The sequence below is a fragment of the Planctomycetota bacterium genome, from assembly GCA_039182125.1.
Taxonomy (GTDB): domain Bacteria; phylum Planctomycetota; class Phycisphaerae; order Tepidisphaerales; family Tepidisphaeraceae; genus JBCDCH01.
Genome location: JBCDCH010000029.1, coordinates 1 through 45,241 on the forward strand (window position 1 = coordinate 1; position 45,241 = coordinate 45,241).

Consider the following 45,241-nt stretch of genomic DNA (forward strand, 5'->3'; position numbering starts at 1 on the left):
TGCGTGCGGGTTCATTTGATAGCCCAATATTGATTCACAAGCGAAGGTCCGAAAGAACATCTCTCGGTTACTCAGTCAAAACGGTATCGGAACTGCTTGGTCGTGGCAAGCAGCTCAAGGAGGCACGAATGAAACACTGACGCCGGCTCGTTTTCGAGGAGACAGAACCGGGGTCGGGAGTCGATTGACGTACTTGGGCACTCGTTTCGGACGAAGGCTGAGGCGTCTCGCGTTCTACATGCGTGTCACTGGCACTAGGTTTTTCGGCTTGCAGCGGCAGGCAAAGAAATCCGGATTTCGTGTTTGGAAATCACCGGGGTGAATCGGACTGTTTTGGTGTCAGGCGGGACGCACCCCGTGAGTTGGCTTCGGTGTTCGGGGCCACGGGGACGCCTGACGCGTGTCGGACTCACCGGTGGGTGAGACCACCCGAAACATGTGTCGTCGCGATGCGGGTGTCAACGACACCGTTGTCTGCGATGCACGGAGCCGACGCACCCCTTCCCCCTTCTGGCGACTCCCGTCGAACTCATTGGTTCGACGGGAGTATTTTCATTCGGCCTTCTCGGCAACCGATCGGTAATGGGCACGGTACGCCTCGGCGATCTTAATGCGTGTCTCGGCCTTCCATTCGCCGACGTCCATCGCGTCGTCGGCCGAGACGGCCTTGCGAACTTCGCGCAATCTCAGAAGGCCCGGACGATCCAAAGTGATATCAGCGGTTTCGTCGCCGGGGACATCGACCGTGATTTCGGGCGGACCGGCGAGTTGGTCGAGCAACGCGTCACGCCGGGCCTCATCCTGCATGTCCATGATCCGATGGGCGGCCGACTCAAGCGCAGCTGCCGCGTCGATCCATGCCGCGCTCCACATCATCCGGATCTCGGAAAACTCACGCATCCAGTCCGACCGCTGGTTGAAGCCGCCGACATCGGCGAACGGGTTGGTCGGGTTGGTCCACGTCTCGGGATCGAGTTCGGCGTAAATGTCCTTTCGGATCGGCGGCCGCCAGAGAGCCGCGACGCGGGGGCCGTCTTCAGTGCCGACCTTCTTGATCCAAAGCCGCTGGGCTTCGGGCGTGAGTAGGAACTCAACGAACCGCTTGGCCAACTCACGTTTCTCGCCCTTGACGCCGTAGAGCACAGCGACGGGGTCGGGCGTGATCGCGGTGGCGGCATTGGGCCGCACGAACTGAATTCGCTCCGGGCCGACTTGGTCGACATAGACGCCACCGTAAAAGTCGATCGCCATGCCCGCCGCCGCATCGGCCTGGGCGACATCGTGTGGGACTTGGCTCGCGCTGTCGGTGAAGTATCGGCTGTTGGCCGCGATCCGTGTCAGCAACCGCATCCCGTCGGCCCAGCCGGCCGCGAGTACCTCATCGCTTTCGTCACCGCCTACCGCATCAACCGCGTCCTGCATCTTCCGCTGGATCACCATCATGTAGGTGACGGCGGCACTGCCGGACTTGCTCGGGTCGGCCAGGGCGACAGTGCCGAATAGCTTCGCATCGCCGAGGCCGTCCCACGTGCTGATCGCGGGCTCGCCGGGGTTGTGCTCGACGCCGAGCACCTCAACCAAGTCCGGGCTGTACACGATGCCGAAGCTGCTGAGGCAAACGCCAAACCACTGCGGCGGCTCCGATGCGTCGAACAACCGGATGCCCGCGATGTCTTCCTGGGGATACGCCGCCGCGAGCAGTTCGGGGTCGATCTCGATGCCCTGCAAAACGCTCTGTCCGTCGATCAGGTTTTTGAGTTCGACGTTGAACACGAAGTCGCCGCCACCCCACACGACATCGAGATCGGCGTTGACCTCGTCGGGCGGTGCGAGTTTGCCGTCGTCGCCGACGTAAACGCTGTAAGTTTTGTCGAGCAGCCGGGTGATCTGCGTCGTCCCCCCGGGCACGCGGTAGTCGATCAGCACGGCTTGGCCGTTGAAGTTCTCGCGGTGCCAGCGGTCGAACGCCTCGGCGAACTCGCGGCGGATATCGGGGTTGTGCGGCGTGACGATCACGAGCCGCGCCGTCTCGCCCGTCGCCTCGATCTCCGGCGATCCGTCATCGACAAACAGCCGCATGACAAACGGCGAAAGGATCGTAAGCGCGAGCAGTGTGCCGAGGATGTAACGCATGGCAGTGAATCGTAGCTTCGTCAGCGCGTTTCTTGGAGAGATTGAATGAGCTTAATGAAGCGGATGAAAAGGTAGAGGTAGATGGTGCCGATGACACCCGACGCAACTTCAACGATGACGTTAAGCGTGTTCGATGCGGTCGTCGGATTCTCATCGAAGTCACTCATGATCCCGGCGATCAAGCCGCCGACTAAGCCGACGCCGATGTTGAGCAACAAAAGAATCTGCGTGCGATTGGCGAGGTCGCTCTTGGGCTTGGTCGCGTTCGCGCCGACGCCGGTGCGACTGGCCGTTTCCAACTCACGCATGCAACGGAACGGCATCACGAGGTTCGCGAAAGGGATGAACCACCAGCCGACATTCCAGCCAGGGGTGTAACGCTGCTCCCGCACGCCCAACGGGCCGAGGTTACCCGCCGCCCGGTACTGCCACATCATGTAGTAAACGATCATCAGCACCCATGCCGCAAACGCGGCGAATCCGACAACGCCGCCGAACGACACCAAAACCCAGAACGCCGCTCCTTGATCCGGGTTGAGCACTTGGCCGACCTGCTGCGTCCGGTCGGTTAAAACTATCACCCCGATGAGGACCGAAAAAATCGCGCCAATGACGGTCAATACCAAGTTGATCCACAGTAGGACAATCGCGGTGCGCGCTCGCCCTTCGTTTGGCTGGAATGTCGCGTAACCCATCCCACCGACGTTGCCGCTGGCGTATTCGAGGGTGTCGGGTTGAACGGGTTGCGGGTCGCTGTCTTGGTACGTCACTACCGCAGCATGCTGAAAGGCACAACCTTGGTCAACAAAATCACCCTCACTGCACGATCACCACGTCCTCCGGGTCGAAACTCACCGCGACCTCGGCCGGGACTTCGAACACCGGCGGTGCGGCGATGACCTTCAAAGGTTCGCCGTCGATATCCAGAACGTGTTCGCTGGCTTCGCCGAGAAAGGTGTGCTCGGTCTCCTTGCCGACGACTCGGTTGCGGCGTGGGGGACGACCGGTGAGATCGAGCTGCATCTGTTCCGGCCGGATGCTGAGCGTCACCTCGCTGGGCAGGTTGTTTTCCAGGTGCCGGGCGACGAGTTCGCCGAACGGGGTTTGTAGGCGGACCTCCTCACCCTCGTGACCGAGTACCTTTCCGGGGATGAGATTGGTTTGCCCGATGAAGTCGGCGACGAACGCGGTGTGCGGCTTGTGGTAGAGCTCGCCGGGCGAACCGATCTGCATGAGGTGGCCGTCCTTGAGCACGGCGATCCGGTCGGCGACGCTCAGTGCTTCCTTCTGATCGTGCGTGACGTAGATCGTGGTAAAGCCGGCCTCCTTGCAAATTCGGCGAATCTCGCTGCGCATCTCGTGGCGGAGCTTGGCGTCGAGATTGGACAAAGGTTCGTCGAGCAACAGACATGCCGGCTTGACGGCCAAGGCACGGGCCAACGCGACCCGCTGCTGCTGGCCGCCCGAGAGTTGGTTGGGCTTGCGGTCGGCGTAGTCGGTCATCTGTACCATGGCCAACACCTCGTCGATCCGGGTGTCTTGTTCAGCCTTGCCGACGTCGCGGACGTTGAGTCCGAAACGGATGTTCTCCCGCACCGTCATGTGCGGCCAAAGCGCGTAACTCTGGAAGCACATCACCGCGTTGCGTTTCTCGGTCGAGAGCCCGGTGACGTCGTTGTCGTCGAACCAGAGCTTGCCGGCGGTCGGCTCATGCAGGCCCGCGATGAGCCGCAGAAGCGTGGACTTGCCGCAACCGCTCGGCCCGAGGAGGAAGAACAGTTCGCCGGACTCGATGTCGATGGAGACATTGTCGAGGGCGACGGTGGAGCCGAAGCGTTTGGTGACGTTTTCGAGACGGACGCGAGTCATGCCGGGGCGATAGTAACGGCGAATCTTACGACTGCGCAAATGTTCGATCGGGAAGCCAACGGTTATGGTCGGGGCTGATGGAGCAGGCCCCGGTTATCGACTACGCCACCGACGCCCCGCTTGGCGACCCGATCCCCCTACGGAGACGACTGGCAGCCGAAGGCGTCGGGACGTTTCTGCTGGTGTTCTTCGGCTGCGGCAGCATGGCCGTCGACGCTGCGTACGGCGGCGCGGTCGGCCACGTCGGCATCGGGATCGTCTGGGGCGTGGTGGTGATGGCGTTGATCTACGCCGTCGGCGACGTCAGCGGGGCCCACTTCAACCCGGCCGTCAGCTTCGCGTTCACGCTCGCCGGGCGGTTCAAGCGGAGTGACGCGTTGGCGTACAGCGGCATGCAGGTCGCGGCGGCGACGGTAGCGGCGTTGTCTCTCGCAGTCGCCTTTCCGTATCTCGCCGACCTAGGTCAGACGATCGCAACCGACTCGCTTGAGACACGTGCCCGACCCGAAATCAGACCCATCTTCGAGTCACAAGGCGTCCCCTACAGCTTGCTACAGATACTAGGGCACCCCGGATATAGCCTCGCCCGCGCCTTCGGCTTCGAGATAGTGCTCACGTTCGCCCTCGTCTTCGTCATCCTCTGCGTGGCGGTCGGGAGCAAGGAGCGTGGGCTGATGGCGGGGATCGCGATCGGCGGGACAGTGGGCATCTGCGCCATCGCGGCCGGGCCGGTCTGCCGGGCCAGCATGAATCCCGCCCGCAGCATCGGCCCCGCCATCGCCGCGCTCGACTTCACCCACCTGTGGATTTACGTGACCGCCCCGTTCATCGGGGCCGCCCTCGCGGTCGGTGCGTGGAACTACATCTACCGACACCCGCGCGGCGCCTGAAAGCCTTCGGCCGGAATCGAACCGGCAACCTACGGTTTACAAAACCGTTGCTCTGCCAATTGAGCTACGAAGGCGTTGGGAGACTCGCTAGAGAATCTCCATGATCTCGAACTCCATCGTCCCGGCCGGGGCGTCGACTTTGACTTTATCGCCGACCTTCTGCTTGAGCAGGGCTTCGGCCATCGGACTGCTGGAACTGACAACGAGTACCTCGTCGTCCTCATCTGGGCCGTCCATCTCGCCGACGATCCGGACGAGCGTTTCAGTCTCGTCGTCGAGGTCCATCAGGCGCACGGTGTGACCGAGGAACACCATGTCTTCCGGCACATCATCAGCGTTGACCACCGCGACGTTTTTGATCTTCTCCTCGAGCTCGAGCATCTCCTTCTCGACCTTGCGGTTCTCTTCCTTGGCGAAGTGGTACTCGGCATTCTCGGAGAGATCGCCCAGCGCGGCCGCGGCTCGGATGCGTTCCTGCACCTCGATCTTGGCGACCCGCATGGCCTCGAGCTTTTGCTCCAACTTCTGCTTTTCTTCAGTGCTGACGTACTGCATGACGCTACCTCCCGGTCGGACGCGGCTGCACAGTTGTGACCTAATGAGTCCACTGCGCGGCGACTGACATGTGGGGCTGTTGGGGGCGGCATCATGCCGCCGTCTTCGGTGTGTCTTCCCGCGCAACACTTGCACCGGAAAACGAAAGCCACCGCGGAAATACGCGGTGGCGACAACTTAGCAGTATAGGACATTTCGGCCATCGGCCAACTGACAATCCGGGATCTTGTGACGCTTTGACCCACCCTGCCCGGCTCAATATCATCGCCGCCCATGGCCGCCGATTCCAAGCACTGCCGGTTGATTATCGTCACACCTGAGGCCGAGGTCTTCGACGCCGAAGTTCGTGGCGTGATCCTACCGGCCCATGACGGTCAGTACGGTGTCCTCGGCAACCACGCCCCATTCCTGATCGAAATCGGTGCAGGCTCGCTCGAAATCGAGGGTACCGACGGCAGCAAGCAGTCGTACTACGTCGAGGGCGGCGTTGCCCAGATGAAGGACAACAAACTCACCGTGCTCACCGACGATGCGATGACGCCGGACAAGATCGATCGCGACAAAACCAACGCCGATTTGGCATCCGCGATCGCCGTCGAAGCCACCAGCGACGAAGAACAGAAGCTCAAGGAAACCCGCATGAAACGGGCCCGGGCCAAGCTGGCACTGGTTGGCATTTGAGCGAGTCCCTTCAATAACTGATCCGCAACCCGACGCCGCCCCACAGCTGCGTCTCGGCACGAAGTCCGCCTTCGATGCCGTCGGTGTAAAACAACTCCGAGTCGAGAAAGACCCGGCCGCGTTGGCGGGAAACGTTGAGCAACTCGTTGAGTTCGATCTCGCTGACGAGGCCGACCCGATAGTGCTGCAGACCGCTGCCGTCGCCGCCGAACAGTTCGTCGTAACTGTCGATCACCGCGATGGCCGCCTCGAACCGCAGCACATCCGAATCGAGGCCGGGCAATCGTGTCGTCAGGCCGACCTCGCCGTAGACGCCATCGAAGCGGTCGTAGTCATAGGTCCCCAAAGCAAACACGGTCGTAAAGGCTGCCCCATCGCCGGAACGTAACAGGTCGACTTCGGCCGTGGCGAAGATCTCGTTGGTGTCGAGGTCGACGGTGGGATACAGGAATGTCGTGTGTCCGAGTGTCAGTCGCAAGCCGTCGTCCGGTGACAACGTCACGCCGACACTCGGCTGATACGTGCCGAACCCGTCGAACGGATCGGACTCCCCCGCCACCGCGAACAACTCGGCGAAGACCGACACGGGCTCGCCCGGCATCAGTTCGACGCGGGCCCTCATCGGGTAGACGCTCGAATCTTCCTGACCGGTGGGTTCGAGAAGTTCAATGCCACGAAAGACGTAATCGCTCGCCCAACCGGCAAACAGTTCGAACTCGATGTCGAGTGTCGGTGTTGATTGCTCCGGCACAGCGCGGGGCGCTCCGTAAATCGTGCGCGCCGGTGCGCCGGAAACAAGCTGGATCGAAAGCAACGCCGCGGTCAGCATGGACCGCAGCTTAGCTCATCGCGTCGGTAGTGGTTCACGCCTCAGTGATGACTGTCAGTCCGGCGTTCGCGTGAACTGCGGTCCACTCGGCGTACGAGTGAACTGTCGTCCGCTGGGCGTACGTGTGAACTGCGGCCCGCTCGGTGTTCGGGTGAACCGAGGCTCGCGGAACACGGTTGTGCCGACAACACCGCCACCCGCGAAACCCGAATCGAAGCCCGAGCCGAAGGTGAAGGACTGACCGCCGAGGAATCCGCCGCCATAACTGAACGGCCCGAAGCCGCGATTGCCGAACCCGAAGCCACGGTTGCCAAACCCGCGTCCAAAGCCGAAACCGAACGTCTCGCTCACGGGCCGGAAACGGTCCACGCGCCGTGAGAACCGGGCAAACGCGAGTGCGCGATCCGCTGCCCGTTCGGTGGCGTTGCGGAACCGGGACATCGCGAGAAACTCGATCCGCAACTGCTTCACCATGTTGGTCGCGTGAGCGATCTCCGGATCGTTGGCCAACGCGGTCTCGATCTCCCGACGCATGTCACGCAGGTTCTCACCGGCCTCAAGGAAAACCCGGCGGGCGGCGTCCACGTCTTCATTCGCATCGAGCGCGCCCCGTTGGTAAGCGGTGATCTGGCGTGAGTAAGCAAGCTTGGACTCGGCCAAATCGGCGACGTATTGCATGTCGGCGTTCGGACCACCGCGAGCGTCTTCAATCTGCAACTCGACCTGACGCTGCACGCGGACCAAGGCGGCATACTCAGTGTCATCCATCAACCGGTCGAGCACTTCCGCACGCGCTTGCTGATACTTACTCCATGCCTCCCGCTCGGACCGAACGGCGTCGGCAAAGGCTGGCATCGACTGCATCTGATCGCGTTTGCGATCGATCAACCGAATCTGGTCCGACTGCGCAGTACGAAAGGACCACTTGCTGATGCCGTAGAGGTATTCGACGCGCGGAACTTGCTCGACGAGCGTCAGGGGCAACCCGTCAGGGCCACGCTGGACGTACTCGATCGACGGCTCACTTTGCCAGAACGGCGAGCCGACGCCATTTTGTCCGGTCCCACCGCTGGCTCCGGGCTGGGATGTCTGCCCCAGGGCAAGAAGTGGCAGTGCCGCGGCCGTGGCGAGTGCAATAAGTTGGGTTCGCATCAGGATCGTTCCTTTCGCCGACGAACAGCAAGACAAATGCCGGCACCCCCTTGGACACTCGTATCGACCAAAGGTTCCCGGGGTCCGCGAACATTCGCCGGTCATTCCACGTCATGCCCGCTCACGACGTCCGAGAGCTTGGGATTTTCGTGGGAATCCAGCTCGCCACGCTTCAGGCGGCCGATGTAGTTGTGGTACGCCTTCATCGCCTGTGGAGCGAACACCCACATCAACGGGATGTTCACCACCAGCATCACGCCCAGACCGAGCGAGGTCCACATGTCCAGCTCGATATCGGTCGTGATCAGGTTCGGAATACACGTTACGGCGATGATGATGCAGTAGATCAGCTTGTACGGGTAAACGAAGTACGGCTGCATGCTGCGGCCGGCCGTGTCGGAGCCTGCGATCGCGTCGACCACCCAGATGACGCCCTGTTCGCCGTAGTAGCTCCAAGAGATCATCGTGCTGATGGCGAACAGCCAAATTGCGATGGATACCAGCCACTTGCCCAGGCCCGGCTGAACACGGTCGAACGCATGGGCCGTGAGCGAACTGCCCGCATAATCGCCGTAAATTCCGGTGTCGGGCACGCCGTCGACGACGACGAGCGTCGGCGGGATATCGCTGGAGATCTCGCCCCACTTCACGACCAGCTCCGGCACATCGTCGGTGCCCACGTTTTCGACCTTGCCGGTGAGTTTCTTGATCGACGTGCCTGAATCCTCATCGGTGCTGCCGAGGTAGCGGACGAACATCGTTTCCTTGGCGACCCAGTCCACGCCGTCGTCGATCGCCGCGATCCGACGAGCGTCTTCGGTCTTGGGCGGAAGCGCTACGACGGGCGTGTCGGGGAGCGTGTAGGTGTCTTCCTTGGCACCGCCCTCGTCGTCGACGGCCGGGACGAGGCTGAGCATGCCGGCATCCGCGACGACCGCCTCGGCCGGCCGGTTGTACGCGCCGCTGGACATGATGACCAACGCCGTCACCGTGCAGACGATGATCGTGTCGATCAACGGCTCGAGTCCGGCGACCACGCCCTCGCGGACCGGCTCGTCGGTCTTGGCCGCAGAGTGGGCGATCGGCGCGCTGCCTTGACCGGCCTCGCTACTGAACAACGCTCGTTTGACGCCCCAGAGGAAAGCGTACCCGAAGCTACCGCCGATGAACGCGCCCGACGCGGATTGCTCTTCCAGCCCAAGGCCCGCCTTCACGATCGTCGCGAGCATGCTCGGCACGTCACCGATGTTCAGGACCAGCACATACAGCCCGGCGATCAGGTACACGACACACATGAACGGCACGATGATCGACGCGACCCGGCCGATGACCTTGATGCCGCCGATGATGACCACCGCAACGACGACCGCGAGGATCACGCCGCTGTAAAGCTGGTTGACCCCAAAGTAGTCGCGCGTGGTGTTGGCCACGTTCCACGCCTGGAACATGTTGCCGCCGGTGATGGCCGAGATGATGAGCGTGACGACGAAGATGCCGCCGATGATGGTGCCGAGCGGCTTGAGGCCCATCTTGGCAAACCCCTGCTGCGCGACGAACATCGGTCCGCCGTGCGGGTTGGATGGGTTCTCGGTGTTTCGGTAGAGCATGGACTGCGTGACTTCGGTCATCTTCAGCGCCATGCCGAGGATGCCGATCACCCACATCCAGAACACGGCTCCCGGTCCGCCAAGTGCCACGGCCACCGCGACGCCGGCGATGTTCCCCAAGCCGACCGTCGCGCTCAGCGCCGTCGAAAGCGCCTGGAAGTGGTTGATCGCGCCGGGATCACCCTTGTCGTCGTACTTGCCACGAATGACGGCAGCCCCGTGCGTGATGGCCCGGTACTGTCCGAACGCGGTCCAGATCGTGAAGAGCAAGCCGGTCCCGAGCAGTGCGAAGAGCACGTACTCGTGGAAGAGATAGCCGTTGACTTCGTTGACGAAAGCTTCGATTTGTTCCATGAGGTCGGTGCGGGCGGGTGTTGCGGAGCAGCGTCGCGATGGCCACGAATAGCTAAGCGGCCGACACCGAATGATCGGGGTCGGCCGCGAATGTGCAAGTCAATCTGGTTTTGGGCGTCGGATTACCGCTGCAAAGGCATCGGCAAAACCGTGATCTCACCCATGCCGTCGAGTTGTGGCTTGAGAACCTCGGCCGGGCCGACCATCACGATCGTGAACTTCTCCGGATCGACATGCGTCCGCATCACCCGCTGCACGTCTTCGAGCGTGACGGCGTTAACCTTCCGCGGAAGAGTGTCGTAGTAGTCGATCGGGTAGCCGTTGAGCTCGATCGTGACCCGACGGCCGGCCTGCTGGCCAATCGTCTGGGTCTGCATGACCATGAAGCCGGAGACAATCTGCTGGGCTTCTTCGAGCTCATCGGTCGTCACCGGCTCGTCGATCATCTTCTGGAGCACCTCGAACGAACTGGTGATCGCCTCCGCCGCGGTCTCGGGCCTGGTTGCAACGCTCACGGCGAAACGGCCGTCGATCCGGCCCGGATTGAAGAACGCCGACGCGCCATAGGTCAGCCCCTTCTCGGCACGCAGATACTGGTTCATCCGGCTGTCGATTCCGTTGGAAAGGATCTGGCTCGCGACGCTGCCGGCGAAACGATCGTCGCTCTGGTTGTCGTAGGCGCGAATCCCCATGAGGATCTCGGCCTGCTGGCCGGTGGGGTTGTCGACGATGATGATCTCGCGCTGGTCCGCGCGGGCCGGGAGTTCGTAAGTGATCGACGGAATCTCGCCCGCCTTCCAGTCGGCGGTGAGTTGCTCGGCGTATGTCTCGGCCGTCTCCCGATCGACATCACCGGCAAAGAACAGCATCGCCCCGGTCGGCTGGTAGACGGTTTCGTACCACGCCTTCACGTCATCGAGTGTGATCGCGGCAAGTGACTGGAGCGTCGAGTTACGGCCGAGCGGCGACGCGCCGTAGAGCGCCGTCGACATCTCCCGGCCGGTGATCGCGGATGGGTTGACCAGCGTCTGCGTCAAGCCCGATTGCGCCTGGGCTTTGAGTTTGGCGAACTCGTCAGCAGGGAACGTCGGGGTCGCGAGGATGAGCTTGGTCAGTTCGACGGCTTCCCCGAACTGATCAACGGTCGTGCGGCCGGAAACGCGGGTGTGGTCGCCGTTGTCGGAGACGCCAACGGCAATGCCGCGAGCTTCGAGCTGTTCGGAGAGTTCCGCGGAAGTCATGCCCTCGACGCCGCGGCTGAGCATCGACGCAGTGATCGAGGCAAGGCCTTCCTTACCGGCCGGCTCGACATGTCCGCCGGTCGGTAGGATCAGATCCCACGTCACCGTCGGAATCCGATCGTCGGGAAGAACGATCACTTTCACGCCGTTGACGGTAAACGTCTCGCCCTTGACGAAATCGGCACTGAGCGCGTCGGTGTTGTACGGCGGTTCGGTGGGCCAGTCGGCGGGGAAGCCGACGGCGACCGATTGGGTGGCGGGCTGGGTCGTCGCGTGATCGTCGACCATCACCAAAGTGTCTTCGAAATCGACCGCGGCGGCTTCCTGTGTCGCCGGTGCTTCGTCGGCCTCGCGGCTGTCGAAGTCCTCGCCGACGCCGGGGCGATAGTGCAGGATCGAAAGCCGCTGCGGCGTGAGGTAGGTGTTGGCGACACGCTTGATGTCCTCGACAGTGACGGCCTCGATCTTCTCACCTGCACGGTTCACCCGCGCGATGTCACCGCCGAAGACGGCCTCCTCACCGAGCCGGGTCGCGACGGAATTGGCGGTGGCAACGGAGTTGATCAGGCCGAGCTTGGCCTGCGTCTTGGCCTTAGCAAGCTCTTCTTCGGTCGGGCCTTCTTCCTTGATCCGCTCGATGACTTGGAGCAACGCGGCCTCGGACGCATCGGGGTCGCTGCTTGGAAGCAGTCCGATGAACGCCAGCAAAAGCCCTTGGTCTTGAAGCTGTTGGTTGCCGGCCTGAGCGGCGGTGGCGATCGGGGTGTCATTACCGACGAGCGCCTCGTACAGCCGACTGCTACGGCCGTCGCCGAGAATGCTGCTCAGCATGTTCAACGCGTACTGATCATCGTCGCCGTAATCGGTCGTCTTCCACGCAAACACGATCTGCGTCAGCGGGATGTTGGTCTTGTAAACGACCTTCTTTTTCGTCTCGGTCTGTTCCGGCTCGACGGGGCTGGGGCGGTCGAAATCGTCGCCGGCGGGGATCCATGCGTAATAGGTGTCGACCCACTGCTTGGCCTGCTCGACATCGAACTGGCCGGCGATGATCAGGGCGGCGTTGTTCGGGTTGTAGTACACGTCATGGAACGCCTGCAACTCGTGCGGCTGGGCGGCGGCGAGGTCGTCCATGTCGCCGATCGGCGTCCACTGGTAGTGATGCTCCTCGTACGCCAACTCGAAGAGGTCTTCGAACAGTTCGCCATACGGCGGGTTGGCCACACGCAAACGCCACTCTTCGTTGACGACGTTCCGCTCGGTGTCCAACACCGACGGCGTCACCTGGAAGCTCGCCATCCGGTCGGCCTCGAGGTAAAGCGCCATCTCGAGATGATTGCTCGGCACCGTGTTGATGTATGTCGTCTGGTCGAAGCTGGTGAACGCGTTGGAGTTGCCCCCGGTCGCGTTGATCAGGTCCATGTGCTGCTCGGAAGCGACGTGAGCCGATCCGCGAAACATCATGTGCTCGAACATGTGAGCGAAGCCCCGGCGGTCGGGCTGCTCGTCACGACTGCCGACGTGATACAGCACGCGGACGTGCACCACCGGCGCGTTGTCCATTGGCGCGTAGATAACTTGCAAGCCGTTGGCGAGAGTTTCGGTTTCGTAGTCGATGGTCGGCACGGTCAGTTCCTCGGCCACGGAAAAAGCAAGGGCGGGCGACACGCTGGGTGCCCCGACCAGGCCGGCGACGGCGGCAATCATCGTGGATGCGGCGAGATGTCTCATGAGGCAACTTTAGGCGACCAGATTGCAAGTCCGGCCGGGACCGACATAATCCCCCGCCCCAACCTCGTACCCGAAAGGACATCATGGGCCGCGCGAAAATCACGATCATCGGAGCTGGAAACGTCGGAGCCACCTGCGCCCACTGGGCCGCGTCCAAGGAGCTGGGCGACATCGTCCTGCTCGACATCGCCGAGATCAACGGCGAGAAGAACACCATGCCTCAGGGCAAGGCGCTCGACCTCTACGAAGCCTCCCCCGTTGAAGGCTTCGACTGCAAGATCACCGGCACCAGCGACTACGAGGACACTGTCGGCAGCGACGTGATCATCCTCACCGCCGGCCTGCCGCGTAAGCCCGGCATGTCCCGCGACGACCTGATCGCCAAGAACACCGAGATCGTCAAGCACTGCGCCGAGAACGCCGGCAAGGCCTCGCCCAACGCGACGATGATCGTCGTGTCCAATCCGCTCGACGCGATGGTGTACGTCGCTTGGAAAGCGTCGGGCTTCGCGACCAACAAGGTCGTCGGCCAGGCCGGCGTGCTCGACACGGCACGCTACCGATCCTTCCTTGCCGAAGAAGTCGGCTGCAGCGTCGAAGATGTGCAAGCCCTCTTGCTCGGCGGCCACGGCGACGACATGGTCCCGCTCAGCCGTTACACGTTCGCTGGCGGCATCCCGATCACGCAGCTGGTCGCGCCCGAGCGCCTGGAAGAGATCATCACCCGCGCCCGCAAGGGTGGTGGCGAGATCGTCAGCCTGCTCAAGACCGGCAGCGCGTTCTACGCCCCGTCCGCCGCGTCGGTCCAGATGGCCGAGGCGATCATCAAGGACAAGAAACGCATCCTTCCCTGTGCCGCCTACTGCGACAGCGAGTATGGCATCGGTGGCTACTTCGTCGGCGTCCCCTGCCTCCTCGGTGCCGACGGCGTCGAGAAGGTCTACGAGATCGACCTCGACGACGCTGAGAAAGCCGCGTTCCAGACGAGTATCGACCACGTCAAGGAACTGGTCGCCGCGGTGAAGATGTGAGTCAATGCGTCAACGTTTGACCGGCGGCCCTCGGTGACACCCGAGGGCCGCTCCTCATGAGACGCTGCCCCACGACCGCCGCGATCACCGTCGCCACGGCGCCGTACAAGCATGCCGACACGACCGCGGCCGGATCGTCCCACCGACCCCACATCCGACCCGACAACGCAAACGCGGCCTGCGGTAGCACGATCAGCACACCGACAATTGCCGCAAGCACATTCCACCCGCGCTCCGCGCGTCCGAGCCAGACGAACAACAGGACTGTCGCCGGCAGTTCGTAGGCGATGACGTTTTGCAGCGTGATGGCCGAGCGTGGGTCCGTGGAGTCCAGCAGCGGCGGACTGTTGCGCAAGACGAACGCAACGCCAAACCCGGCCACCGCCCACCACCGCGCCGCCAACCGCCGCAGACTGTGGCGCTCGTCCGTGTCCGACGGCTCGGTCAACAACCAAGCTCCCACCACGCTCAGCAACAGCGGCAGCGTTCGACTGGGTAGGCTGCTCCCGCTCCAGTGGTCATACGCCCAACCGCCCAGCAGTGGACCCGCCCAAAGCTTCGGGCCGGGAAAGTTGATCAGCGGCAGATTCGTCCAGAGCCCTTCGCGAAAGTCGGTGCGGAACACCGTGTCGAAAGCCGGCACCACGGCGAGAACCAATAGCACGCCGCCCAACCGTCTCCGTGTGGCGACCGACACGCCGATCGGCCAACGCGTGATCCACGCACCGACGAGCCTTGGCAGCCGCAGAACCACGATCAACCGCAACACCAGCCCGCCGACCACGACCCATCCGACGATGCCCGCCACCGCGGCGACGACGGCCACGCCTGCAGCCGACATGCCCGCGCCGCTGTTGAGCTGCGTGTCGCGTTGGAACTGCCAATCGACCGCCGCGGGCAGGACGACGTTGAGCCCGACCACGCCTGCCATGGCGACGATCGTCAGCCACGCCGTCCGCGTCGTCGCCACCCGCAGCGGCTCGTCGACCAACCGCCCTGCGACGCGAATCAGGTAAAGCCAAAACAACACCGCCAGCGGAAAATCGAGCCCGCCCAACAACACCGGCACCAACCGACCTAGCCGACCGTCGCTGCCGTAGTAGCTGATGCCGTTGGCGGACGCGAAGTGCCCAAATGCAATGCCGATCAGCACAACGCTGACCCAGCGAACGAGCTTGCGAAACACACCGCCCTGCTCGCCGATCGGCTTCGCCGTCACCAGCAACAAGCCGGCGATGGTGAGCGTCGTCGCGATGATGCCACGCATGCCCAGCGGCCCGGGTGCGTCGCCGATCGACCTTTGCAGCATCGACAGCGCGAACGGCCTTGGCCCGGGCACGCCCACCGCCGTCGAAAAGCCGGTGTACCGCCCACGCCAACCGTAAAACGTCGATCCGAAGTTGCCCAGGCCCACGACGTCGATCGCGGCGAAGCTGCCGATGGCCACGAGTATCAACCCCAACAGCACGCAACCGCACCATGGCCAATCACGGCGCAGCAGACGGCGACGTTCGGCAAGGTCACCCCGGCTTGTCCCGCACTCCGGGCACGGCGTCGCATCGTCGCTACCCCGCAGGTCATACCCGCATTGTTCGCACGGCTCCGCCGTCTGCATGCCCATGACCATCACGATAAGAACTTTGCCCTTCGACGAGACACGCAACCTGGCACGATCTTCGCAACTTGCCACGGCCCGGCCCAGCCCGGTACCTTGGCGTCCGTGAAGCCCAGGATGAAGCTTTGTGTGATCCCACGCCTGACAAGGATGATCATCGCGTGTGCCGTCGTGACTCCAGCCTTCGTAGCGCTCACCGGTTGCGCGACGGCGCCGATGCTGACACCCGTCGGCGAGGGGCGGTTCGTCGATCGGCGCGACGTGGAGTACCCGCCAGGGATGCGGCTCGAAGTGGCCGCCGAGAACCTCCGCGCGCCAACGGCGATCGCGTTCGCGGACAACGGCATTGTCGTCGCTGAGAACGGACTCGCCCAAGGCGGTGACCCGGTGCTTCGGCTCTACCGCTTCGATGGCACGACCGACACGCTCTACCCACGCCGCAACCCGCTCATCCCCGACTTCCTCGAGAAGATCAACGACCCCCGCCGGATTCGCGGCCCGATCGGCGGGCTGCTGCTGCTGGGCAACAAGCTGTTCATCACGCACCGCGACGAGCGTGATCTCGGCGTCGTCACGGCGTTGGACATGCGTGACTACACGCTGATGACCGTGGTCGCGGACATACCGACCGCCGGAGAGCATTCCATCACCGACCTCGCGGTCCATCCGACGAGCGGCCGGCTCTACTTCGGCGTCGGCTCGGCGACCAACAGCGGCGTCGTCGGGCTCGACGACTGGAAGCTCGGCTGGGTCGCCCAGCATCGCACGTTCCACGACAAGCCGGCCACCGACCTGCGGCTACGCGGCTACCGCTTCGACACCGACAACCCCGACGCTGGCTGGTTCCGAGGCAACGATGTCGCGGTGACCGGACCGTTCGTGCCCTTCGGCGAGTCGGCCCAATCCGCCGACGCCGCCGTCGACGGCAAGCCCACCGCCGCCATCTACTCCATCAGTCCCACCGGCGGCGACCTGCGCGTCGAAGCCCACGGTATCCGAAACCCCGTCGGACTCACGTTCAACGACTTCGGCAACCTGTTCGTCTCCAACCGCGGCATGGAGTTGCGTGGCACCCGGCCCGTCGCCGACGACCCCGACGCGGTCTACCGCGTGCCGCTGGGGACTACGATGAGCGAGAACGGCGGCACTTGGTTCGGCTGGCCGGACTACTCGGCCGATCTGAGGCCGATCACCGATCCGGCCTTCGCACCGCCCACCTCCATGCTCGCCGCGACCGGCTACCCCGAACTCGCACCGTTGATCGACCACGACGATTCCGACCTGCTCGCACCGGATCGCGATACGCTCCTACGTGGTGTCTTTCCCCCCACCGCGACCCCGGCCAAGCTCGACTTCCCGCCGGACACCGAGGTGTTTCGCCCGTATCGCGATGACTTGATCGTGCCGCTGGTGGGCGAGATCGATTTCAGCACGCTCGCGGGCAAGGTGGTTCGCGTGGAGCCGGACTTCCGCCGAACCAGCGACTTCGTCTACAACACCCGCCGACAGCCGTCGAGCCTGATCAATGGTGTGAGTGATGCGCTCGAGCATCCCATTGCCGTGCGGAGTCTCGACGGCGCGCTCTACATCCTCGACGTCGGCGAGCTGAGAGAGAAGCGCGGCCAGTTCCATCCGCTGGGCCGCACCGGTCGCCTCTACCGCCTCACCGAGATCCCGGCCGAGCCGACCGTGCCGGCCACGGAGCCGGCCGAGTGACCGGTCAGAGCGTTTCGTCGCCGATGTAGGTTGCGAACTTGGTGCGGGTCGGAAAACCGATGAGCATCAGGCCGACCAAGACGCCGATGGCGGCGAGGTTGAGCGTTTGCCCTTCGAGGAGATACGCGACGCCGTTGAACAGTGCCGCTCCTTCGAGGATGGCGGCGCGAAACAGACTGCGGATGAAGTATTTCTGGCCGTCGGGCGGGCCGGGTGTCACCAGGACCGGAACGATCTGGTGTCCCACCACCGCAAGGACGACGAAGCCGATCGCCAGCCAGGAGATCAGCGGCTCCTCGGTAGGCTCCGCGCCGATGAACATGAACACGGCGGTGAACACCACCACGCCGCCGATCAACGCGGCGGTAATGACTTGGCTCGTTTTCAGGGAATCCTGCATGAATCATCCTCGCAACGGCCGCTTGTCGATGCTCATCTCGATCATGCGACCGAGGATGGGCCAACGGAGGCGGTGTGGGTATGCAATCTCGCAAAACGCCCGCCCGCCGAGCGCGTTCTCGTAAACGGCCCGCATGTAGAACGGCGCGTCATCGACGAGCTTGGGATTACGCAGGTGCAGCAGTTCCTGCAGTTCGATCTCGGCCGGGTAGCGCAAGCCGGTGAGGTTCCGTTTCGACCAGTCGATACGACAGCGCGGTTCGAGTTCACGCACGCCGGTGTCATCGGCCCTCACGACGTGCAGCTCGTTGGGTAGCGTGCGGTCTTTCGGTACGGCGTAGTGGAACGTCGTCACGCCGGCCTCGTCGAGGCTGCGCCCCCATACCCAATGCTTGAGTCCCGGGCCGATGGGAGCCGTGCCGTAGTTGTGATCGTGGTAGCCACGGCCCGTGAACACGATCGTCTCACCGCCGCAAGTGATCGCGCCGCTCACGTTGCACCGCGGATCGGCCAACACCCAATGATGCTCGGCCCCGGTCATTGCCTGCGACAGAAAAATCCGGTTCATCGGCCGATGCGGGTGGGTGCGGTCGAAGCTGAGATTGGCTTCGAGCGTCTCGTCCGTTTGCAGCTGCGGCCCTCGACCGGTGAGCTTCCAAGGCGTGCCGGTCAAGTGCAAATCAAGCCCGGTGCCGGTCGGCGTGAGCGTGTTGGCACCGATCGACATCGTCGGGCCGCTCGGCGTCGCGGTGAGCGCTTCGGCGGGGTACTGCGTGAGAAACTGCTTCCAGATCTTCCCGCCCCGATACACGATCAAGTACGCACACAACGCATCACTCGGCAGCGGCGGATGCACCTTCGTTGGTCGGCGGGTGAACCTGCCATGGTGCCGGAGGTAACCGGGGTGGAAGATGAACCCTTGCAGGAAGATGGCCACGACTTGCGTGTCACCGTCGTCGGATTCGGCGTCGAAGTACCACCACTCGTATCCGCCCGGCGAACGCACGTCATGCCAACCGTCGGGCTCAGCGGCGCGGTTCAGCAGCGGTAAACTCATCGGCATGTTGTCGGCCAACGGCTACGGCTCCATCCCACGCGTCACGAGCTTGAACATCTGCGGCACCGGCTCGAAGGGCCGGCGACTCCACAGCCGCTTGGCCATTGGAACGCGGGCGATTTTTTCGGGGAGCGAAAGGGCCGCACGCTGGCTGAACACGTCGAACCCGTTCTGCTCGATCTTGTCGAGGATGCCGCCGTACACCACCGCCATCACGGCAGCGGTGCGGCGCGGTCCGTCGTTGGGCAGTTTTTCGATCCCGCTGGCACCTTCCCGGTAAAACCGCTCGGCACGCGCGATCTGGTATTGCATCAACTCGGTCCAAGGACGCGTCACCCGGCCGGCGGCGATGTCCTTTTCCATGACGCCGAACCGCTCCAGTTCGTCCTGCGGGATGTACAGCCGGCCGCGTTGCCAGTCCTCGCCGACGTCACGGAGGATGTTGGTCAACTGCATCGCGTTACCCATCGCGATCGCGTTGGGCTCGGCGGTCTTGTCGGCCAAGCCAAACACCCGGCACATCATCAGCCCGACGACGCCGGCGACGTGGTAACAGTACTTCTCCAACGCCTGCCAGTCGGCAAAACGGGTCTGTTCGAGATCCATGCGGACGCCCGTCAGCAAATCGTCGAAGAGCGCGCGCTCGATGCCGCAGGCCTGGACGGTGTGGCCGAACGCTTCGAGCGCCCAGCGTTGCTCGCCGCGTAGTGCCGAGGGCATACGCCCGGCATAGACCTCGTCGAGAATGCCGTCGAACTCAGCGAGTTTTTCACGTTTGGCGTCGTCGGCACCGACGCTGTCAACCGCGTCATCCACACTGCGGCAAAACGCGTACACCGCAAACGCATGACGTCGCTTGGGCTTGCTGAGAAACTTGCTGGCGAAGTGGAACGACTTGGCGTGGCGTCGGCAAATGGCTTCGGCCGCGTCGTAAGACGCTGCATCAGCGAGTGGTGTTGGGTTGGCGTGCGTCGTGGCCATGGGCACGGGCAACATAGCCGGTCAGCCGCGTGGGGGAAACTGCCGACTTGCCGGAACGACCGACCGTTCGGGTTACTTCCCGCTGACGAACCGACCTTCGATCTGGTCGAGCGCCTTGCCGGTATCGTCGCCGGCTTCAAGGGCGGCGGTGACTTTCTTGATGCCGTGCATGACGGTGGTGTGGTCGCGGCCGCCGTAGAAACCGCCGATCTCGGCGTAGCTGTAGCGGGTGTGTCGGCGAGCCAGGAACATGCAAATCTGCCGGGGCCAGGCGATCGACTTGGTACGGCGTTTACCCTGAAGCTCCTGCACCTTGACGTTGAAGTAGCGCGACACCGCGTCGTTGATCGCCTCGATCGTCACCGACGTGCTCTGCTCGACCGGCGGCTCGCCCAATGCGTGCCTGGCAAGTTCGACCGTCGGCTCCTGCTCCACCGAACGGGCGTAGCCGTCAACGGTCATGATCGCGCCTTCGAGTTCACGCGTGTTGTTCTCGAAGCGGTTGGCGATGTACTCGATCACGTCATGGCCGAGATCAATGTCGCGCATCCGCGCCTTTTTCTTCACGATGGCGATGCGGGTCTCCAAGTGCGGCCGCTCGATACGGGCGACGATGCCCCAGTTGAACCGGCTGCTGAGACGCTCCTCGATGTCGGGGATCTCGGTGGGCGCGACATCGGCGCTGAGGACGATCTGCTTCTTCGCCTGCCAGAGCGAGTTGAACGTGTGGAAGAACTCTTCCTGCGTCTGCTCCTTGCCCGAGAGAAAGTGAATGTCGTCGATGATGAGCACGTCCGCGTGACGGAAGCGATGCCGGAAGCCGGTCATTTGGCCGGCCTCCACGGCGTTGATGTACTGCGTGATGAAGTCCTCGCAGGAGATGTACACGATGCGTGCCTCGGGGCGGTTGGCGAGGATGGCTTGGCAGATGGCCTGGAGCAGGTGCGTCTTGCCGAGCCCGGGCATGCCGTGGACGAACAGCGGGTTGTAGTTGGTCCCCGGCGCGTCGCCGACGGCGGTCGCGGCAGCGTAGGCGAAACGGTTGCTGTGGCCTTCGACGAAGTTCTCGAAGGTGTGGTCCGGCGAGAGCGGCATCGGCTCGTCGGCCTGATCGAACACACCGCCGGTCGGCTTGGTGTCGCAGTGGAACACGACCGACAGGAGCCGGTGCGTGACGTTTTGTGCCGCGTGGCTGAAGGCTTCGGCACACTTGCCGTTGAGGTAGTTGAGTTGGGCGATGTCCTGGCAATGGACCGCGATCACCCCGCCGTCGATGGCGAGCGGACGAAGCTGGGCGAACCACGCCCGGTTCAGCGTCGGATGATGAATCTTGACCTGCGTGAGGATGCGACGCCATGTGGACTCGTCGAGCGGACGACCTGCCTTGGCGGAACTGCTCGCGTGCGGTGCGGACATGTGTGCGGGGATCTCCTGATGAATGGGATAAACCGCGTCCGTCGAAGCACCATGGCGGCGTGCCCGCGGATCAGTCGATACCGTGGCGTCGCTCGGTTTCCGCTGCGGCATGGCCATGAATACCTCCCTGAAACTACGTTGATCCCTACGACTTCAGCACACACCGAACGAGGTCACGATGCAACCACGCCGGACGCCGACTTGCTCGAATAGCGACTCGCCAAAACAGCTTGGAGCCATCGATGCGAGCGGCGAGCATACGACATTCTCGCCGTGCTTCCACACCGAAGATCGGCTCAATTTTTTGTGGCCCGCTTAGCCGCCGTTAGGCGAGGATTTACGCGCGAGAATCATCCGAAAATTATCCCCGCCGACGTGTCACGAAGACGACGGCAGTTGCAAGCCGAGTGCTTCCATCACCATCTGCAAGTCACCCCAGACGGTGCGTCGAGTTTTCTCGTTGTAGCTGCGGAGCACATATGCCGGGTGGTAGGTCGGCATGAGTTGGATGCCTCGCCATGTGTGCCATCGGCCGCGGAGCTTGCCCATCGACAGGCTGCTGTTGAGCATGTACCGCGAGGCGGGCAGGCCGAGCGTGACGATGACCTCCGGCCGCACCAGTTGCACCTGTTCGAGTAGGTAGGGTGTGCAGGCGGCCGTTTCGTCGGCGGTCGGTTGCCGATTGTTCGGCGGTCGGCACTTCACGACGTTGGCGATGAACACCGACTCCCGGGACAAACCCATCGCGTCGATCATCTTGTCGAGCAACTGCCCGGCCCGACCGACGAACGGACGACCGGTTTCATCCTCGTTTTGGCCCGGCCCTTCACCGATGAACATCAGCCGGGCATCGGGTGCCCCTTCTCCGAAGACGGTCTGCGTACGCGTCTCATGCAGCACGCATTTGGTGCAACCGGTCACATGAGTTTGGTCGAGCACGGTCAGTTGCTTAACGCGTTCCTCGACAGGCAACGGCTCGCCGGGTAGCGGGTCATCCGGCGGCGTGGCATCGGCCTTCGTTGCGGTGACCGAATTGCCGAAGAGATCGACCACGGGTTTGGGACGTGGCGGTTCCGCTTTGGGCTTGGCTTGTTTCCGAGGCCCGCGTGGCAGCGGCAGGCTGGACGTCGAGTCATCCGCACCCGAAGCCGACCCGGCACCACCGGTGGTGTCCGACCAGGTCACCGCCTCAACACCGAACGCCTGCTCGGCTTTGAGCAGCAGACGCTTTCGGGCGTTGAGGATGCGGTCGGTTTCGCTCACGATGACTACTGTACGCCCTCACACGGACCACACGCATGAGCCAAAACCAACAAGTTTCGGGCTTCACCACCCCCGCCGACCTGCCGCCCAAGGCTGACATTCTCGCCGAGCCCATCCGGCACATCGACGTCACCGCCCACGACTGCCGACCCACCGTCGACGCGATGCGGCACATGGCGTTCACCTCCCGCGACCTCGCCCGGGCTGCCGACATCTACGACACCATGCTCGCCGACCGCGACTGCGCGATCATCCTCTGCATCGCCGGGTCGATGGTCTCGGCCGGGCTCAAGAAGGTCTTCACCGACCTGATCGACAACCACATGGTCGACGCCATCGTCTCCACGGGCGCGAACATCGTCGACCAGGACTTTTTCGAAGCCCTCGGCTTCAACCACTACGTCGCCCCCGACGAGTACAAGTCCGGCATCCACGATCAGGCACTCCGCGAGCTGATGATCGACCGGATCTATGACACGTTCATCGACGAGGAGCAGCTACGCGTCAGCGACGACACGACCAAGGCGATCTTCGATGGACTCGAACCGCGGCCGTATACGAGCCGGGAGCTCATGGCCGTGCTCGGGAAGCACCTCGACGAGCACGGCGTCAAGGGCGACGGCCGCAGCATCATCCACTCGGCTTTCCAGCGTGACGTGCCGATCTACATCCCCGCGCTCAACGACTGCTCGGCCGGCTTTGGTTTGGTTGGGCACCAGAAGGAGCGCCGCGACGCCGGCCAGCCGTACATGACCCACGACGGCGGCGGCGACTTCTACGAACTCTCCAAGATCAAATCGCTCAACCGCACCACCGGCCTGTTCATGCTCGGCGGCGGCGTGCCGAAGAACTTCGCCCAGGACATCACCGTCGCCGCCGATTACTTCGGCCAGGAGCCGACGCTGCACAAGTACGCCATCCAGGTCACCGTCGCCGACGTCCGCGACGGCGCCCTCTCAAGCAGCACGCTTAAGGAAGCGTGTAGCTGGGGCAAGGTCGATACGGTGCACGAGCAGATGGTCTTCAGCGAAGCCACCCTCGCCGTCCCGCTCATCGCCGGCTACGCATACCACCAGAGCAGCTGGAAACACCGCGAAGGCAAACGCCTCGCGACGCAGGTGTGAGCGTTCTGCCATTCTGAGCGCAGCCGAGGGATCTAGCCTCGAAAGCCGACCGCACGATTCAGCCGCTGGGCATCCGAAGCTAGATCCTTCGACTTTGCTCAAGATGACATTCGCACCCATGTCCAAGTTCGTCGAATCCTGTGTCGAGATGGTGAAAGAGCCGGCCAAGCTGGCCGAGCGTGCGCAGAAGGGAAAGCCCCGTGCCCGCAAACTGCTCAAGGCGGTCGAGGGCAAGAAGAACATCATCGTCAGCTGCCACATGCACCCCGACCCGGACGCGCTCGGCTCGGCGGCGGGGTTGACCTATCTACTCGAAAAACGCATGCCCGATGCCCGCGTCCGCATGTGCGTCCGTGGCCAGATTCCCGGCGGGCTCAATGATGCCTTTTCCAAGCACGCGCGGCTCGACATCGACAAATGGCCCGAGTCGTTCGACGACATCGACGCCGCCATCCTCTGCGACGTCCAGCCGGCATTCCCCACCAACCCCCTGCCGGACGACGTTTCGCCCGTCGCCGTCGTTGACCACCACCGTTCGCGGCGCAAGAACCCCGACTCCAAGTTCTGCGACATCCGCCCGGACATCGGCGCGACCGCGAGCATCGTGTTCAGTTACTTCGCCGAGCTCGACGAGGTGATCCCGCCGGACCTCTCGGCCGTCTTGCTGTACGCGATCGAGTCCGACCTCGCCGGCAGCGCGGGGACGCCGAGCGAGTTGGACAACCTTGCCCTTTCCACGCTCGCGCTCACCGCCGACACGCGCCGGTTGTACAAGATGCGCAACGTCGCGCTGCCCCAGGAGTACTTCGCCGGCTACGCCGCCGCGATGACCAACGCCGTCCGCTACGGCAACTGCATGGTCTCGGCACTCGGCCCGGTGCAAACGCTGGAGAAGCCCGCAGTGATGGCCGACTTCCTGCTCCGACTCGACGGTGTCGAAACCGTCCTAGTCACCGGATTGCATGACGAAGACGGCAACGGCATCGCCGACCGGCTCGTGCTCTCGCTCCGCACCGGCGGCGGCCGGTCGGCCGGCGAACTGATGCGCAAACTCGTCCGTGACATCGGCCAGGGCGGCGGTCACAAGCACAAGGCCGGCGGCTTCATCTCGCTCGACGAACTCTCCGACCTTCCCAAAATCCGCGCCCGCATCAAACGCCGACTGCTCCGCAACCTCGACATCGGCGACGCCCGCGGCCAGTGGCTGCTCCCCGATGCCCCGCCCAAGATCGACGTCACCGGCGGCACCGCCACCGCCCGCAGCGCCCCCGCCATGGACCTCGAAGACGCGGTCTAATCACCCATTTTGCGGCCGCGGCGCAGCCGCCCGCTCCTCCGCCAGAAACCTGCGCACCCACGCCCCGATCTCATCCCGGATCTCCCGAAACAGCACCCGCTGCTCATCCACCGGCATCTCCGCATCCGGATCAGTAAACGCCCGATGCACCGTCCGCTTCGCCCCGGCAAAAACCGGACACGCTTCCTTCGCCGAATCGCACACCGTAATCACCGCGTCATACTCACCGTCGGCATACCGATCGACGTGGTCCGACGTGTGCTTGCTGATGTCGACACCGACCTCGGCCATCACCTCAACCGCAACCGGATGCACCCCCTTCGGATGCGTTCCGGCCGAGTCGACGTGGACACCCGCCCCGCCCAGATGCGCAAGCCAACCATGCGCCATCTGCGAGCGACATCGATTGCCAGTGCAAAGCACGAGGTAGCGTTTCATGTCCGACCGTAGGGCAGGCACGGCCTGCCAACTCGGGGAGCGGCCGATCAATCCCACCAGAAGTACAGCCGATCGCCGTGCGTGAGCGCTGTCGCAAGCGCTGCGACACTGCCGACGCCTTGGTTGACGATGTCCGGACAGAACGTGTACATCCACTTGGCCAGCGCACGACTGTTCCCGCCCCGTCCGGTGAACCGTCCCTCGATCAGGTCGTAGTCGATCGTCGATAGGACAAACGGCCGAAGCTCGTGCAACTGTCGCAGCGCGGCGAAAACTTGCCCGGGCCCGACTTCGTAGTTGGCTCCGTTCGACTGCATCAGCCCGATCGCCTCGGCGAGGTCGGTCGAGGGGATCAGCATGACACGGGCGTCTGGATGAATCTGGAATCCCGCCGGGCCGTTGCCGATGAACACGCGACAGCCGAGGCTTTCGATCGCGTCGCGCTGCTCGTCGACGACACGCTTGGCCGTGTCTTCCCCGGCGACGAAGTAGTGGATGTTCGAAACCTCGTCGGACGTCCGCGCCTCGACGCCCAGCGCCTCCTCCAGAAGGTCTACCGCCCCCTGCGGACACGGCTCTGCAAACGTCGGCATCGGCAACTCGTACGCCGCGCCCTTCCAACGCTGCTCAATCACCGGTGCGGCCTTCTTCTTCGCCTGCTTCTTCGCTCGCTTCGGCGTCGCCTTCTCAGCTTCGCCGAGGAGATCAATCACCTCCCGAAGGCCCGCCTTGCTCGGGGCCGGGCGTCGATCGTCGGAGTAGCGCAAACCTTTCCAACGCTCGGCCGCCTGTCGCGGCGTCAGCTTGTTGATGTCGTACGCCTTCGCGTGCGGATCGGCTCCGGCTTCGAGCAGAACGCGCACCACGTCGGCGTGACCCTCCTTCGCAGCACAGTGCAAGGGCGTCTGCTTTTCCGAATCCTTCACGCTCGGCTTCACGTTCTTCCCCAACAGCCAACGCACCGCCCCAACCTGCCCGTGCTCGGCAGCGACGTGCAGCACTTGCCGACGGTGCTCATTCAAGCCGGCCGTTCTCTGATGGGGATCGGCACCAGCGTCGAGGAGTCGCTGCATGACTTCCACATCGCCAAGCTTGCAAGCCGCGATCATCGGCGTGAGCTCTTCGACGTACGCGGCACCCGGCGCATTGGGGTCGGCCCCAGCGTGAAGCAACAGCTCAACGATCTCCCGATGGCCGTCGAGCACGGCCCGGATCAACGGAGTCGTGTAAATCTGGCCACCATGCCAGTGCTGTTCCTGTTCGTCCAAGTCGGCCCCGGCATCGATGCAGCGTCGCACGAGATCCGGATCGCCGAGGGCAACGGCCGACAGCAACGCGTTCGCTTGGTTGGGATCGAAACCACCCGTTTTCTCGCTACCCGCCATAAGCAGAGCGTACCGCTACGCCGACCCCGGCTAAAGTGCGGCTTCATGGAACTGAGCAAGAGCTACGACGCCGCGGCGACCGAGTCGGCCGTTGCACGGGTCTGGAACGAGGAGAACTGCTTCCACGCGGAGCCGGACCCGAGCCGGGAGTCGTTCGTCGTGGTCATCCCGCCGCCGAACGTCACGGCGGCGCTGCACCTCGGGCACGCGCTCAACAACACGATCCAGGACATCCTCGTCCGCCGGGCGCGCATGCGGGGGCTCAACGCCGTCTGGCTCCCCGGCACCGACCACGCCGGCATCGCCACGCAGTCCGTCGTCGAGAAGCGCGTCCTCGCCGAGGAAGGCAAGCGTCGCACCGACTTCGAACGTGACGAGTTCGTCGCCAAGATCCAGGCGTGGAAGGACGAGTACGAGCAAACCATCCTCGGCCAGCTCAAGGCCATGGGCTGCAGCTGCGACTTCGACCGCACCGCGTTCACGATGGACGAGCAGCGGGCAAAGGCGGTCCGCGAAGCGTTCTTCCGGCTGTTCAAGGACGGCCTGATCTACCGCGGCAAACGGCTCGTCAATTGGGACCCCGTCACCCAAACGGCGCTGGCCGACGACGAGGTCGAGATGGAGGACATCGACGGCAGCTTCTGGTACCTGAAGTACCCCCTCGTCGATTCAGACGAGACGGTGACCGTCGCCACCACCCGCCCTGAAACCATGCTCGGCGACACTGCCGTTGCCGTGAACCCGAAGGACGAGAAGCGCGCCCACCTGATCGGCCGCAAAGTCCGCCTGCCGATCGTCGATCGCGAGATCCCGATCGTCGGCGACGAGTATGTCGTCATCCCCGACCCCGAAAGCAGCGACCCCAAAGCCAAGTACGCCAGCGGCTTCCTGAAAGTCACCCCCGCCCACGACCCCAACGACTGGGACATCGGCCAGCGGCACGACCTCGACGTCATCAACATCATGGCCCCCGACGCGTCGATCTCCGACGCCCACGGCTGGACGCCCGAAACCGACGCCGCGAAGGCGTTCGTCGGCAAGAGCCGCGAGGACGCCCGCACTGCCGTCGTCGAGTGGTTCAAGGACAACGGCCTGCTCGCCGAGGTCCGCCCTTACTCCCACGCCGTCGGCCACAGCTACCGCAGCCACGTCCCCGTCGAGCCGTACCTGAGCGACCAGTGGTACGTCGCCATGCAAAAGCCCATCGGCGGCGAGTCGGAAGGCAACGTGGAAGGCACCGACATTCCGAAGAACAGCCTTGCGGGTTACGCATTGACGGCGTTGAGCGGCGACCAAAGGGAGCTTCCCCCCGAAGCTCCCTTCGGTCGCCGCTCAACCAACCAACTGAGCTTCATCCCTGACCGCTACGCCAAGACCTACCACGCCTGGCACGCCAACCTCCGCGACTGGTGCATCAGCCGACAGCTCTGGTGGGGACATCGGATTCCGGTGTGGACATTTGCTCTTGAACTAAGTGGAATCGATGGCGTTCATACCGCCGCGGGAATCAAGGAGGGAAGATACAGAGCGTTCGAGCGAGCAAAGGTCCGTCTCGAGGAACTCGCAGCAGCAGAAGGGCAACCTGGTTGCTTTGTTTTCGACTTCAACTTTCTGGGCGCGAAGATTCGCGTTACCCCGCGAAACTCCGAAGCGATCGGTATCTTGCAACGGTTCATTGCCTACAAGCGGTCATTTGCTGCGCAGGAGGTGGGCAAGCGAACGCAGTACGCCGAACACGACGCTGACAATCGGCCGATTTACCATAACACGCATGTCAGGGAGACAGCGGCGGAAGCATTACTTGCTCTGCACAGCTTTGACACGATCGACCCCGACGTCCTCGACACCTGGTTCTCCTCCGCCCTCTGGCCGATCTCGACGCTTGGCTGGCCGGACGATACCGCCGAGCTGAAGGCGTGGAACCCCACCACCGTCCTCTGCACCGCGCGTGAGATCATCACGCTTTGGGTCGGGCGGATGGTCATGTTCAACCGCTACTTCCGTGGCGGTGACCTCCCGTTCAATGACGTGTTCATCCACGCGATGATCCAGGACGGGCACGGGCAGAAGATGTCGAAAAGCCTTGGCAATGGCGTCGATCCACTCGACATCATCCATTCGCATGGGGCCGACGCGATGCGTTTCACGCTCTGCCAGATGACCACGCACACGCAGGACGTCCGCATGCCGGTGGACATGGTCGACCCGCACACGGGCGAGACGTTCGAGCCAAAGACAATCACGAACAAGGCCGGCTTCACCGTCGCCGCGCCGATTCAGGAACACGGTGGCAAAAAGATGGTCAGCAGCTACGGCCTCGCGTCCGGCGAGGCGTCGCCGACCGACGACATGCCGCTGGCCCGCAATACCTCCAGCAAGTTCGACCTCGGCCGGAACTTCTGCAATAAGCTGTGGAACGCCTCGCGCTTCGTCATCGGCAACCTCGACGGTGACGCATCGGTCGGTGAGCTCTCCGCCGTCGATCGCTGGATCCTCTCGCGACTTGCCAAGACCATCGACGCGGTCAACGACGCCGCCGAGAACTACCGCTTCGACCGCTACGCGACGGCGATCTACGACTTCGTCTGGCGCGACTACTGCGACTGGTACATCGAGGCGGCGAAGCCGGCGCTGCGTGACGAAGCGACCGCGGCGACGACGCGAGCCGTCCTTTCGACATGCCTCGACGCGGCGTTGCGGCTGCTCAGCCCGATCACGCCGTTCGTTACCGAGAAGCTTTGGTGGGCGCTTAACGATGTCGCCCCGTCACGCGGCATCCCCGGCATGTTCGACCTGCCGCCGAGCGAGCGCTGCATGCTCGCGGCCTGGCCAACCGGCAACACGGACGCCATCGACGAGGAAGCGGAGGCGACCATCGCGACGCTACAGGAACTCGCCACCGCCATCCGCACGGTCCGTAATGAAAACAACGCCGATCCGCGCAAGAAGTATCCCGTGACCATCGCCGGTGCGTCCGACGCGGTGCAAGCCAACGCGTCCGTGATCGAGCTTTGGGCGACTTGCACGGTGAACTTCGGTAACGCCCCCGCCGACGCGGCCAAGACCACCGCGGCCGGCTGCGAGGTGTATGTCGAGGGCGTCATCGACAAAGCCGCCGGCGCGAAACGCAAGGCCGAACTCGAAAGGAAGATCAAGGCGATGCAAGGCAGGTTGGCGAACAAGGGCTACACCGACAAAGCCCCGGCCCACCTCGTCCAACAGACCCGCGACGAACTCGCCGCCGCCGAAGCGGAGCTTGCGGCGCTCTCGTAACGAACCACGTTGCGGAGCAACGCGTTTGAACGAGGAAGCTCGCTCAATGATCGTGCGCGCCTTCGAGGTCTTCGATCGGGACCGGGTCGGTCTCGCGGATCGACGCGACGAACTTGCTCGTTTGTTCGTTCGGCTCAAAGAGCGCGACGAGTTCGTCGGTGACATCGACGATTTCCACGCCCTTGCCGGTCCACGTCACGAACGGGACGATCACGTCAACACCCGCCTCGGCCGCGACATTGGGCAGCTGCCCCGCCACCGGTTCGAGCAGATCATCGACCGGCACCGCGGCGAAGCCCTGATAATGCAGTCGACGTTGCTGCGTCTTGCCCCACGATTCCAACTCGCCGACTTTGGCCTGATCACCATCGGCCTTCGCCTGGGCGTGTTCCTGCATCTTGAGATGCAGGCGTTCGTCGTTGAAGTCCGATCCTGCGTAGGCCACGGCGATCGCGCGGGTGTCGTACACGCCGACACGCAGCATCGGCACGGCAGCGTCGTTGGTGGAGTCACCAACCACCGACATCGGGACGGCGATCGCGACGAGCACGCAAAGAAGAACAAGAATTTTCACGGTTTGCTCCGGCTGGGGGCACCCGAGTGTATCAAACCACGGCGTTGACTCGTGCGACCCGACGCCACGGCTGGTCAGGTTGTCACACGCAAGATTTCATCGAGCGTCGTGACACCACTGACGACCTTCTCGGCACCGTCCTTACGCAGCGTCGTCATGCCGTTGCCATGGGCGAGTTTGCGGAGGTCGCCAAGGCTCATGCCTTTGGTGATCGCTTCGAGAATGCGATCGTTGGAACGCAGCAGTTCGTAGATGCCGAGCCGCCCGGCAAAGCCGGTGTCGCGACACGCATCGCAGCCGCAAGGCTTGAAAATCTCATCGGGCACTTTGCCGGTGAGCCCTTCGAGCTGCTCGGCGATCGGCTTGGTGAGTTTCGCGGACTTCTTGCAGTTGTCGCAGAGCCGCCGCACCAGCCGCTGGGCGAGCACGCCGCCGAGTGTCGCGCCAACAAGGTACGGCTCGATGCCGAGGTTGAACAAACGCGTCGCCGCGCTGACCGCGTCGTTGGTGTGCAGCGTCGAGAACACGAGGTGGCCGGTGAGCGCCGCTTGCGTTGCCAGCCGCGCGGTCTCGTCGTCGCGTACCTCGCCGACCATGACCACGTCCGGGTCCTGACGCAGCAGTGCTCGCAGAGCCGACGGAAACGTGAAGCCCGCCTTCTCGTTGACCTGGAACTGATTGATGCCCGCGAGGTGGTACTCGACGGGGTCCTCGACGGTCGAGATGTTGAGTTCCTCGGTGTTGATTTCGGAAAGCGCGGCGTAGAGCGTGGTCGACTTACCCGAACCGGTCGGCCCAGTGACAAGAACGATGCCGTTGGGTTGGGCGATGAGTTCACGCCACTGCTTGAGCATGTCGTAGCCGAAGCCGAGCTTCTCGAGGTTGTGCTGAGCTTTCTCGTTGTCGATGACGCGGATGACGACCTTTTCGCCGTGCCGGCCGGGCATCGTGCTGACGCGCAGGTCGATCGGACGTTTGTCCATCTGAACGTGGATGCCGCCGTCCTGAGGAAGGCGGCGCTCGGCGATGTCGAGGCCGGCCATGATCTTGATGCGGCTCACCACCGCCGCCTGCAAACGCTGCGGCGGACGCAGGCGTTCGTGCAAGTGCCCGTCGATACGGAAGCGGATGCGCAGCCCCTGCTCTTGCGGCTCGATGTGGATGTCGCTCGCGCCTTCCTTCACCGCCGTGTACACGCAGAAGTTCACGAGCTTGATGACCGGCGAATCACCCGCCGCCGCTTCGAGGTCGGCGATGTCGTCCTTCTTGCTCTCGACGAGCGTGAAGTCCTGTTCGTCGATGTCGTCGATGATCTCGTCGATGACGAACGCCTCGCCATCGGGCATGTACGCCTGAAGCGTCGCCTCGATGTCATGGGCCGTGGCGGCGACGACCTGCACGCGATGGCCACTGATGCGTTCGAGTTCTTCGACAAGGAACACGTTGGCCGGTTCGGTGACGGCAACGGTGAGAACATCGTCAACCAGGAACAGCGGTAAAACGACGTGTCGCTCGATCGTTTCGCGGGGCAACGCCGGGATGACCTTCGGGTCGGCCAGCCGTGGGTTCACCTGTGCGAACGGGACGCCGTACCCCTCCGCGATGATCGCGAGTACGTCACCCTCACTGGCCATGCCCTCGTCAACGACCACCTCACCGAGCAGGCGCTGATTCCCGCTGCGCTGTTGAATCTCAAGCGCAGTGTCGAGATCTTCCTGGGACACGATCCCACGATCGACCAACTGCTGCCCGAGCGGTTTGCGTTGGATGACATCCGGCATCTGATTGACGTATCGGCCCGATTCCCCTTGGAATCAACGCGTTAGCGGAGGCTCTTGATGGCCGTGTTGAGTTCGTGGGAAATGTCAAAACGCGGTGCCAGCCGGGTCATTTCGAGGATCTTCGTCACGTTCGGATCGGGCGACACCAGCTTGAGCCGACCGAACAGTTCGTCGCAGCGGCCCTGCAGCCAGGCAAGCGCTTCCAATCCGGCGCTGTCGATGAACTCGCAGCCGTTCATGTCGAAAACGAAGTCGACCACGTCCTTGCGTTCGATCATGTCTTCGATGCTGTCCCGCAGGCCGGCGACCTCGTCGGTCACGAGATCACCTTTGATGCTGAAGACGCCGACGCCGTCGTAGTTGTCGAGCTTGAGGGGCATGATCAGGCGGCCTCGCTGTTGGGACGAACGTTGAGGAACGCCGCACCGGGAACACCGTCGCGGTGGTCCTTGAGGAGTTCTTCGATGCGAGCTTCGCCGATGTCGAGGAAGGCGTCGGCAAGAGCGGGGTCGAACTGGCTTCCCTTACAACGCTCGATTTCGGCGAGGGCTTTGGCCGGGGGCATGCCGTTGCGATAAGTGCGATTGCTCGTCATCGCGTCGAAGCAGTCGGCGAGGCAGATGATTCGACCCATGAGCGGGATCGCTTCGCCGGCAAGTTTCCACGGATAGCCGCGCCCGTCGAACCGCTCGTGGTGATGGCGGACACCGTCGATGAGATCGGCGACCTGGCGGACATCGGCAAGGATCCTCGCACCGATCTCCGGGTGCTTCTTGATCTCGCCAAACTCTTCGTCGGTGAGCTTACCCGGCTTGCGAATGACCATGTCGGGTACACCGATCTTGCCGACGTCGTGCAGTAGACCGGCCATATACACACGCTCCTGGTACGCGGTGCTGAAGTCGGCCTGCTTGGCCAGTTCGCGGCTCAGCAAAGCGACACGCTCCGAGTGACCGCAGGTGTAGGCGTCCTTCGCGTCGACCGCCGCGGTCAGCGAATGCAACAAGCCCATCATCAGGCTCTTGGCGTCATCGAAAAGCGTGTAGTTCTCCGCGTGGATGCCGACTTCGACCGCAACGCCGTTGAGGAGCTTCGCGTCGATGCTGGTGAAGCGCGTCCCGGTCGGCGGGGCCGGCACCGGTCGTTTGTTCGCGACCCAGATCACGCCGAACAGCTCGTCCCCACGCTCGAGCGGGACCGCAAGCAATCGCTCGGCCCGCTGGGCACTCCAAGCAAAATGCCGATCGGCAACGATCTCATTCAGGTGAATCGTCTCACGACGTAAACCGAGTTGCTCCCGCATGCCCGAGTGCAACCGGTCGAGCTCGTCTTCGTTGAAGAGCGGCTTGCCGTACTGGAAGTTGGTCGTCGGATGAACCCGTTCGTGCCAGAAATGAATGCCGACCGTCTCGACCTGCATCACTTCAAGCGTCTGCTCCGCAGTGAGGTCGAAGAACTGCTGCGGCGCGCGCGTGAGCTTCATGCCGCCACTGAGCGTGTAGATCAGCGAGAGTTCCTCGTAGCAATCACCGAGCTGATGGCTGAGGTCGTTACGCTCCTGGGTCAGCTCGGCGATTCGGCGTTGCTGGGCGGCGATCTGTTCGGACTGGGGCGAGTGCATGGGAACGACTTTTGGGTTGAACCGGGGAACGACTTCACGCGGCCTTGGCATAAGCCTCGGCCAACACTTCTTCGACCAACGCGACGAGTTGGCGCGGGCTGAAAGGCTTGCTCATCATGCGAGAAATCGCCGATCGGGCATCGTCGTCGGGAAGCTCGTGGCCCTGTGCGGTGAGCATCACGATCGGGGGCAGGTCGTCCGGGTACTTCTCGACCAGACCACGCACCAAACCGATGCCGTCGCAACCGGGCATGTGATAATCGGTAATGACCAGCGCCGGCCGCTCATCGTCGAACGCGGCCAAGGCTTGGTCGCCATCGGGCACGTCGACTACTTCGTAACCAGCGTTGGATAGCTTGATTTTGACGACGTTGCGGATGTGGCTTTCGTCGTCCGCAACGATGATGCGTTTGGGATTCATGGGATCACTTCCTTGAGATTTACTTCAGAGCCGGCAGTTCCATGGTGAAACAACTGCCCTTGCCGACCTTGCTGGCGACGCTGACTTTCCCGTCGTGAACTTTTTCGATCACATGCTTGACCAGCGCGAGCCCGAGCCCCGTCCCCTTGGCGACCTTTTCGTTCTGCTTCACGCGGTAGAACTTGTTGAACAGCTTGGGCAGCGCATCCTCGGGGATGCCGTAACCGGTGTCGCGGACGCTGAGCTTGATCGTGTTGGTCGCCTCATCCACCGAGAGATCACACCGGACTTCGCCGCCGTCGGGCGTGTATTTGACGGCGTTGCTCAGCAGGTTGAGCGTGGCCTGGTACAGCATGTCGCGATCGGCGAAGACCTGGAAGATGCTCGGCGGCAGCGTTTCGCGAATGGTGATGTTCTTGAGCCCGGCGGTCGGCTTGATCACTTCGAGTGCGTCCTTGCAGACGAGCACCGGACTGATCGGCTTGCGGTCGATCTTCACCACACCGCTTTCGATGCGGCTGATGTTCAGAATTTCGTCGATAAGCGTGGCGAGGCGATTCCCCTCACCATGGATGATGTTGTAGAACTTCTCACGCTCTTCGTCGTCCTCGGCTTCCCCGTCGATGAGCATCTCGATGTAGGCGTTGATACTCGCCAGCGGCGTGCGCAGTTCGTGGGTGACGCTACTGACGAACTCGCTCTTTTGTCGGGCAAGCTCGGCCTCGCGGGTCATGTCCTGCAGCACGGCAACGACGCCCGCAGGCTCACCGGCTTCATCGGTCACCGCGCTGAGCGTGACTTTGTAGTCCCTTGGTTCTCCGCCGACTTCGAGTTGGTGCTCGACGGAGCGCCGACCGTTGCGGGTCTTGCTCGCACGCATCTGCGTCATCATCGCGACGATCTCGTCATCGCGCACCACATCGGCCAACGGCCGGCGTTCGGACGACTCGTCAAAACCGAAAAGGTCTTTGGCCGCGCTGTTGGTGAGCAGCACCTCGTCGAACGAATCGGTCACGACGACGGCATCGCTGATCGAGCCGATGACCGCCTCGGCGTGTTGGCGCTGACCGGTCGCGACCTTGAGTTCGATCTCGAGTTCCTTGGCACGATCCACCGCATGCTCGACGCTCTGCTCGGCCATCGCCATGCAATCGTTCATCGCCGCGATGAGCGGTGCGAACGGGGCGTCCTCGGCGTCGAGTTGCTTGAGTTCCGTGGCCTCGGCGTGTTTGCGGGCCGTCGCCGCGAGTCGGATTGACGAGACGTGGTAAGTGACCACGCCGATGATGCCCAGCACGGCCGAGATTCCACCGAGCAGCAGCCCGCTCCAGCCCATCGGACCAAGCGAAGACAAAACGTCCTCGCGCTTGAACAAGGCCGTCCCGAAGCACACCACCGCCCCAAGGAGGAGCGTCGGTGTCAGCGTTCTAAGGATCCAGAGGTGTCGCACGATATTCTCTCACTCTTGGCATCGGCCGATTCATCCCCCTACTCAATCAACGCGGCGGGCGTCACGATCCGAGAGTGCTCGCCAGTTGCCGTGCCAGCGGATCATCCGGATCGATGTCCAGAGCACGGGCGAAGGACTCGGCGGCGGCCGCGATATCGCCACGGATTTGCAGAAGACGCCCCTCCAGGCAGGCCGGCAGCGGATCGCTGGGGTCGAGCCGGGCGGCGAAGCGGTAAGCCGCGAGGGCCTGTTCGTGATCGCCGTTGAGCTGCGCGGAAAGCCCCAGCAACAGATGGCTCTCGGGATTATCGGGTTCCAGAGTTTCGACTTGCCGGGCCGCCCCGACCGCTCGCCGACCGTCACCGAGTTCGAGCGAGGCCTTGGTGAGTCCGGCCCAACCGGGAACGCCGCGCGGTGCAAGCCGAGTTACCGTAAGAAAGGCATCGCGTCCATCCCTGAACTGTCCCACGGCGAGCAGCGCTTCGCCGTACGCGAGCCAAAGATCGGCACGCTCGGCAAACGCCGGATCCTTGAGAAGTCGCGACAGTTCAAGCTCCGCCTCGCGCATCTGCCCGGCCTGGAACGTGGCCAACGCGAGCCGTTCGCGGAGTTGCAGGTCGTCACGGTCGAGCACCGACGCATGCCGGTACATCTCCGCCGCCAACGCGAAATCGCCCCGCCGCATGTGCAGCTCGGCCACCGCGCTGCGGACCGGGGCGCTGTGCTCAAAATGGACGACACGGTCTTGGAGAATGTGCAGCGCCTCATCGTCGCGACCGACGCTGACCAACGCCTCGGCATGGGCCAACAGGTAAGCCGGCTCGTCCGCCTCCAGCCTCGACGCCGCTTCGTAGTGACCAAGCGCGGCGTCCGGACGCTGCCAACGCTGGTCGACGATCCCCGCGAGGTAGTGAGACTCGGCGTTGTCCGGCGACAATTCGAGAGCAGCCGTCAGGTCCGCGTCGGCGTTCTCAAGTTTGCCCTCTTCGATCGCGATGCGGGCGCGGAGGGTGAGCAACCGTGCGTCGCCGGGGTTGAGCGTGAGAGCCTCGTCGGCGGTGAGTCTCGACTTGGCGAGGTCGCCGGATTCGAACTGATCCTCCGCGAGGCTCAGCAACACGCCACTCCGGGCAGCGTTCCAACGTTGGTTCGCCGCTTCCGACGCCGCCTGCTGCGGCTTGACGCCGTCGGCACAACCGGCGGCTAGCACCAATGCGAGCGTAATGAAAATAGGTCGTTTCATGGCAACTACTCGGTGATGGTCTCGCTGGGATCGACATCGGCGATGCTCTCGAGCAACGCGTCCCATTCGCTTTCGGTGGCCGACTCGGGCTCGGGCTCCTCCTCCTTGTTCGCGAACATCGGTTCGGCCGGACGCGATGTCGGGAGCTTGGTCTCGCCGACAACGAACTCGCGCGGACGCGGCCGGTCGTTGAGCAACGCCTCCACGCGCGTCTCACGCATCAGATGATCGCGGAGAAAGGTCCGGATTGAGCTGTTGTCAACCGCCGACACGGCCCGACCGGTCAGCTCCTCACGCAGCTCGATGGCTTCGAGAAACTTCGGGTTCAGGTGGATCGCGGCGTTCAGGTCGAAGATCGCTTTTCGCTCGTCGGCGTCTTCCTTGCGAAGCTCGCGCAGGGCCGATTCGTAGAAGCCTTCGGCCAGACGCTCACGACCCCACGGCATCATGCCCTCGCGAACACCGATCCGCAGACGCTCCGCGGTGGCAAGTTCTTCGGCGCTGCGGGCGGCGTACTCGTCGTTGTCCTTGATGATGTGCGGCGTGAGGAGAATGACGATCTCCTCACGGATCGTGGAATCGGACTGGCTGCGAAACAGCGAGCCGACACCGGGGACGTTGCCAAGGCCGGGCACCTGTCGGCGAGCCGTGCTGGAGAACTCACGGAACAGACCGCCGATGACGATCGTGTGGCCGTCCTTGACGATCACGTTGGTCGAGACTTCGGTGGTTTCCTCGAAGGGCAGGTTCGCCGCGTTGACGCCGCCGTTGGAGTCCTCGGGACGGACCTCGAGCCGGACGAAACCGTCGTCGGTGATGTACGGGCGGAAGACCAACCGTGTGCCGGTCTCGAGAAAGTCGACGCTTTGGACCGTGGACGTTTCGGTCACGGTCGTGGTGAGGAAGCCGTCCCGCCGACCGACGAGCACGCGGCCCTCCTGTTTGTTGAGTGCGAGAACCTTCGGGTTGGCGAGGATTGCCGTGTCGGTGACGCCTTCGAGGGCGTTGATGAAAACGGAGACATCGCCGGTGACCAGGCCGAAGCGAAGCCCGCCCGCTGCCGGGCTGGAGAAACTCTGACCGGTGCCGATCGACGCGGCATCGGGGCTCACCAACGCGTCGCTTGCCCCGGCAAGCACCTGACCACCGCCGAGTGTCACTTCGGTGAAGTCGACACCGCCGAGGACGTTGAAGTCCACACCGAGTGCGTTGTCTTCGCTGAGCGTGGCGCGGAGGATCGTCGCCTCGATCAGGATTTGCGCCGGCCGACGGTCGATGTCGTCGAGGAGTCGGCGCACGTTGTCGAGGTTGTCGACGTTGTCGGTGATGACGAGCAGCTCGTCGTTCGAGTAGTTGAAACCGCCGGTGTCGATGGTGCCATCGCCGCTGCTGATGCCGGTTCTCGGCGCGCTGCTGACAGCAACGACCGCGTTCTCGGTGAGCACGGGCTTGATCAACCGCTCGGCCTCGACCGCCTCGATGTGAAAGACACGAAATACCCGCGTCTCGGTCATCGCGTCGGACTGTTGCAGGGCGGCAAAGTCGTCGGCCGTGTAGACGTGGACGAAGTTGCCGGCGTTGCGATATTCGAAACCGTTGCTCCGGAGAATCGCGTCCAGCGCTTCCTCAACGGTGACGCCGTAGAGGTTGGCGGTGATGTTCCCGGTCACGCCCTCGTGGGCGATGATGTTCATCTGGGTCTGCTCGGCGAGCATGCGGAGCACCTGATCGACCGGTGCGTCGGTGACGTGAATGTCGCCGACGCTGTAGCTGTCGGTGAAGACGACATCCTCGGACGAGAGCGGCGTGGACTCTTGCTCAATCAGTGCCGGCTCGGTGTCCGCGAAGGGATCAACGATCGGTAGCGTGACCGCGTCGCCATCGCCTTGGCCACCGAGCGTTTTGGCCAGGGTCTTCTCGATGGCTTCCGAGTCGAAGAGTGCCGACAGGTCCGGCAACATGCCACCACTTTCAGCGGCAACCACAGGCATCGGCTCGGACGTTGGTTCGGATGGCTCGGGTTCGGCCGGCTCGCCGGTCACTTCCGCGTAGATCCCCATGGGCATCGCAACCTCGGCGACTTCGGCGACCGCCGACTGCGGCGACGGAATAAGCGCGGCACGCTGGCCGAAGTGATGCACCGCGGCACCGGCGGCCAAGGCGATCAGGCCGAGGCCGACCCTGATCATGGTGCGCTTGCGTGGGTGTACGTTGGTCACGGACATGTTTCTTTTCTCTTTCACTCCCGGATACCCATCCGGCTACTTCTTGCGCATCTTCACGGTGACTTCGATTCCGTCGCGCTCGACGATGGCCCCCTTGTGACTCACGCTGATCAGGCGGAACGACGCGATCGACTGCCCCGGCCGAACGAGCCGACCGTTGATCACAGCCGAACTCCGCCCCGGATCAGCCGCGATCCAAACCTGTTGCAACTCGAGCGCCTGCGCATCGATCCGGACTCGGTCTTGGGCCATGTCGACCGTCGGAACGAACGTGTCGAGGTTCGCAAGCTCGTCTTGACCCAACGGCATATCCGCCTCGGGTGCCGGGCGATATCGACTCAGGTCCAGCACAAACAAGTTGCGCGTGAGCGGCGGCAACGGCGCGTCGATCCACGACCTCACCGCGGGCGATCCGTAAACACCGATCATGGGTTCGGCTTCTCGGTCATCGTTGCTGGTGCTCTTGGTCGCCGGCAAAATGGCGGCCGCCGTCTCCGCGGCCACGGTGCCGCCGCCGAAGCTGCGGGCGAGGATCACGATGAACGCGAGCGTCAGCACCGCGAGCAGCCCCGCCTTCTTCCGGTCCTGATCGATCAGGGCACGAATGTCGTTCAGATTGGCCGGTATTGACGCCATTACTGCCTGTAGCATCGACCCGGAGGAAGCGCGACTTTGCCCGGAACCGACAAGGATTTGGCGACGGGAGCCGGCCGACACCTAATCAGCCGGTCGGCTCTGTCCGGTAATAGAGGTTCACCCACAACTCGAACGCGGTATCGCCGGTGATGCCGACCGATTTGACCGACGTCTTGCGGACGTGCAGCAGCCGCGGGTAGCTCTCGATTTGGCGGAGAAAGGCAAAGCCGCTGGCGAAATCACCTTCGAACGTGATCCGCACCGGCATGACGCCGATCGAAGACTCGCTGTCGATGTTGATCGTCTCGGGCGCTTGCTGCTGGAACTGCGAGTTGCGCAGCGACAGCGTTTGCGCGAGCCGGCTGGCGTCGCCCCAGAACTGGGAGTAGCCAGGCTCGTCGGGGAGTTCACGCCGGGTACGCGACAGGTCGTTGCGAAGCCGTTGCACGTCCGCGGCGATCCTCGGAAGCGCTTCGACCTGTTGCTGATTGAGCGCGAGCTCATTGTCAACCGCGCGGACCTGATTAACGATCCGGTTGAGTTGGCCGTTGGCCGTGCGGAACACACCGAAGTAGAACAACAGTAGAATTGCAACGATCACGCCAAGCAACTTGCGCTGGCGTTTCCGCAGGACGGTGATCTGTTGTTCGAGTTCGGACACGGCGGGTTACCCACCGGTTGCATCGGCGGATTCCGTGGCCGGCTTTGCAGAGGTCGTGCGATGGCGAATCCACTGGAGAAACAACCCATGAGCCGGCGCGGTCGGGCCGGCGGCGGTTCGGTCCTGGGCGGCGAGCACGTCCGGTATCGAGTCGGGGTCGATCTTGCCGCGGCCGACCTCGGCGAGTGTGCCGGCGATGATGCGGACCTGATTCCAGAGAAAACCGGTGCCCTCGACGCCGATCACGATCCGCTGACCACGTCGGCTCACGGTGCAGTCAGTGATGGTGCGGACGGTGTGCTCGCGGCCATGGCCGGGCTTGGCGAAGCTCGCGAAGTCGTGGGTCCCGACCAGATTTCCGGCGGCGGCTCGCATCGCGGCAAGGTCTGAAACGCCACGCCGATGGAACGCCAGATCGTGCAGAAAGAGGTTGCGATCGTCGCCTGTCCATATCTGGTACTGATACCGCTTGTCGATCGTGTCGCCGATGGTGTCGAAGTCATCCGCCGCGTGATCGATACGAACGGCGAGCACATCGACGGGCAGTTTCGCGTTGAGCGCCTTGCGCATCCCCTCAAGGGGAATCTGCGTCATGTGTGTATCGAACCGCGCGACTTGCCCTTTGGCGTGAACGCCGGCGTCGGTCCGGCTGGAACCGACGACCGTGACCGGATGCCTGACCACTTGCTGCAACGCGTGCCGGACCTCCCGTTGGACGGTGCGAAGCCCTTCGACCTGTTCCTGCCAGCCGTGGAAGTGCGTGCCGCGGTAGGCGAGTGTGAGTCGGAGACGCATGACCGGGCAGGGTACGCGCGTCAACCCCAAAACTTTACACCACCGCCCGACTAGTATCCGCCAGTGACCGATAAAGCGAAACACCCGCCGCTGCCCGAGGCGTTTGAAAAACTTGGCGTTCGACCTTCCGTGCTCAAGGGGCTTGCCGAGGCGAAGTTCTCCGAGCCCAGCGAGATTCAGGCGCTGGTGATTCCCGAAGCTCTCAAGGGCGTGGACATCCTCGGCCAAGCCCGCACCGGGACCGGCAAGACCGCGGCCTTCGCGATCCCGCTGCTCCAACTCGCCGAGCCCGGCGTCGCCACACAGGCGATCGTCCTGGTGCCGACCCGCGAGCTCTGCATCCAAGTCGTCGAGGAAGTCGAACGCCTCGGCAAGCACTCCGACATCCGCGCCACCGCCACCTACGGCGGCGAACGCATCACCGCCCAGGAGAAACGCCTCAAGCACCACCCCGAGATCATCGTCGGCACACCCGGTCGCGTGATCGATCTCTACAAGCGGCGCATCCTCGACTTCCACGATGTCCGCTTTGCCGTCCTCGACGAGGTCGATCGCATGTTCGACATCGGCTTCCGCGACGACATGAAATACCTGCTCGGCAAGATCCGAGACGACCGCAAGCACATCGGCAACGAGCATCCGCTGCAGACGATCTTCGTCAGCGCGACGATCGCTGGCGAAGTCGAACGGCTGGCCCGACGAAACATGCGTGACGACAAGGTCGTGAAGCTCATCGCCCCGGGTGCCGACGACAAGCCGACCGTCGAGAATGTCACGCAGGAGTACTTCTCCGTCGAGGGCTGGGACAAATACCAACTGCTGCGCAAGCTCTTCAAGCGTGAGGAGCCGGAGATGGCGATCATCTTCACCCGCACCAAGCGGACGGCCGAGAAGATCGCCAAGCGGATGAAGGAAGACGACATCAACGTCCGCGAGATTCACGGCAACCTCAACCAGTCGCAACGCGAAAAGGTCATGAAGCAGTTCCGCGACGGCAAGGTCCGTGCCTTGGTCGCGACCGACCTGGCCAGCCGTGGCATCGACGTCGCCGACGTCTCGCACATCATCAACTACGACGTGCCCGAAGACCCCGAGGCGTACGTCCACCGCATCGGCCGAACCGCCCGCATGGGCGCCAGCGGCAAGGCGTTCACGTTCATCGGCAAGGACCAGGGCGACGAGCTGACCAAGATCGAGAACTTGATCAACATGCTCATCCCCCAGGGCCAGGTCGAGGGTTTCAAGGCCACCCCCGAACCCCGCACCAACCGCAGCGGCCGATCGGCCCGGCCCGAGGTCGAGACCAAGCCCGACCCACAACCCGAAGAGCCCAAACCGAAACGCCGCTACGCCGGCCGGGTCGCGCGGACACGTCGGCGGCGCTAACCCCCGCGTCATCCTGAGTGCAGTCGAAGGACTTCTTCGTGTCCGTCACCGAGTCTGTCACGAAAACGAGGAGATCCTTCGACTGCGCTCAGGATGACTCGTTTGCGGTTATCCTCACAAGCATGAAACTCCCGCTCCTCCTGACCTGTCTGACAGTTCTCGCCTTCGCCACCCCGTCCTTCGCCCAACAGCGTGACCTGCTCGACGGCTTCCGCCGCGGCATCAACCTGTCGCACTGGTACGCCCAAACCATGGTCGGCCACTACGACGAGTCGCACCTCTCGACATACTTCACCGAGGCAGACGCGCAGAAGGTCGCTGATATGGGCTTCGACCACGTCCGGCTCACGCTCAACCAGACTGTCCTCTTCGACGCGGACAACCCCGGGACGCTCAACGCCGGCCGGTTGGAGCTGATGCGGCCCCGGGTGCGGTGGTTCCTCGATCGCGACGTCAACGTGATCATCGACCTGCACCCCGACGACCACTACAAGGAAGCGCTGCTGCAGGCAGAGCACGCCGACGCATTCGTGAAGGACTGGCGGGCATTGGCCGAGGCGTTTGCGGACATGCCGGTGGAGCACTTGGCGTTCGAGATCATGAACGAGCCGAAGCCGCAGTGGGAGGTCGGGCCGTGGTCCGAGCTTCAAGGCCGGGCCCTCGCCGCAATCCGCGAGGTCGCACCGGACCACACCGTCGTCGTCAACGCCGGCGATTGGACCGGCGTCGACTCGCTTCCGAAGATGACGCCTTACGACGACCCGAACGTGCTTTACACGTTCCACTTCTACGGGCCGTTCTTCTACACGCACCAGTCCGCGTCATGGGCACCCAAGCCGGTCGAGGGAATGGCCGACGTCCCCTGGCTGATGGACCCCGACACGCCCGACGAGGTCATCCGCGGCATGGTCAGCAGCGACGAGGGCTTCGAATGGCTGCGCGGCGCGGTCACGCGTGGCGACTTCACGATCGAGAGAATGCGTGGCGACTTCGACGACCTCGCGGCTTGGGCCGAGCAGCATGACGTGCCGGTCTACCTTGGCGAGTTCGGCGTCTACACCAAGGCCGGCAAGCGTGAGCACCGGCTCGCATGGCTCGAGTTCGTCCGCACCGAGGCCGAGTCACGCGGCTGGGGCTGGGCGATGTGGGACTACGCCGGCGGCTTCCGCGTCGTCGAGGGCGAGGATCGTACGCCGGACGAGGAGTTGCTCGAAGCGCTGGGGCTATGAACCGTCGGCAAACAACCCTCCCCGAAAGCCCACGGCTTCAGCCGTGGGTCTGCCTGTGGTCACGAACGCCGACCCACGGCTGAAGCCGTGGGCGTTCCCTGCCAAAGCAGCGCACACTCATTCGGCCCGACCGCGCTACACTGCCGACCCATGTCGAAACACGTCGCCATCGTCGGTGCGACGGGTGCCGTTGGCGATGAACTCCTGCGAATCCTCGCCGAACGTGACTTCCCCGTCGCCAGCCTCCGCCCCCTCGCAAGCGCCCGTTCCGCAGGCAAGACCGTCACGTTCAAGGGCGAGTCGGTCACGGTGGAGGAACTGACCAAGGACAGCTTCACCGGCATCGACATCGCGTTCTTCTCCGCCGGCGGGTCGATCAGCAAGGCGTTGGCCGCCCCGGCCGTCGAAAGCGGCGCGGTCGTAATCGACAACACCAGCCACTTCCGCATGAAGGACGGCATCCCGCTGGTGGTGCCCGAGGTGAATCCCGAGGCCACCCACAAGCACATGGGCCTGATCGCCAACCCGAACTGTTCAACAATCATCATGGCGGTGCCGGTCTGGCCGCTGTTCAAGGCGTTTCGGCTCAAGCGGATCGCGGTCAGCACCTACCAGGCCGTCAGCGGCGCGGGTGCGGCAGGCTTGGAAGAGCTCGAACGCCAGACCCGCCAACACGTCGCCGGCGAACCGATCACGAAAGAGAAGTTCGCCTACCCGGTCGTACATAACGTCTTCAGCCACGACAGCGCTGTCGACCCCGACACCGGCCGCAATGTCGAGGAGCAGAAGATGATCGACGAGACAGCGAAGATTTTCGCCACCGACAAGCTTGGTGTGTCCGCCACCTGCATCCGTGTGCCGGTGCCCCGCACCCACTGCGAGTCGATCAACCTGGAGTTTGCCGAGGCGGTCACCCCCGAGCAGGTCCGCGAGGTGCTCGCCGCCGCTCCGGGGATCAAGATCGTCGACGACCGCGCGGCCAATCACTTCCCGATGCCCACCGAGGCGAGCAACCAGGACGACGTTCTCGTAGGTCGAATCCGCCAGGACAGCTCCCGCCCCGACGGCCGCGGCATCGACCTCTTCGTCGCCGGCGATCAAATCCGCAAGGGCGCCGCGACCAACGCCGTCCAGATCGCGGAGTTGCTGTGATACCCCCATGTCATCCTGAGCGCAGTCGAA

37 protein-coding genes and 1 tRNA gene are annotated in these 45,241 nt (G+C 63.5%); 10 read left to right on the forward strand and 28 right to left on the reverse strand.

The window, feature by feature from the left end; all coding sequences use genetic code 11:
• Positions 1-552 precede the first annotated feature (552 nt).
• Genes AAGD32_09380 through AAGD32_09390 form a run of 3 tightly spaced genes read right to left on the reverse strand, consistent with a single transcriptional unit; the run spans position 553 to position 4,002 of the window.
• Positions 553-2,133 carry an extracellular solute-binding protein gene (locus AAGD32_09380; protein ID MEM8874459.1) on the reverse strand — a complete coding sequence of 527 codons (1,581 nt, stop codon included), beginning with the start codon at positions 2,131-2,133 and terminating at the stop codon, positions 553-555.
• Positions 2,134-2,153: 20 nt separating this feature from the next.
• Entirely contained in the window at positions 2,154-2,903 is a 750-nt protein-coding gene (locus AAGD32_09385) for a DUF4328 domain-containing protein (GenBank protein ID MEM8874460.1), read from the reverse strand.
• A gap of 46 nt (positions 2,904-2,949) precedes the next feature.
• The gene (locus AAGD32_09390) at positions 2,950-4,002 is read right to left on the reverse strand and encodes an ABC transporter ATP-binding protein (protein ID MEM8874461.1); all 1,053 of its coding nucleotides are present in this window, start codon (positions 4,000-4,002) and stop codon (positions 2,950-2,952) included.
• Between the two features lie 77 nt (positions 4,003-4,079).
• On the opposite strand from AAGD32_09390, the gene AAGD32_09395 reads away from it, so the two are divergent.
• Entirely contained in the window at positions 4,080-4,892 is an 813-nt protein-coding gene (locus AAGD32_09395) for an aquaporin (GenBank protein MEM8874462.1), read from the forward strand.
• A gap of 1 nt (position 4,893) precedes the next feature.
• Here AAGD32_09395 and AAGD32_09400 read toward each other — a convergent pair.
• Positions 4,894-4,966: transfer RNA gene (locus AAGD32_09400), tRNA-Thr, on the reverse strand.
• A 13-nt stretch (positions 4,967-4,979) separates the two neighbouring features.
• Complete coding sequence (locus AAGD32_09405; protein MEM8874463.1) at positions 4,980-5,447, reverse strand: GreA/GreB family elongation factor; 468 nt, start codon at positions 5,445-5,447, stop codon at positions 4,980-4,982.
• 273 nt (positions 5,448-5,720) lie between these two features.
• Between AAGD32_09405 and atpC the strand changes: the two genes are divergently transcribed.
• Complete coding sequence (atpC, locus tag AAGD32_09410) at positions 5,721-6,128, forward strand: ATP synthase F1 subunit epsilon (GenBank protein MEM8874464.1); 408 nt, start codon at positions 5,721-5,723, stop codon at positions 6,126-6,128.
• Positions 6,129-6,138: 10 nt separating this feature from the next.
• Here atpC and AAGD32_09415 read toward each other — a convergent pair whose 3' ends face one another.
• The 4 genes from AAGD32_09415 to AAGD32_09430 form a co-directional block, all read right to left on the reverse strand.
• Complete coding sequence (locus tag AAGD32_09415) at positions 6,139-6,957, reverse strand: hypothetical protein (GenBank protein MEM8874465.1); 819 nt, start codon at positions 6,955-6,957, stop codon at positions 6,139-6,141.
• 54 nt (positions 6,958-7,011) lie between these two features.
• On the reverse strand, positions 7,012-8,109 hold the full coding sequence (locus AAGD32_09420; protein ID MEM8874466.1) for a hypothetical protein: 1,098 nt from the start codon (positions 8,107-8,109) through the stop codon (positions 7,012-7,014).
• Positions 8,110-8,210: 101 nt separating this feature from the next.
• Positions 8,211-10,070 (reverse strand): amino acid carrier protein, encoded by a 1,860-nt coding sequence (locus AAGD32_09425; GenBank protein ID MEM8874467.1) that lies wholly within the window; start codon positions 10,068-10,070, stop codon positions 8,211-8,213.
• A 122-nt stretch (positions 10,071-10,192) separates the two neighbouring features.
• Positions 10,193-13,042 (reverse strand): pitrilysin family protein, encoded by a 2,850-nt coding sequence (locus AAGD32_09430; protein MEM8874468.1) that lies wholly within the window; start codon positions 13,040-13,042, stop codon positions 10,193-10,195.
• Positions 13,043-13,125: 83 nt separating this feature from the next.
• On the opposite strand from AAGD32_09430, the gene mdh reads away from it, so the two are divergent.
• Positions 13,126-14,073, forward strand: coding sequence for a malate dehydrogenase (gene mdh, locus AAGD32_09435; GenBank protein MEM8874469.1), 948 nt, complete (start codon positions 13,126-13,128; stop codon positions 14,071-14,073).
• 1 nt (position 14,074) lies between these two features.
• On the opposite strand, the gene AAGD32_09440 is transcribed toward mdh, so the two are convergent.
• The gene (locus AAGD32_09440) at positions 14,075-15,694 is read right to left on the reverse strand and encodes a hypothetical protein (GenBank protein MEM8874470.1); all 1,620 of its coding nucleotides are present in this window, start codon (positions 15,692-15,694) and stop codon (positions 14,075-14,077) included.
• Between the two features lie 210 nt (positions 15,695-15,904).
• Between AAGD32_09440 and AAGD32_09445 the strand changes: the two genes are divergently transcribed.
• Positions 15,905-17,404, forward strand: coding sequence for a hypothetical protein (locus AAGD32_09445; GenBank protein MEM8874471.1), 1,500 nt, complete (start codon positions 15,905-15,907; stop codon positions 17,402-17,404).
• A 4-nt stretch (positions 17,405-17,408) separates the two neighbouring features.
• Here AAGD32_09445 and AAGD32_09450 read toward each other — a convergent pair whose 3' ends face one another.
• The 5 genes from AAGD32_09450 to AAGD32_09470 all read right to left on the reverse strand — a co-directional run bounded on the left by AAGD32_09450 (position 17,409) and on the right by AAGD32_09470 (position 22,229).
• The gene (locus AAGD32_09450; protein ID MEM8874472.1) at positions 17,409-17,804 is read right to left on the reverse strand and encodes a hypothetical protein; all 396 of its coding nucleotides are present in this window, start codon (positions 17,802-17,804) and stop codon (positions 17,409-17,411) included.
• Between the two features lie 3 nt (positions 17,805-17,807).
• Positions 17,808-18,860: a hypothetical protein gene (locus AAGD32_09455; GenBank protein ID MEM8874473.1), complete on the reverse strand. Its 1,053-nt coding sequence runs from the start codon at positions 18,858-18,860 to the stop codon at positions 17,808-17,810.
• Positions 18,861-18,881: 21 nt separating this feature from the next.
• Positions 18,882-19,841 carry a phytoene/squalene synthase family protein gene (locus AAGD32_09460; GenBank protein MEM8874474.1) on the reverse strand — a complete coding sequence of 320 codons (960 nt, stop codon included), beginning with the start codon at positions 19,839-19,841 and terminating at the stop codon, positions 18,882-18,884.
• 72 nt (positions 19,842-19,913) lie between these two features.
• Positions 19,914-21,257, reverse strand: coding sequence for a chromosomal replication initiator protein DnaA (dnaA, locus tag AAGD32_09465; protein MEM8874475.1), 1,344 nt, complete (start codon positions 21,255-21,257; stop codon positions 19,914-19,916).
• 378 nt (positions 21,258-21,635) lie between these two features.
• A complete protein-coding gene (locus tag AAGD32_09470; GenBank protein MEM8874476.1) occupies positions 21,636-22,229 on the reverse strand; it encodes a uracil-DNA glycosylase in 594 nt (197 codons plus the stop codon).
• A gap of 371 nt (positions 22,230-22,600) precedes the next feature.
• Between AAGD32_09470 and AAGD32_09475 the strand changes: the two genes are divergently transcribed.
• Together AAGD32_09475 and AAGD32_09480 are read left to right on the forward strand one after the other, a co-directional pair.
• Positions 22,601-23,644, forward strand: a complete 1,044-nt coding sequence (locus AAGD32_09475; GenBank protein ID MEM8874477.1) for a deoxyhypusine synthase — start codon at positions 22,601-22,603, stop codon at positions 23,642-23,644.
• 118 nt (positions 23,645-23,762) lie between these two features.
• The gene (locus tag AAGD32_09480; protein ID MEM8874478.1) at positions 23,763-24,941 is read left to right on the forward strand and encodes a DHH family phosphoesterase; all 1,179 of its coding nucleotides are present in this window, start codon (positions 23,763-23,765) and stop codon (positions 24,939-24,941) included.
• Here the strand turns inward: AAGD32_09480 and AAGD32_09485 are convergent, their stop codons facing one another.
• Together AAGD32_09485 and AAGD32_09490 are read right to left on the reverse strand one after the other, a co-directional pair.
• Positions 24,942-25,379, reverse strand: coding sequence for an arsenate reductase ArsC (locus AAGD32_09485; GenBank protein MEM8874479.1), 438 nt, complete (start codon positions 25,377-25,379; stop codon positions 24,942-24,944).
• Between the two features lie 47 nt (positions 25,380-25,426).
• Positions 25,427-26,764, reverse strand: a complete 1,338-nt coding sequence (locus tag AAGD32_09490) for an ankyrin repeat domain-containing protein (GenBank protein MEM8874480.1) — start codon at positions 26,762-26,764, stop codon at positions 25,427-25,429.
• A 45-nt stretch (positions 26,765-26,809) separates the two neighbouring features.
• On the opposite strand from AAGD32_09490, the gene AAGD32_09495 reads away from it, so the two are divergent.
• The gene (locus AAGD32_09495) at positions 26,810-30,037 is read left to right on the forward strand and encodes a valine--tRNA ligase (GenBank protein MEM8874481.1); all 3,228 of its coding nucleotides are present in this window, start codon (positions 26,810-26,812) and stop codon (positions 30,035-30,037) included.
• Between the two features lie 43 nt (positions 30,038-30,080).
• On the opposite strand, the gene AAGD32_09500 is transcribed toward AAGD32_09495, so the two are convergent.
• The 11 genes from AAGD32_09500 to truA all read right to left on the reverse strand — a co-directional run bounded on the left by AAGD32_09500 (position 30,081) and on the right by truA (position 41,444).
• Positions 30,081-30,611, reverse strand: a complete 531-nt coding sequence (locus tag AAGD32_09500) for a hypothetical protein (protein MEM8874482.1) — start codon at positions 30,609-30,611, stop codon at positions 30,081-30,083.
• 74 nt (positions 30,612-30,685) lie between these two features.
• Positions 30,686-32,392, reverse strand: a complete 1,707-nt coding sequence (locus AAGD32_09505; GenBank protein ID MEM8874483.1) for a GspE/PulE family protein — start codon at positions 32,390-32,392, stop codon at positions 30,686-30,688.
• A 41-nt stretch (positions 32,393-32,433) separates the two neighbouring features.
• Positions 32,434-32,772, reverse strand: coding sequence for an STAS domain-containing protein (locus AAGD32_09510; protein ID MEM8874484.1), 339 nt, complete (start codon positions 32,770-32,772; stop codon positions 32,434-32,436).
• A 2-nt stretch (positions 32,773-32,774) separates the two neighbouring features.
• Complete coding sequence (locus AAGD32_09515) at positions 32,775-34,013, reverse strand: HD domain-containing phosphohydrolase (protein MEM8874485.1); 1,239 nt, start codon at positions 34,011-34,013, stop codon at positions 32,775-32,777.
• A 34-nt stretch (positions 34,014-34,047) separates the two neighbouring features.
• Complete coding sequence (locus tag AAGD32_09520; protein MEM8874486.1) at positions 34,048-34,434, reverse strand: response regulator; 387 nt, start codon at positions 34,432-34,434, stop codon at positions 34,048-34,050.
• 19 nt (positions 34,435-34,453) lie between these two features.
• A complete protein-coding gene (locus AAGD32_09525) occupies positions 34,454-35,884 on the reverse strand; it encodes an ATP-binding protein (protein MEM8874487.1) in 1,431 nt (476 codons plus the stop codon).
• Between the two features lie 61 nt (positions 35,885-35,945).
• The gene (locus tag AAGD32_09530; protein MEM8874488.1) at positions 35,946-37,127 is read right to left on the reverse strand and encodes a tetratricopeptide repeat protein; all 1,182 of its coding nucleotides are present in this window, start codon (positions 37,125-37,127) and stop codon (positions 35,946-35,948) included.
• 5 nt (positions 37,128-37,132) lie between these two features.
• On the reverse strand, positions 37,133-39,352 hold the full coding sequence (locus tag AAGD32_09535) for a secretin and TonB N-terminal domain-containing protein (GenBank protein MEM8874489.1): 2,220 nt from the start codon (positions 39,350-39,352) through the stop codon (positions 37,133-37,135).
• Positions 39,353-39,388: 36 nt separating this feature from the next.
• On the reverse strand, positions 39,389-39,988 hold the full coding sequence (locus AAGD32_09540; GenBank protein ID MEM8874490.1) for a hypothetical protein: 600 nt from the start codon (positions 39,986-39,988) through the stop codon (positions 39,389-39,391).
• Positions 39,989-40,073: 85 nt separating this feature from the next.
• A complete protein-coding gene (gene pilO / locus AAGD32_09545; protein ID MEM8874491.1) occupies positions 40,074-40,649 on the reverse strand; it encodes a type 4a pilus biogenesis protein PilO in 576 nt (191 codons plus the stop codon).
• Between the two features lie 6 nt (positions 40,650-40,655).
• Positions 40,656-41,444 carry a tRNA pseudouridine(38-40) synthase TruA gene (gene truA, locus AAGD32_09550; GenBank protein ID MEM8874492.1) on the reverse strand — a complete coding sequence of 263 codons (789 nt, stop codon included), beginning with the start codon at positions 41,442-41,444 and terminating at the stop codon, positions 40,656-40,658.
• Between the two features lie 63 nt (positions 41,445-41,507).
• On the opposite strand from truA, the gene AAGD32_09555 reads away from it, so the two are divergent.
• The 3 genes from AAGD32_09555 to AAGD32_09565 all read left to right on the forward strand — a co-directional run bounded on the left by AAGD32_09555 (position 41,508) and on the right by AAGD32_09565 (position 45,211).
• Complete coding sequence (locus tag AAGD32_09555; GenBank protein ID MEM8874493.1) at positions 41,508-42,830, forward strand: DEAD/DEAH box helicase; 1,323 nt, start codon at positions 41,508-41,510, stop codon at positions 42,828-42,830.
• A 122-nt stretch (positions 42,831-42,952) separates the two neighbouring features.
• Positions 42,953-44,059, forward strand: coding sequence for a glycoside hydrolase family 5 protein (locus AAGD32_09560; protein MEM8874494.1), 1,107 nt, complete (start codon positions 42,953-42,955; stop codon positions 44,057-44,059).
• 150 nt (positions 44,060-44,209) lie between these two features.
• A complete protein-coding gene (locus tag AAGD32_09565; GenBank protein MEM8874495.1) occupies positions 44,210-45,211 on the forward strand; it encodes an aspartate-semialdehyde dehydrogenase in 1,002 nt (333 codons plus the stop codon).
• The last annotated feature ends 30 nt before the right edge of the window (positions 45,212-45,241 follow it).

Bases quoted from the DNA above. Each gene is read 5' to 3' on its own strand.
- AAGD32_09485 (MEM8874479.1), bottom strand. From the start codon at position 25,379: ATGAAACGCTACCTCGTGCTTTGCACTGGCAATCGATGTCGCTCGCAG.
- AAGD32_09440 (MEM8874470.1), bottom strand. From the start codon at position 15,694: ATGGGCATGCAGACGGCGGAGCCGTGCGAACAATGCGGGTATGACCTG.
- AAGD32_09455 (MEM8874473.1), bottom strand. From the start codon at position 18,860: ATGAGTTTACCGCTGCTGAACCGCGCCGCTGAGCCCGACGGTTGGCAT.
- AAGD32_09540 (MEM8874490.1), bottom strand. From the start codon at position 39,988: ATGGCGTCAATACCGGCCAATCTGAACGACATTCGTGCCCTGATCGAT.
- AAGD32_09405 (MEM8874463.1), bottom strand. From the start codon at position 5,447: ATGCAGTACGTCAGCACTGAAGAAAAGCAGAAGTTGGAGCAAAAGCTC.
- dnaA (MEM8874475.1), bottom strand. From the start codon at position 21,257: ATGTCCGCACCGCACGCGAGCAGTTCCGCCAAGGCAGGTCGTCCGCTC.
- AAGD32_09460 (MEM8874474.1), bottom strand. From the start codon at position 19,841: ATGGCCACGACGCACGCCAACCCAACACCACTCGCTGATGCAGCGTCT.
- AAGD32_09390 (MEM8874461.1), bottom strand. From the start codon at position 4,002: ATGACTCGCGTCCGTCTCGAAAACGTCACCAAACGCTTCGGCTCCACC.
- AAGD32_09520 (MEM8874486.1), bottom strand. From the start codon at position 34,434: ATGAATCCCAAACGCATCATCGTTGCGGACGACGAAAGCCACATCCGC.
- AAGD32_09510 (MEM8874484.1), bottom strand. From the start codon at position 32,772: ATGCCCCTCAAGCTCGACAACTACGACGGCGTCGGCGTCTTCAGCATC.
- AAGD32_09505 (MEM8874483.1), bottom strand. From the start codon at position 32,392: ATGCCGGATGTCATCCAACGCAAACCGCTCGGGCAGCAGTTGGTCGAT.
- AAGD32_09560 (MEM8874494.1), top strand. From the start codon at position 42,953: ATGAAACTCCCGCTCCTCCTGACCTGTCTGACAGTTCTCGCCTTCGCC.
- AAGD32_09490 (MEM8874480.1), bottom strand. From the start codon at position 26,764: ATGGCGGGTAGCGAGAAAACGGGTGGTTTCGATCCCAACCAAGCGAAC.
- mdh (MEM8874469.1), top strand. From the start codon at position 13,126: ATGGGCCGCGCGAAAATCACGATCATCGGAGCTGGAAACGTCGGAGCC.
- AAGD32_09395 (MEM8874462.1), top strand. From the start codon at position 4,080: ATGGAGCAGGCCCCGGTTATCGACTACGCCACCGACGCCCCGCTTGGC.
- AAGD32_09445 (MEM8874471.1), top strand. From the start codon at position 15,905: ATGCTGACACCCGTCGGCGAGGGGCGGTTCGTCGATCGGCGCGACGTG.
- AAGD32_09515 (MEM8874485.1), bottom strand. From the start codon at position 34,013: ATGCACTCGCCCCAGTCCGAACAGATCGCCGCCCAGCAACGCCGAATC.
- AAGD32_09425 (MEM8874467.1), bottom strand. From the start codon at position 10,070: ATGGAACAAATCGAAGCTTTCGTCAACGAAGTCAACGGCTATCTCTTC.
- AAGD32_09565 (MEM8874495.1), top strand. From the start codon at position 44,210: ATGTCGAAACACGTCGCCATCGTCGGTGCGACGGGTGCCGTTGGCGAT.
- AAGD32_09380 (MEM8874459.1), bottom strand. From the start codon at position 2,133: ATGCGTTACATCCTCGGCACACTGCTCGCGCTTACGATCCTTTCGCCG.
- AAGD32_09535 (MEM8874489.1), bottom strand. From the start codon at position 39,352: ATGTCCGTGACCAACGTACACCCACGCAAGCGCACCATGATCAGGGTC.
- atpC (MEM8874464.1), top strand. From the start codon at position 5,721: ATGGCCGCCGATTCCAAGCACTGCCGGTTGATTATCGTCACACCTGAG.
- AAGD32_09495 (MEM8874481.1), top strand. From the start codon at position 26,810: ATGGAACTGAGCAAGAGCTACGACGCCGCGGCGACCGAGTCGGCCGTT.
- AAGD32_09420 (MEM8874466.1), bottom strand. From the start codon at position 8,109: ATGCGAACCCAACTTATTGCACTCGCCACGGCCGCGGCACTGCCACTT.
- AAGD32_09480 (MEM8874478.1), top strand. From the start codon at position 23,763: ATGTCCAAGTTCGTCGAATCCTGTGTCGAGATGGTGAAAGAGCCGGCC.
- AAGD32_09415 (MEM8874465.1), bottom strand. From the start codon at position 6,957: ATGCTGACCGCGGCGTTGCTTTCGATCCAGCTTGTTTCCGGCGCACCG.
- AAGD32_09530 (MEM8874488.1), bottom strand. From the start codon at position 37,127: ATGAAACGACCTATTTTCATTACGCTCGCATTGGTGCTAGCCGCCGGT.
- truA (MEM8874492.1), bottom strand. From the start codon at position 41,444: ATGCGTCTCCGACTCACACTCGCCTACCGCGGCACGCACTTCCACGGC.
- AAGD32_09450 (MEM8874472.1), bottom strand. From the start codon at position 17,804: ATGCAGGATTCCCTGAAAACGAGCCAAGTCATTACCGCCGCGTTGATC.
- AAGD32_09430 (MEM8874468.1), bottom strand. From the start codon at position 13,042: ATGAGACATCTCGCCGCATCCACGATGATTGCCGCCGTCGCCGGCCTG.